Source organism: Vibrio sp. OPT41 (genome assembly GCF_015163595.1).
Taxonomy (GTDB): Bacteria; Pseudomonadota; Gammaproteobacteria; order Enterobacterales; family Vibrionaceae; genus Vibrio; species Vibrio alginolyticus.
The window spans coordinates 609,303-666,973 of the sequence record NZ_JADDYH010000014.1; the positions used below are offsets into that span (position 1 = coordinate 609,303).

The following is a 57,671-nucleotide window of genomic DNA, read 5'->3' on the forward strand; positions in this document are numbered from 1 at the left end:
GAAATCGTTAGTTATGCGTCAAGGATGCTTTCTAGCACATCGAATAACATATCGACTTCTTCTATTGTGTTGTAATGCATACAACCAATTCGCACTACACCACCCGATTCTTCTAAACCAAGTTGACGAACTAAGCCCAACGCATAAAAGTGACCATTCCATACACAAATGTTATGTTCACCCAGTGTTTTCGCGATGAACTCTGGAGAATATCGGTCAAACGTTAGCGCAAAAGTTGGCGTGCGGAGTTGGCTATCTTCCTTTGCGATACCGAATAGATTGACACCATCTAATGCATTCAAACGCTGTAAGAAACGCTCACTCAAGCGCTGTTCATGTTGTTCATACAGTTGGTAGCTTTGCTCCAATCGTTGGCGAAGAGGTAAACCGACTTCACCAAATTGAGCCAGATACTCAACCGCAGAAACGACACCAGCAAGACCTTCAAAACTTTGCGTTCCTGTTTCAAATCGACCTGGGCCTATATTAGTGGCAGGCTCGACTTTGTAAGGGCGAATACTGTGGAGCCACTGATCGGCTATGTAAGCAATACCAACGTGCGGTCCGAAAAACTTGTAAGCTGAGCAAGCTAAAAAGTCACAACCTAACGCTTGAACATCAACCAAATGATGAGGCGCATAATGGACGGCATCCACATAAACTTGTGCCCCAACATTGTGCGCCATGCTGACTACTTGCTGTACATCCACAATAGAACCCGTCGTGTTCGATGCATAAGTCACAGCGACAAGGCGCGTTTTATCAGAAAGAAGGCGGCTTAAATGCTCCATATCCAGCGTACAATCTTCTTCGTTGATACGAACTTGATGAACCGTAACGCCTTTATCTTCTGCCGCTTGCTGCCAGCTGGATACATTTGAATAGTGATCCAAAGCGGAGACAATGATCTCATCTCCTGCTTGCCAATCTCGACTAATCGCGCGACTAAGCTGAAAGGTTAGTGAGGTCATATTGGCACCGAAGACAATATTGCCAGATGAAGGGGCATTAAGTAGCGCCTGAGCCGACTCACGCGCATTTTGCATTACGTCAACGGTCACTTGGCTAGAAAAATAATGCCCGCCTAAGTTAGCGTTGAAACGACCTAAATACCCAACCATGCTGTCTAGTACTGGTTGAGGCACTTGTGAGCCACCTGGACCATCAAAAAACGTCACGGGCTTGTCGTTGTGGTATTGAGCCAACGCCGGAAATTGCTCTCTGATCTGATTAAGATTGAAGTTCATTACGCTTATCCGTAGCAGTAAGTACAAATACATCCATATGGCCCGCTTCGTCATCAATAACAGAGCGGATTGGGCACGCGTTATGCCACAGCTTGCTATCAGCCAAGATTGCGACCTCTCCGGTTTCTAGCACTTTACGGAAAAATGGGGCTTGGTTATGGCTGCTGTACAGCATGATGTCGCCACCGATGATGTTATGGCGTCCCACACCAACCATTGCAATGTGATCAAAACCGTCTTGGTGCACACCTTCAGGTGCTACTTGGGTTTCTTCTTCCAGTGCCCTGATACGGATTTGGTGAATTTCTATTTCTTGACCGTTTGGCAGATGATTCACATTGACAAACAATTCACACATTTCCCGAAAGCCATCGCTGGTAAGAATATCCTTCTCAATTGGCTCGAATTGTCTTACTACATCACCTTGAAATCGGTTGATATCAGAGGATTGAACAAAGCTATTTTTATTTAAGTCGATGACTTTGCCGTTATCAAAACCAACCACAGAATAACGTCGTAGTCGATACTGACCATCTGCATGTTCGGTACGAGGCAGTTCTTCAAACGATGGGGAAAGCTGCTCAATTGCTGCCATGCTGAGCTGTGTTAAATGTAGAGTATTCTCACGTGAATGTAACATCATTTGCTCCTTTAATGAGGCACATTAATTAACATTTAATTTACACACTAGGTTACGCAAATATTCTGCAATTACCAGATTTTAACGTTGATAGCTTCAACAAAACGACGAAAACAACATAACAAACCAAATAAAACCACAAAAACAGAGCCATGTTTCAGTTTTACGCTTTGACAATATTTGAAACTAGACTTCTCTACTACGAATAGAATTTTATGCTAGAAGTCAACGTTCTCTATCAATATTTAGTGGGTTCTAATCTATAACCAATTATTCGATCACAATCGTTGTTTATGCTTTTAAAGCACTAAGAATTTCCATACAATCGAGGGAAATGTTACGCCCTTTTTGGAGCCATAATGAGCGACGTAAAACACTGTAAATTATTAATTCTTGGTTCTGGTCCTGCAGGATACACAGCTGCCGTCTACGCAGCGCGTGCAAACTTAAACCCTGTGCTTGTGACGGGAATGCAACAAGGTGGTCAGCTAACCACCACAACTGAAGTTGAAAACTGGCCAGGCGATGCTGAGGGACTGACAGGTCCAGCATTGATGGATCGCATGAAAGAACACGCCGAGCGTTTCGAAACTGAAATCGTATTTGATCACATCAATGAAGTAGAGCTATCACAACGCCCATTTCGTTTAAAAGGCGACTCAGGTGAGTACACTTGTGATGCCTTAATCATATCTACCGGCGCATCAGCAAAATACCTTGGCCTTGAGTCTGAAGAAGCATTTAAAGGTCGCGGCGTTTCTGCTTGTGCAACCTGTGACGGTTTCTTCTACCGTAATCAGAAAGTTGCAGTTGTGGGCGGTGGTAACACGGCTGTTGAAGAAGCGCTATACCTATCTAACATTGCGTCAGAAGTTCACCTGATCCACCGCCGCGATTCATTCCGCGCAGAGAAGATCCTTGTGAAACGTCTGATGGATAAAGTTGAAAGCGGTAATATCGTTCTTCATACCGATCGCACTCTCGATGAAGTACTGGGAGACGATATGGGCGTAACGGGCGTCCGCATTAAAGACGTGAACAGCGGTGCGACAGAAGATATCGATGTAATGGGTGCATTCATCGCAATTGGCCACCAGCCAAACACACAAATCTTTGAAGGCCAAGTAGACATGAAAGATGGCTACATCATCGTTCAATCAGGTCTTGAAGGCAACGCAACACAAACTAGTATCGAAGGTGTATTTGCAGCTGGCGACGTAATGGACCACAACTACCGTCAAGCGATCACCTCTGCAGGTACAGGTTGTATGGCTGCATTAGATGCTGAACGTTTCTTAGACTCACTTGGTGACAAATAACTTTTCACATTTGTGTCATATCCTTAAAGCCCAGCGGTATTCCCGCTGGGTTTTCTTTTGTATACTACCGCCTCATTAAAACAATTATCATTAAGCCTTCACGATGGATAAGAAAAAGCAAAGCAGCTTGAATAAGTGGCTGAAGCAACAAAGTAAGTTAGCCAAGCGCTGGCTTATGATTGCGATAGGCCTAGGCGTACTTTCAAGCGTGTTTTTATTGGCTCAAGCAGCCCTGCTCGCCTCCATTCTGCACCAGTTAATCATTGACCAAGTCGACAAAGCAGACCTCATTTGGCATTTTGTTGGGCTCGGTGGCACGGTTATCGGTCGAGCTGCTTGTACCTGGGGTCGAGAGCTTGCCGGTTACCGTTGCGGGGAGCAAATTCGAGTTTATATTCGCCAACTCATTTTAGATAAAGTTCATAAACTTGGGCCAGCTTACATCAAAGGCAAACCCGCTGGCAGTTGGGCAACGCTCATCTTAGAGCAGGTAGAAGATATGCAAGATTTCTTCTCACGCTATTTGCCTCAAATGTCATTATCGGTACTAGTGCCTTTCATCATTTTGGTTGTCGTATTCCCAGTAAACTGGGCAGCAGGCTTGATCTTCCTAGTCACTGCACCACTAGTGCCTATTTTCATGGCACTGGTTGGGATGAAAGCCGCAGAAGCAAATCGTAAAAACTTTAAAGCGATGCAGCGTTTGTCGGGTCACTTTTATGACCGCTTGCAAGCAATGACAACCATTCGCTTATTCGATAGAACAAAATCTGAAACTGAGACGCTAAAGGGGGCTTCAGAAGTCTTTCGTACTCGTACCATGGACGTTCTGAAAATCGCGTTTCTGTCTTCTGCGGTGTTAGAGTTTTTTACTTCTATTTCTATCGCAATTACCGCTGTCTACTTTGGCTTTAGTTATATCGGGGAGCTGGACTTCGGCTACTACGGCACAGGTGTTACGCTCTTTGCTGGTTTGTTCATTCTGATTCTTGCGCCAGAGTTTTATCAGCCATTACGTGATTTGGGCACGTTCTATCATGCGAAACAGCAAGCGGTTGGCGCAGCAGAAAGCATTGTCGAGTTTCTGGATTTGGAAGTCGATCAAATCAAAGATGGTACCCAAGCGTTAGATAAAAACAGCCCTATCCATATTGAAGCGGACCAGTTAACCATTTTTAGTCCGGAAGGTAAGCAGCTCGCAGGTCCCCTATCCTTCTCTCTTGAAGCCAACAAAAGTACAGCGTTGGTTGGACCAAGTGGCGCAGGTAAAACAAGTTTGGTAAACACAATCCTCGGTTTCATGCCTTATCAAGGTAGCTTAAAAATTAATGGCTGCGAATTGTCGCAACTGGATCTAGCCACATGGCGAGAGGCAGTAAGCTGGATTGGTCAAAACCCGATGCTATTACACGGTAGCATTCGAGATAACATCACACTAGGTAAGCACAATATTCAGGATGCTGACGTACATTCTGTGTTGAATGACTCTCACGCTGCTGAATTTGTTGAAATGCATGGGTTGGATTATCCGATATCTGATCGTTCTGGTGGTTTATCTGTCGGCCAAGCGCAGCGTTTAGCACTGGCTCGCGCCATGCTACAAAATGGTCGTTTTTGGTTGTTAGATGAACCAACCGCAAGCTTAGATGCTCGCAGTGAAAAACTCGTGATGGAAGGCATTAACAAGTATGCGTATGCCACAACGAATTTGATGATTACTCACCAACTTGCGCCTTTACAAAACGTATCGCAAATTCTTGTTATGCAGGACGGTCAGATTGTTCAACGTGGTGATTACGCCACACTGTCGACAGAAGATGGCTTATTTAAAGACATGTTGGAAGCGAACCTCGCACAACGTGAAACAGACAAGGGGAACTTAGATGCGTGATTTACTCCCTTATCTTAAACTCTATAAGAAACACTGGTTTGGTCTTTCGCTAGGTATGCTACTGGCATTTCTGACCTTAGCGGCGTCTATTGGCTTATTAACGCTATCAGGTTGGTTTATTTCAGCCGCAGCGGTGGCAGGCTTGACGGTTGCTCGTGAGACCTTCAACTACATGTTACCAGGTGCCGGGGTACGCGGCGCTGCAATGGCTCGAACCGCAGGTCGATGGGGAGAACGTGTCGTTAGCCACAATGCAACGTTCAAGCTGCTTACCGATCTACGTATCTTCTTCTTTAAGCAACTTGCACCACTGATTCCGGGTCGTGTTTCTACGATGCGTGATGCCGATCTGCTCAACCGCCTAGTAGCGGACGTAGATGCGATGGATCACGTTTACCTTCGACTTATCAGCCCTGTCGTGATTGGTGTTTTTGGCATATTGAGTTTAACGGCTGTCCTGGCTTTCTTTGATTGGCATCTCGCCCTACTGCTTGGCTCGATTCTTACCGTCATGTTGTTTGTATGGCCAGTACTGTTCTATAAACTGGGTAAAAACAATGGCGAGAATCTCACTCATCATAAAGCGCAATTGCGAGTGGCGACACTGGACTGGCTTCAAGGCTACAGTGAACTGAGTATCTTTGGAGCAGAAGAACGTTATCGTAATCTCATTCTAGAGAAGCAGAAGCAGTTGCTGTCTAACCAATTTGTGAACGCGAATTTAACGGGCATGGCTTCAGGCCTGCTTATGCTGGTGAACGGCCTTACACTGGTTGTGATGCTTTGGTTTGCTGCAGACGGTGTAGGTGGTCGTGCTCCTGATCCTTGGATTGCGCTGTTTGCGTTTGCAACCATGGCGAGCTTTGAGATTCTGATGCCTATCGCGGGCGCATTCCAGTATCTCGGTCAAACGTTGACCTCTGCTCGTCGTTTAAATGAAGTAATTTTGGCTGAACCTGACGTTGTCTTCCCTGAGCAGTCGAGACATAAAGACACAACGTTAGACATTGAATTCGACAACATAGATTTTACTTACCCTGACGGTCAGCAAAAGGTACTGAAAGACTTGTCACTCTCACTACCGTTGGGCACTAAAACTGCAATTGTAGGTCAAACAGGTTCAGGTAAATCAACACTGATTCAGCTTCTTTGCCGCTACTGGGATGTTAACCAAGGTGAAGTTCGAATCGGTGGTACAAAACTGCAAGATTGGAGCGAGTCGGACCTGCGGGCAGCAATGACTGTGGTCAGTCAACGCGTAGATGTACTAAACGGGACACTACGTGACAACTTACTCATGGCCGCTCCGGATGCAAGTGATGAGCAACTGTCTACTATTTTACAAAAAGTCGAGCTTGGCGGACTTCTTGAAGAGCCGGGGTTAGACGCTTGGTTAGGCGACGGCGGCCGTCAGTTATCTGGTGGTGAGAAACGCCGAATCGGTATTGCTCGAGCATTGCTACGTGATGCCCCAATCCTACTCTTAGATGAACCGACTGAAGGCCTCGATAAGCGTACGGAACAAAAAGTGATGGCGCTTTTCAATGAACACTTTGCTAATAAGACAGTAGTATTCATTACACACCGACTGATAGAGTTAGAAAGTATGGATAGCATCTGTTTGATGGAACAAGGTGAGATCATCGAACAAGGCGACCATCCAACGCTACTCGCTCAAAAAGGTCGTTACTACCAGCTATTACAATCTCTATAATTCGATTTTCAGTGACGAGAAGGGCTCATCAAACGATGAGCCCTTTTGTTATTCCTGTATTATTAGTTACCTAATTAAGCACGTATACAGTGCTGATTTACCGACCAGATTTTTTGAGATAAGCCGCCATTTCATCTTCCGGAACCATGCCCCCACCTGTTGCCCAAACAAGATGTGTTGCGTTTTTGAGTTTTTCTTCGTCAAATTTCATTCGAGACTGATAAGCATGGTTATTCGAGACGTGCACTGCCCCAATCATACCGGCTAATGCAGAAGGCTCTAGATTAATACCTTCCAGTTCACTTAACTCACCCAAGTGGTGATACATACGAGCGTCATCAATGGTGTAAAAACCATCAAGTAGCCTTTCCATCGCTCTTCCGACAAATCCCGAGGCACGCCCGACTGCCAAACCATCAGCGGCGGTGATGTTATCGATACCCAGATCTTGCACCGAAATATCGTCATGCAAGCCTGTATGTACGCCCAACAGCATGCACGGTGAGTGCGTTGGCTCTGCGAAAATACAGTGGACATGCTCGCCAAATGCTACCTTCAAGCCAAATGCCACGCCACCAGGCCCGCCGCCAACACCACAAGGAAGATAAACAAACAATGGATGATGCTCATCAACCACGATTCCCAAGTCATCAAATTGCTGCTTAAGACGCTCACCCGCAACAGAGTAACCTAGAAACAGCGTCCGTGAGTTTTCATCATCGATAAAGAAACAGTTGGGATCTTTTTCTGCCTCTTTACGACCTTGCTCGACAGCAATACCATAATCTTCTTGGTGCTCTACGACATTAACACCATGCGACCGGAGCTTATTTTTCTTCCATTCCCGCGCATCCGCAGACATGTGGACTGAAACTGAAAAACCCAGCTTCGCACTCATGATGCCGATGGACATACCAAGATTGCCGGTTGAGCCAACCGCAATACTGTACTGCTTAAAAAACTGCCGAAACTCATTGCTGAACAATTTGCTGTAATCATCGCTTTCACAGAGCAAGCCGGCATCAAACGCCAACTTTTCTGCATGAGTGAGCACTTCATAAATACCACCTCTCGCTTTGATCGAACCAGAAATTGGCAAATGACTGTCTTTTTTGAGCATTAAATGGCCCAATATTGGCGTGTCGTATTGCTGCTCCAAACGCACTTTCATATTGGGAATATCCACCACTGCGGACTCAATAACGCCACGCGACGTTTCCGTTTCGGGAAACGCTTTCATCAAATAAGGCGCAAATCGTGTTAGCCGTTCACTCGCCGCTTGAATATCTTTTTCATCTAACCCGACATGAGGTAAGCCTTCCTCCAAGGAAGTGATATGGGGGTTGAACCAACAAACCTCTTCAAGATCAATAAGTGCTGCCAAGAGTGGGAACTGCTTAGTCAGCGCTTCAATATTTGCCTTGGTCATTTTACCTTCCTGGAATGATGTGAGTTGAGATAAACAAAAGCGCCGCAATATCGACGCTTTGGAGAACAACTATCAGTTTGAGCTTACGCGTAGTTTTTCTCAAACTCTTGCATGAAGTCTACTAACGCTTGAACGCCTTCTAGCGGCATTGCGTTATAAATGGATGCTCGCATACCACCAACTGCTCGATGACCTTTTAGCGCTTTCAGCCCTTTAGAGTCTGCTAGCTCAAGGAAGGTTGCATCCAGTTCAGGCTTAGCAAGTTGAAATGGCACGTTCATCAAAGAACGGTTTGCTGAGTGCACGCCATTACGGTAGAAATCAGACTGATCGATGTAATCATACAGTAGCGCGGCTTTAGCGCGGTTCACTTGCTCAATTGCTTTTACTCCACCCTGTGCCTTCAGCCATTTGAAAACAAGACCAGACAGGTACCATGCAAAGGTTGGTGGTGTGTTGAACATTGATTCTTTTTCTGCCAAAACAGTGTAATCCAAAATACTTGGTAGTACCTGCTTCGCCATACCTAATAAATCATCGCGCACGATAGCAATAGCAATGCCGGAAGGACCAATATTTTTCTGAGCGCCCGCGTAAATCACACCGTATTTAGACACATCGATTTCACGAGAAAGAATTGTCGAAGACATGTCAGCAACAATCGGTTTGTCGGTGATAGGAAGATCGTTAATCTCAATACCATCAATGGTCTCATTTGGACAGAAGTGAACGTAAGCCGCTTCTGGAGCAATTTTCCATTCACTTGCAGGTAGAACCGCGACTTTCCCGTTGATTTCTGTTTTTGCATCAAACACGTCTGGTTCGCAGTATTTTTTCGCTTCAGCTACCGCGCTTTCAGCCCAATAACCACCATCGATGTAAGTTGCCGTATCGGCATCACCAAGTAAGTTTAGAGGAACAGCAGCAAACTGAGCACGAGCACCACCTTGGCAGAACAGCACTTTATAGTTGTCCGGAATGTTCAGAAGATCACGTAAATCCTGCTCGGCTTCTTCTGCAACTTTGATGAACTCTTTGCTTCGGTGGCTGATTTCCATGACCGAAGTGCCAAGACCTTGCCAATCGATTAGTTCCTGTTGTGCTTGCTGCATAACTGCTTTAGGCAGACCTGCTGGCCCTGCACTGAAGTTAAATACGTTGTCCGTATTTTGTTCCATGATGCTCATTGCTCCTGCTATGTAAATATTACGAAATTAATATCACGTTTTCGCAGTGATAAAAACAAGAAAAGAGGTCTTACGACCTCTTTTTAAAGACTAAGCGTTGAATTGGAACAAATTCGCAACAACACGAATTACTGTTGTTGCATCAAAGCAGGCATAAGTAGAGCCACCAATGGGAACTCATGCCCATTTTCGAACTTCAATTTGCCTTCACCAATTTCTGCTTTTAATTGATAACCGCCCTCTACTTTTTCGATCAACTCCATAATAAGGAGCTCATCAATCCCTTCTTGAATAAATGGGTAATGCGTTACTAATTCATCAGAGAAGTAAGTGCTAAGTTCACCAGTAGTGGCCGTCACCAACTTCATTGGATCTTGAGAAATATGCTCAGTACCTTCAGGGATGGATAGTTGCCACTCATTGTGGAACTTGCCGTCACCGAACGCGAGTGAAAGCTCGTTCACGGATAAATCAAAACCTTTGCTAAACAGCGTATCGACATGCGGCAATAAGCTCGCAATTTCCTGCTCATCTAACATAGGAGAGCTTTGATAGATAGACATAATTTGATCAAAAGACTGGCTATCCACATCTGCAATTGAGAAATCCAACTTAAAGTTATCGACATCCGTCCCATCAGTTAAACGTAATTTCTTAGCATCTAGGTTTAATTGACTGTTCAGCTTATCACCAGACTCACTCATCGTAGTGTTACCACGGTAGCTCGCATTTTCAATCAAAAAGATAGGCGTTAAGTTCGCATCAACCACATCTAGCTTCTCTAGAGAGAAAGACTGCTCGCCTAACCAGTAGCCTTTTGCTTGCTTTCCTTTACCTTGCCCTGTCAATGCATTCAGATGAAGCTCTTCACCGTTTTCAAAATCCACTTGAACAGAAGGAACAGAAACTTGGTAATTGAGATCACCCAACACCGTCACATCACCTGTTACTTTTGCAGGGCTTGTAGAAACAGAAACACCTTGCGCTTCGTTACGATAATGCCAACTATCTAGGTCGAGGATAAATACTGTATTGCCATTTAGTTGAGTCTGGCTATGCATCGTGAGAGGCAAAAAGTCATTGTCCACCAATTTTGAATCTGCTGTTAGGCTTGTTAGACCGTGGCTAACATCACTGGTTACGTCAAACGTCGTTGGCATACCATCACGCTCTAACTGCGTTTTAAGCTCAGGATCAACAACTGAATAACGAGTCAGCACGACTGAAGACAAATAGCCACGCTGATACTCGACCACTTCGCCTTTAATCATTTCATCATTCATATTGGTAATACCATCTTCAATGATGGACTGACCAATTTGTCCGACAGCCAATGGCCAACACAGCGCTAATGAGATAGCACCACCAATGGCGCCGATTTTTTTAAGATTTTGCATAACGTCACTTATTAGATATTTTCGGTCAGTCTACCCCAAACCACCTGCGGAGAAAACATTGAGACAAATCAGACTATTGATGCTTATTCTAGTCCATTAATCAGGAATCATACTTGGCTCCCACTCATCATGTCCTTTTATTGTTAAAGTTTGCGTGGCGAAGTTTTAACCGGAGCTAAAACATCTGTGAATCGTTATGCTGTGTTGTGTCTCGACAACAACCCAATCAGTGCTGAACAGTTTCGATTGGAGCTGTCTGCCTTCTCAAGTAAGTTTGATATATTTTCTGTCGAATCGATAGAAGAGGCTCAAAGCGCTTTAGAGTATCTAGAAGAAAGAGAACAGACTGTTGCTTTAGTTATAGCGAGCCATCACGCTCATTTTAACGGCGTGGATTTTCTTATTGGTTTAGACCGGATGCCACATACCGAGCAAGCAAGAAAAATTCTTATTAGCTGCTCGTCTGATATAGAGGCAATTCTCACTGCCGTTAATGAGGGCAGGCTCGACCACTGCCTCACTAAACCTTTGCCAGATCACGTCTTATTTAACACAGTGCAAAAAGAGCTGACCCAATTTATCTTGCGAAATGGCAAAGAAGACCTGCTAAGTTACAGTCAGATATTGGATCATCACAGCTTGTTGCGAGCGCACATCAATAACCAGATGAGCCATTATCAAGCCGGATTCTTACACGACTACCACTCGATGTCTGATGCCGAGTTAGCCGAGCAAGTGATCTCCGCTCTCCAGCAATTTTTCAAAGATAATGACGAAACAAGAGCGTGCCGTACATACTCACCTGAACATTTGTTAACCGTGGAAGGCGAGCCAAATAGCTTTTTGTGGTTTATCACCGAAGGTGAAGTGGCTCTGTACAAGCGCGATGAGCAAGGCATGCAGCGAGAGGTTGTACGCCATAACAAAGGGAATATTGTCGGAGGCATGTCGTTTGTTACTGGGGAATGTTCTTTCTCGACAGCTCTAACACTAACCAAAACAGAAGTTATCAAACTCGATCGCAACGTATTCAATAAAGTGATGCAAAGCGACTCAAACTTACTGCCTCTTTTTACAAACTTGCTCTTACGCCACTTCAACCGCCGATTGCAAAGAAGCATCAACACCAAACTGCAACTTCAAAAAACGCTCGAATCTTTAGAATCAGCCCACCAGCAGCTCATTGAAAGAGAAAAAATGGCGATGCTTGGTCAATTGGTTGCGGGAGTGGCCCACGAACTAAACAATCCAGTAGCCGCGATATTAAGAGGCGTAGAGAATTTAACGCATACACTAGAACGATTACTTAACGATGCGCCCAGTTCCGATATACAAACCAAAGGCATTGAATTACTGAACAAAGCGCAAACCTCAAAACCCGCTTCAACCGCCGAGCTCAGATCACGCGTAAAAGCGCTTAGCCATACTCTTCCAGACCGAGCGTTGGCAAAGAAAGTGGTGAGCCTTGGTTTAGAATCCGATCACGAGCTACTTACCCAACTAACGAGAAAGCAGCAAGCGTCTTATCATGCTCTCAATACACTAGAGCAATACCACAAAGCAGGTTCTACACTTCGCTCAATTAATGTCTGTGCAGCACGAATTGCTGATATGGTAAAAAGCCTGAAAGGATATGCTCGGTCAGATGATGAGACCCTGCACTATGCCGATATTCATGAGGGCATTGAAGACACCTTGGTGATTTTCGAGAACAAATTAAAAATGCACCAAGTTTCAACCGACTATGCAAACTTGCCTTCCATCCTTTGTCAACCGATCGCACTCCAACAGGTGTGGACGAACTTGGTCTCTAACGCCATTGACGCATTTCCAGAGAAAGGTGTGTTAAACATACAAACACGCCTTGTAGAAAAAGAGCACACACATTATGCCGTTATCTCATTTGAAGATAATGGATGTGGCATTCCTGAATCGCAAAGAGACGCCATTTTCGAGCTGAACTTCACCACAAAAAAAGAAGGTAATTTTGGCTTAGGCATCGGGCTGTCCATCTGCCAGCAAATCGTAACAGCACACAGAGGGTGGATTGACGTCGAATCAGAGATCGGCCAGTTCACACGAATGACCGTCTGGTTACCAGTCATCGAAGAAGGAGATGAAACATGACCAAGTATCTAATTTTATGTGTCGATGACGAACGAGAAGTCTTGGATAGCGTGCTCCAAGATCTTGCTCCCTTCGAGGAGAACTTTGTCGTCGAAGGAGCGGAATCGGTGACTGAAGCTCGGCAAGTGATTGAGGAGATGGCGGAAGAAGAAGTTCAGCTTGCGCTCATTTTATGTGACCACATTATGCCGGAACAAACTGGGATCAGCTTCTTAATCGAACTCAGTCAAAATGGTGACACAAAAGCAGCGCGCAAAGTTTTACTCACAGGACAAGCTGGTTTGGAAGACACCGTAGAAGCCGTAAATAACGCGAGTCTCGATTATTACATTGCCAAACCTTGGAAAGGTGAAGCATTGAGAAAAGCAATCGTGTCTCAGCTTACCGCGTTTGTGATTGAGAATGATGATAACCTGCTATCCTGGACTCAAATCCTTGATTCTGAGGCAATCCTCAACGCCATGGCAGAAAGAAGAGCAAGCTTTGGCGAGTAATAAAGTGTTTGGTTCTAACTTGAACTCAACGATGCTCATTGCACCACCTAACCTCGCATAGTCGAATGAGGTTAGAAAAACATCGTTACTTGTCCGAGTGAAATTCTCGGACACTACGTATATGGCGTAGTTTTTGCTTAAACCAAGGAACTATTAAGTTAATTGACAAAACATCGACACATTTTTGTTGGTCGTCGACCTTCCTTTTTATTATGATGTCGGACAAATCAGATTACGGTTCAAGTGGTTGCTTGAATCCATGGAAATAATGAACAAGGTTTATCGTTAGTTATGCGTAAAACACTATTAGCCGCTGCCTTACTAGTGGCATCAAGCCATGCCCTAGCTGCAAACGATCGCAATGCGCCAGCAACTATGAGCAACTTTAGCTACGACTATTTCGAAGCACGTATTGGCGCAAGTCCTGTGACATTTGGTGCTGGATTCAGCAAATCAATTCACCCGAACGCGCATGTTATTGCTCGTATTGACTCTGAGTTTGAAAGTGATTTTGACTCAGCTGCAGGCTTTGGCTTCCATTCTCCGCTAAACAACTGGGCAGATCTTACTGGTGAAATGCTAATGCGCGTTGTACAACCTTCGAATGAGAGCAGCACAGATGTTGGTATGGAGCTTAACTTAGGTGTTCGCCAATGGTTAGGCCCTCAATTAGAAGTAGGCGGCAAAGTCGGCTACGTTTCTATCGATAACGATGACGATTGGACTGGCTCTGCCTACGCTCGATTCCACTCAACAGAGCTTTTCTCTTTGGGTGCTGAAGCACGTATCAACGATTTTTACGGTGATCAGGTAATGTTCACTACGCGTTTTAAGTTTTAAGATTTGTGCTGTAAGAAAAGAGCAAATTAAAAAACAAAAACCGAGGTCTCTGCCTCGGTTTTTTTGTCTAATTTAATGACTAACTCAATGAAGTGGTAAAAAACTTCAACGTCCTTTTTCCGCTTTTCACACTTGCCTTTACGACCCGCTAACTCCATCGAAACGAGTCAATCATTGTGCGATCAGCTTCGCTTAGTCACACAGTGCCAATAACTGTTTTTTACGCGGCTCTTGGATCAGTTTCCAATGTATGCCATCAGTTGCACCAGCAAATTTCCACAGTAGCTTTACATCAACATCATTACCGTAAGCCGTTTTAACTTTGTTGAAGACTTTTACAGGTCCAAGTTCTAAAAAGGTTTCTACGTCATCAACACCGGCTTTCTTGACCATACGTTCAAGGGTTAGCTGCATGTTGGGTAAGTCTCTTAAGCGTCTACTGGCAGAGGACTTTTGATATTTCCGTTCCTTAATTGAGTATTCAATTGATTTCTGTACCAGTTCATCAAGCCCTATATATCCGGATTCGAATAAATCGGTTACATCATAATAATTTACGGTTGCCGTCGTCTGTTTTTTGACGTGCTTATACTTCTCACAGCTCAGTTGAGTAAACACTTCATCTAGCCCATTACCACCACGTAAGTAGCAGCAATCATTGCTGACAAGCGCAAACATAGCATCATCGGTGAATAAACCAATACCACCGAACATAGAACGTTTTTGGTACTCACTGAAGGTGCGTACATATTTAAAAAAAGCTTGGTCTGTCATGTCCATTGACCTCTTTAATCTGAATAAATTACCCCGATTAGCGATGTCACCAGATAAACAGCAGCTTATAGCGAATTATAAATGTCGATTTGTTGGCGATATTTTTGTGAGTTGTGCTCACCAACTTGCTTAATCATACTTAACGTTGAAAAATAAGTTAGGACATAGGTCACATATAAAAAAGTATAAATTCTGCATACGTGACTAGTTTCACACTTATTGTTCGTGTGGTGATATTTTTTTGACGCATAGCATGCCTAAAACGCGCCATCATTATGATCTCGCTGGCAATTACGGGCACATAATACGCATTTAATTGATAAAGAATACGCTGTAAGGGTACACTGTACGAAAGATCTCAAGTACAGCGTCACAATGGAACATTTATCATTTTTTTGGCTGCCAAATAATAAAGATAAGCTTATAAACGCACTGGAATCCGAGTTTGCTCAGCTGGTAGAACAGTCCATCTCCACGGGTAAGATTTCGTTACCTCCTATTCCTGATGTCGTGCTTAAAATTCAGCAGTTATGTGTCGAAGAACACACCACGATTGCCGATGTTGCTAACTGTTTATTGGAAGATCCCGGATTAGCAGCGGTCGTTTTACGAGTCGCTAACTCTGTGATTTTCAATCGCAGAAATATCACCTGCAACGACTTAACTACAGCGGTATCTCGTCTCGGAATACTTCGTGTACGTGATATTGTTACCGCACAAGCGATTGAGCAACTTAAACACTCAGTTAATCTCACTAAAGAATGCAATGCCATCTTGGTGAAGAGTGCCGCGATATCTCGTGAGCTCGGTGCCGTCATGGTGATGTTGGTTCAATCGTTTCGTAGCCACGAGCCAGGCACTTATGGTCATCTAGAGCAAGAAAAGGCGTTATTGGTCGGTCTATTAGCCGATATAGGGTTATTTTGCCTAATTAATGAGTACCACTTGTACTTAGATAGGGGCAATTACTTAGACCCAGATATTGCATTGCAAATCTTCCAAACACGTTGTTCTGCCACAAGTAAACTAGTGCTAGAGCGTTGGGGATTTGACAACGACTTCAGAGAAGTATCCTCAAACGAAAAATACGAATTAACGCGACCAGAAGTGAGTTATCTCGACATCGCTAGAATTGCGCATCATTTATTGATGTTCCGCAATCACGATGAACGCATTGACGAACATGAAGTTGAATTCAACTTAACTGGTGCAGAAGTCTTGTATGAACTTAGTAACATGAGTGATACTGACTTCAATGATCAAATCCGTGCTGTACTCAATGCTAGCGGTTTGTAATTTATCGTTTTCTGATAATACCTTATCCGTGATAAAACGATTCGCTCAAGGCTGAGCTGTATGTGGTGAAATGTCTCTAATTTCAACCGATAGATAATTTGATTTATGCGTGTTGATGTTATCTCAAAAAGGAATCATTGAGCTTTATGTTTTCAGGGATGCTATTTATTTTCGCTCCGCTTGTGGTGGGGTATCTAATTCCTATATCTCGATCTTCGTTATTGGAGAAGATCAATCAGTCAACGTCCTACCTTATTTACGTCATTTTGTCGTTGATGGGTCTTAGTTTGGCGGCGCTCGATAATTTAAGCAGCAACTTACAAAGTATTCTCCTCTATGCGAGTACGTTTTTTTTGTGTCTAAGTGCCTGCAACCTGTTGGCTCTGCCTATTATTGATAAAATTGTTCCACTCCAGACCAATCAGAATCAAAAGAAACTACCGTTATCTTCGATGGCTTTAGAGTCTGTTAAGCTTATCGTGGTCGTTGGCGGAGGGTTAGTGGTTGGCCTGCTGTTACCCATTGATTTGAGTTGGGTAGATACAGCAAGCGAATGGATACTCTTTCTACTTCTATTTTTTATTGGTATTCAGCTGCGCAATAGTGGACTTACTCTGCGTCAAATCCTATTAAATAAACAAGGAATGGCCATTGCGGCTGTTGTCATCGCAACATGTATGCTTGGTGGCGTTCTTGCAGCGGTGCTTTTGGATCTTCCTCTTTATCAAGCACTCGCAATGGCTTCAGGTTTTGGCTGGTATTCACTCGCAGGTATTTTAATGGGTGACGCTTTTGGTCCGGTATTTGGTGGCGCGTCGTTCTTGATTGAATTGATGAGAGAGTTAGTCGCACTGGTTGCCATTCCTCTCTTTATTCGTAGCTATCCGTGCACCGCAATTGGTTATGCCGGTGCAACAGCAATGGACTTCACCCTACCCGTTATTCAAACTACCGGTGGTGTGCGTTGTGTTCCTGTTGCTATCGTTAGCGGCTTTATTTTGAGTTTATTGGTACCAGTTATGATGCTTTTCTTTGTATCACTTGCTAGCTAGATCTCAGGTTTTCGCTTTAACATCCATTACAATACGGCAAAAATTTAAATACCCAGTTAACGTCAAAGTGGTCAATATTTTTTGGCAAGACCCCTCTTTCTTTTCGTCATTCAGCCCAACGATTTGTCACGACCAAATAGAAAGAAGGGAGAAACATCAACTGATGTGCATTGCGTTAATAAAGGGATAACAACCAGAAGGAAGAAGAATGAAACGCTTTGTCGTTGCAGCGCTCCTCGCTACAAGCTCAACTTTTACGCTTGCCGCAGATCAACAATGTCTTGCTAGCAAATACGATGGCTACGTCGATGCCTCACTACAGTGGTATCAAGATCTTGTTGATTTGACGGTTACCCAATATCCAGATCTGAAAGAAGTTAGTCAATGGTTCTTGGATGGACGTAAACATCACTTTGAATTAAACCGCGAAGCGGTTCACTACTTTCTAGAGAACGACCCTAGCCGCGTTGCGACGGAACAGCCAATCGAAGCATGGTTAAAACTAGAGCAACATGACGTTAAGCAGTTAGCGACCCGAAGCGATAAGTTAGGTGAAGTTGCAAAACAGACATTTAGCGACCGTCAATCAACTAACCACCCAAAAAACTACGAGCTTCGTTCAGCATTCGCTGATCTGCTTAGTCATCCCCAACAAATTGATACCGCACTTAATAAGTACAATCAGTCAATAGAAAAGATTGAAAAGCAGAAATGTGACTAAGATTGCTCGCATTAGTCGTTGATTAGCATTCGAAAACACTAGAATGTTTTAACGTACTCAATCTAGAATTTTTTAATGTGAATATCGTAACCTTCACCTAAAATTTTCATTTCTACAACTTGGGTTTCAACAATTAAAACGGGACTTTGCGCCCGTTTTAGTTTAGATTGTGCCGCTCGCATTACCAAAATAACTACAAAGATTCTTTGCTATGGTTAAGGAACAAAAAACCGCTGATGTTAGCTTTGAGAGCTTGCTAAAGATCTTCACTGTCCCAGAAGGTCCGGACTCAACGTTAACTAAAATTGACGAGAGCCTCTCGCGAAATCTAAATCAATTTCTTCGTGAACACATCGTGGCAGAAGAAAAGCCTTTACGCGAAATCGAAAAAGACTTTTCTTCTGCTCAGATTCCTGAGCAGCCAGAGTTCGTGTCAGATCATACAGAGCACTTACTCGACACTTTGGTGTCGCACTCAGTTCACACATCTTCACCAAGCTTCATTGGTCATATGACATCGGCACTGCCTTATTTCTTGATGCCACTGTCAAAGATCATGATCGCCTTAAACCAAAACCTGGTAAAAATAGAGACTTCCAAAGCCTTTACGCCACTTGAGCGTCAAGTTTTGGGTATGCTGCATCGCTTGATATATGGTCAGAATGATACGTTTTACAATCAGTGGATGCACAGTGCAAACCACTCATTAGGCGCATTTTGTTCCGGCGGCACCATTGCCAATATCACTGCGCTTTGGGTAGCACGTAACAAAGCGTTAAGAGCCAATGGCTCATTTAAAGGCGTTGAAAAGGAAGGCCTTTTTAAAGCCATGAAGCACTATGGCTATGATGGCTTAGCGGTGCTAGTGTCTGAGCGTGGTCACTACTCCCTTAAGAAAGCAGCCGATGTATTAGGGCTAGGCCAAGAGGGCTTGGTTGCGGTTAAAACCGATGCCAACAACCGTATTATTGTCAACGACCTGAAAGCGAAAATTGTTGAGCTCGAAAAACAAAACATCAAGCCTATTGCTGTTATTGGTGTGGCTGGCACAACAGAGACAGGTAATGTTGATCCATTGCCTGAAATCGCTGAAGTCTGCCAAGCTCACAGCTGTCACTTCCATGTGGATGCCGCATGGGGTGGCGCAACACTGATGTCTAACCATCACCGTCATCTTCTTAAAGGTGTGGAAATGGCAGACTCAGTAACTATTGATGCACACAAGCAGCTCTATATCCCGATGGGCGCTGGTATGGTTCTGTTCAAAGACCCTGACGCAATGAAATCCATAGAGCATCACGCTCAATATATATTGCGCAAAGGTTCAAAAGACCTAGGCAGCCATACACTAGAAGGCTCACGTTCGGGCATGGCGATGTTGGTCTACGCCGCAATGCACATCATAAGTCGCCCAGGTTACGAGCTTCTGATTGACCAAAGCATTGAAAAAGCTCGATACTTTGCGGATTTAATCAAACAGCAAGATGATTTCGAGTTAGTTTCTGAACCAGAGCTTTGTCTGCTCACATACCGTTATTTGCCGCCATTCATCCGTGAAGCATTAGCACAAGCAGAAGGCTCACAAAAAGAACAACTGAATGAGCTGATCAATGAGTTAACACAGTTTATTCAAAAGCGTCAGCGCGAAACGGGCAAATCGTTCGTTTCACGTACAAGACTGAACCCAGACCAATGGCAACGCATGAATACGATAGTGTTTCGAGTGGTTTTGGCAAATCCACTGACCACAAAAGAAATTTTGAGCTCAGTGCTTGATGAACAACGCGAAATCGCCAAGCAAGCACCAAATTTGATGAAAAGAATTCAACAGCTGGTTGTTGATATTCAATCGTCTTAACAGCCAGATCGAGTTACATCAATTTGAAATTTTTTTTCGTTTTGATGTAACTCAAACATCATTATCGTGCGACTAGCGCAACAAAACTTCGTTTACACATCCAATTCTGTAGTTTTTACAACATTTTGTTTGAGGCCTGTCAAATTCTCACTAAATAGTACCCGTTATTGGTTTAGACTGATTGAAGATCAGGTTTATACTGATTCTATGGCGCTGGTTGTTTTCGTTAACGCCCCACTCTACTCCGGAATCTTCGTGTTTCCTTTCGTTAGCAGAGCCAGCGAGTTGTTCTCTATACCCTCGTGAACACTATGAATACATTAGAAAAAATTCAAAAAAACCTGGAGAATTTCAGTAAGTCAGAGCGCAAAGTTGCGGAAGTAATTATGGCGTCTCCACAAACTGCAATTCATTCAAGCATTGCAACGCTGGCTAAAATGGCCGACGTTAGTGAGCCCACTGTAAACCGCTTCTGTCGTCGTCTGGACACCAAGGGCTTTCCAGATTTTAAGCTTCACTTGGCACAGAGCCTAGCCAACGGCACCCCTTACGTTAACCGTAATGTGGAAGAAGACGATGGCCCAGACGCGTACACCCATAAGATTTTCGAATCGACGATGGCGTGTTTAGATGTCGCGAAAAATAGCCTAGATCCAATGCAAGTGAACCGTGCGGTCGATTTGCTAACGCAAGCGAAGCGCATTTCATTCTTTGGCCTTGGTGCATCATCTTCTGTTGCCCGAGACGCACAAAACAAGTTTATTCGCTTTAATATTCCAATTACTTGTTTTGAAGATATTGTTATGCAGCGCATGAGTTGTATCAACTGCAGTGATAATGATGTTGTGGTTCTTATTTCTCATACCGGTCGAACAAAGAGTCAGGTAGAAATAGCGAACCTTGCTCGTGAAAATGGCGCAACGGTTATTGCGATTACAGCGAAGGATTCTCCTCTAGAAAAGGCAAGCTCGCTGGCCATCACGCTCGATATTCCAGAAGATACCGACGTTTACATGCCAATGGCAAGCCGAGTTGTACAAATGACAGTGATTGATGTGCTAGCAACTGGCTTCACTCTTCGCCGTGGTACAGGTTTCCGTGAGAACCTAAAACGCGTAAAAGATGCGTTGAAAGACAGTCGCTATGACAAACTAAGCCAGTACTAAGCACTAAAGCTTAGTCAATACTTTATCTAGGGGAGCTCAAGGCTCCCCTTTTGTTTTAATGCTGCTAAGGGAGCAATCACCCTAAGTCGTTGACACTCGATAAGTCCGTTCTTGATTCCAGTACTTCAACAGAACTGACATGTTGTGCACTCTCTGCTACACACTCTCCACTACAATCACAGACTTGCTGCAATATGTGTATCAAACGTTCCTGATTAAGAGGTAAAGGATTCCCTTTGATTGCCATTGATTTAAGCGCATCATTCGCCACTTGCTCAAAAGAGGTTTGGCATACTCCAAATTGAGCCAGTAGCGGTAACGCTAACTTATCTAGCACCATATTTACCCAAAGAATTCCATCGTGTTCGTTAGCATTTACTCGCTCAGTGACTAATTGGGCCAGCTTACGATAACGACTTATCACATCATTCCTACCCGCGAGTTTAGCAGCGTTAATGTTCTCCTGCATCACGTGCGGAGCTAGGCGAGCCGTAATAACGCTATGGGGGGCGTCTAACTTGCCTCCTAACGCCGATGCTAACCCATGAGCAGCACCTAATTTGGCATTAGTAATCGCCATACCACCAAGCAATGCAGCGAACGATAAATCAGAGCGCGCCTTATGATTATCTTGCTTACAAGCGGCAATCACTGAACGGCTTAAACGGCGTAGCCCCTCTTCGCAGACCATATCAGTAAGAGGGTTTGGCTCACCACACACATACGCTTCCATTAAATGAGTGAACGCATCCATTGCGCCACGTCCAGATGTGTATTGGTCGGTCCCGTAAGTAAGTGTCGGGTCTACAATGGCAACGTCTGCGAGCATATCAGGGCTTCGAAGACTCACTTTCACTTTATCTTGTCCAGATTTCAGCACAGCATTTCTGGTCACTTCTGAACCGGTGCTTGCTGTCGTAGGAATTGCAATAAAATGAAGAGGCTTTGCTTTTAAAGGGACGCTTCTTCCTACCACTTCTACGTAATCGTAAACATTGCCTTGATTGGGAATAATGGCAGCTAAGGCTTTGCCCATATCGATGACGCTGCCACCACCTATCGCAACCACCATATCAGGTTGGAATTTTCTACCGAGCACTGCGGTCTCTTCTACCATCGTGATGTATGGTTCACCAACGATAGCTACGTGCTGGTAACGCATATTTTGAGCTTTAAGATATTGGATAATGGGGGCGGCTCGTTGGGTATCCTGCCCAGTAACCAGCAAAACACTGTAGCCAAATTGGTTAATAACGGACAATGAAGATTGAAGTGCACCTTCACCAAATATAATCCTTGTTGCAGTCATAAACTGAAACATACACACCCTCCCAAAAGAATATACCCAAATAACCTCTCGCCCTCTGATTTAACACTTATGTAAGAGTTGAAGTTATTTGCGTATAGCCAAAATAGATTGCTATTTTTTTAAACAAAAAAAATTGACCAATTCCACCTTGCCATCATTAACCCTTTAGAATGTATGTTTTTTATGCGTCACTTCACATACTTCAGAGCCGTAAAATAAGCACGCGCGTTTAGTTTTTATTCGATAGATTTCACCTATAGAACCAAGAGGTAATTGCCGCTTTATTTCCGTATCTGGATCGGGCATAGTTACTCCAACAAAAGAAAGCGCACTCAGCCGCTATGTTTTGTACGCTTTCAAAAAAGAATAGATTTAGGAGAAATAAGATTATGTTCGTTGTTATCTTTGGTCGCCCTGCATGTCCTTTCTGTGTTCGTGCAAAAGAGCACGCAGAAACGCTAAAAGCAAAACGTGATGACTTCAACTACCGTTACGTTGATATTCACGCTGAGGGTATTTCTAAAGCAGATCTTGAGAAAACAGTTGGTAAACCAGTTGAAACCGTTCCTCAGATCTTTATCGACCAAGAGCACATCGGTGGCTGCGACGAATTCGAAGCATACGCGAAAGAGCACCTAGGTCTATTTGACGAGTAATAAAGACTGTTTTCAAAAAAGCCGCTTCATGCGGCTTTTTTATTATTTTTCAGCTGGTTATTACGTTAAGTCAACTAATGGTAAAACCTAAAAAAATTCACTTATCTTTTTGCTATATTTAGTTACAATTCACAGTTCTTAATCTTTTTTGGCACACACTCTACCGAGCCACACAGTGAACATAGACGTCGTATACCTTCTTGAGCAAAACCCTATCCTTCTAATCTTCGTCGTATTAGCCATTGGCCTTGCCATCGGAAAAATTCGATTTGGCAAATTACAATTAGGCAACTCTATTGGCGTTCTTATTACCTCTTTGGTAATGGGCCACCTTGGTTTCTCATTTAATGCAGAAGCTTTAACCATTGGCTTTATGCTGTTTATCTACTGCGTTGGCATTGAAGCTGGACCAAACTTTTTTGGTATATTCTTCAGAGATGGTAAGCATTATTTTATTTTAAGCATGACTGTTCTCGTGTCTGCGGTCAGCTTAACGTATGGTTTGAGTCACTATTTCGGCCTCGATTTTGGCTTATCCGCCGGTATGATGGCAGGCGCATTGACCGCAACGCCAGTACTGGTTGGTGCACAAGATGCTCTTAACTCTGGCCTTGCGACTATACCGCGGAATATGGAATTTTCTCTGGTATTAGAAAATCTATCCGTAGGCTACGCGATGGCTTATCTGGTCGGCTTAATTAGCATGATCATGTTTGCTAAATTGTTGCCAAAACTGCAAAAACAAAACCTTTCTGATTCCGCGCAGCAAATCGCACAAGAGCGTGGCCTTGGAAATTCAAGCCAGAGAAAAGTGTATTTACCCATTATTCGAGCTTACCGAGTGGGCCCAGAGCTAATTGACTGGACTGATGGTAAAAACTTGCGAGAACTGGGTATTTATCGTCAAACTGGCTGTTACATTGAACGAATCCGTCGCAATGGTATTCTCGCCCACCCAGATGGTGATGCTATCTTGCAAGAGGGAGATGAAATTGCACTGGTTGGCTTCCCTGACAGCCATGCTCGCTTAGACCCTAGCTTCCGTAATGGTAAAGAAGTATTCGACCGTAACTTGCTTGATTTGCGCATCGTTGAAGAAGAAATCGTCGTAAAAAGTGACGCTATCGCTGGTAAGCGTTTATCGGATTTGAATTTGTCTGAGTTTGGCTGTTTCTTAAACCGCGTAGTTCGCGCTCAGATTGAAATGCCTATGGACTTAGACATTGTGCTCGCTAAAGGGGACGTCCTTCAAGTGAGCGGCGAGAAAAGCCGAGTACATGGACTGGCGGAAAAAATCGGTTTCATCTCGATCCACAGTCAAATGGCCGATTTGCTCGCTTTTTGTAGCTTCTTTATTTTGGGTATTCTGTTTGGCCTCATCACAATGACGTTCGGTCAGGTGTCTTTCAGTTTGGGTAATGCGGTGGGTCTTCTGTTGTCCGGTATTACGCTTGGTTTCTTACGAGCAAATCACCCTACTTTCGGTTATGTCCCACAAGGGGCGCTGAATATGGTCAAAGATCTAGGGTTAATGTTCTTTATGGTGGGAATTGGTCTAAGTGCAGGTGGAAAGATGTTCGAACACCTAACGCAAGTAGGACCAAAAGTCATTGGTTTGGCATTTATTGTCAGTGTTGTGCCTGTAGTTCTGGCTTACTTAGTTGGCGCACACGTACTCAAGATGAACCGTGCTCTGCTCTTCGGTGCCATTATTGGCGCCCGTACTTGCGCTCCAGCTATGGATGTCGTTAACGACTACGCTAAGTCCACCATCCCTGCCCTTGGTTATGCGGGTACCTATGCGATTGCGAATATTTTAATGACGCTAGCTGGTACGATTCTGATAATACTAAGTTAATACTCACTTTGACTATGAAATACAAAAAGGCGCTCAATGAGCGCCTTTTGTTTATTGGTTATCTAGTCTGTGATTCGATTAGATTTGAATGAAGTCTGCTTCAACTGCTGGATTCACATCCGCTTCGTAATCTACGCCTTCAACGCCGAAACCAAATAGTTTCAAGAACTCTTCTTTGTACTCAACGTAGTCAGTCAGCTCTTTTAGGTTCTCAGTCGTAATTTGAGGCCATAGCTCACGACAGTGCTGCTGAATGTCGTCACGAAGTTCCCAGTCATCCAGACGTAGGCGGTTCATCTCATCAACTTCTGCCGCGCTACCGTCTTCTTTGTATAGACGTTGGCTGAACATACGGTAGATTTGTTCCATACAGCCTTCGTGTACACCTTCTTCGCGCATTTTCTTGAATACCATTGCGATGTACAGTGGCATAACAGGAATTGCAGAACTCGCCTGAGTTACAACAGATTTAAGTACCGCAACATTGGCACTACCACCTGTTGCTGCTAACTTGTCGTTTAGCGCTTTCGCTGCACGGTCTAGGTCCATTTTTGCTTTACCTAGTGCACCATCCCAATAAATTGGCCAAGTTAGCTCAGTACCAATGTAGCTGTACGCGACGGTCTTACAACCTTCAGCAAGAACACCAGCATCAGACAACGCATTGATCCAAAGTTCCCAATCTTCACCGCCCATTACAGTGACAGTGTCTTTGATTTCTTCTTCTGTTGCAGGCTCAACGCTAGCTTCGATGATCACATCTTTGTTGGTATCAACAGCCGTTGATGTGTAAGTTTCACCGATAGGTTTAAGAGATGAACGAACTAATTCACCAGTTTCTGGCATTTTACGTACTGGAGATGCCAGTGAGTAAACCACCATATCGATTTGACCTAAGTCTTCTTTGATCAGCTCGATAGTTTTCTGTTTCGCTTCATTTGAGAAAGCGTCGCCGTTTAAGCTTTTTGCGTACAGACCTTCTTCACGCGCTAGCTTTTCAAAAGCAGCGGCATTGTAAAAACCTGCTGTACCTGGCTTCTTCTCAGTACCTTCTTTTTCGAAGAAAACACCGATAGTTGATGCACCGCCACCAAATGCCGCAGCGATACGAGAAGATAGACCGTAGCCACTTGATGCACCAACAACAAGAACACGCTTAGGTGCGTTTTTGATTGGACCTTGCGCTTTGGTGTACGCAATTTGTTCTTTTACGTTAGCTTCACAACCAACAGGGTGCGTTGTAGTACAGATAAATCCACGAATTCTAGGTTTGATGATCATATTCAACTTCCTTTAAAAAACCTTGTTAGGATAAAAGTTTCGTTGGGATTTCGCATCTAATTTCTGTAAAAATGCTCTTAAAAGGCAAGTGGTTGGAGCACTATCCCACCATCCACTCCCCAAGAATACAAAAAAGCACCTCATTGAGGTGCTTTTCTTAACATTAGTTGTCTATTATGCCGCCGGATTCAACTGCGACTTTTTTGGGCTATGAGTTCGCACTTCAGAAAAGTCATGACTAAAGTGGTCAACTTGAATCGCCTTGTAGCGCAATTTATCTGCAGCCATGATTTGATCAATTTCTTGTTCAGTTAACACGCCTGCTTCAAATGCTTGCTGCAAACGATCATGTAGCAGACCTTTACGAGCCACTTTACCATCCTTCGCAGCCTTCATAAGTTTACGCTCCAAAGGTTTAATGTCGTACATTGCAAGGAATGCATTCTCCATTAAGCCTACGCTGTCATCCTCTGATTTTCCGATGTAGCACAGATGCGTGAGGCGATCACGTTGCGCGCCTGGCGTCATCATCGCTTCAGCCAAATTCACACACAGCTCATCACTTGGCTTATTGAAATGATTACCAAGCGGGAACAATAGCCCCTTAAGCACACCGCCAACGTATTTCACAGGGAAGTTGGTGTAAGCCTCATTTAATGACTTAGAAGCGTTATACAAACAGTGTTGAACAGCGTAATGAACGAAGTCTAGATCGCCTTGTTGACGGCCTTCATCTTCATACTTTTTCAAGGCAGCAGATGCCATGTATAGATAGCTTAATCCATCACCCAAACGTGCGGAGATCATTTCTTTACGCTTCAAGTCTCCACCTAAGGTTAACATCGCAAAGTCTGCACTTACTGCAAGTGCACGACTGAGACGAGTAATGTCTTTGTAGTATTGCTGCGTTGGGCCACTCATGTGCGCGTTAACAAATCGAGAACCAGTTAGTGCTGCACCAAATGCACCGAATGTATTACCGAGCGCGTGCTTGATGTGTTTAAAGAGTAAGTTGTCAAATTCTTTCGCACCTTGTTCAGAATCTGGATTCGCCGCTGCTTCCATTTCTTTTAGAACATATGGGTGACATCGAGTCGCACCTTGACCAAAAATCATCAGGTTACGAGTCAGAATATTCGCGCCTTCAACGGTGATAGCAACCGGGATACCAAGGTAATGTTTAGCAAGATAGTTCATTGGGCCATCTTGAATCGCACGACCCGCATGGATATCAAACGAATCATTTAGAATGGTACGCGCGATTTCCGTCATGTGGTACTTGGCAATCGCGGTTACAATCCCAGGTTTTTCTTTCATATCGAGAGAAGTCGTCGTTAGCGTACGCGTCGCTTCTAGTAGGTAAGTAAGACCACCAATGCGCCCCATTGCTTCTGCAACACCTTCAAACTTACCGATCGACATTCCAAACTGTTTACGCACGTAAGCATAAGCACCTGTTGTACGTGTAGTAAGGTGACCAATCGCTGTGCCAAGCGCTGGAAGAGATATACCACGACCAGCAGAAAGACACTCAACCAGCATACGCCAACCTTTACCTGCGTAATCAGCGCCACCGATCAACCAGTCCATAGGGATGAAGACATCTTCACCACGAGTTGGGCCATTCATGAACGCAGACCCCAGAGGATCATGGCGCTCGCCTATCTCGACACCTTCATGGTCAGCGGGAATCAACGCACATGTAATGCCAACCTCTTTCTTGTCTCCAAGTAGCCCTTCAGGATCTTGCAGTTTAAATGCTAACCCGAGCACTGTCGCAACTGGCGCAAGCGTGATGTAGCGTTTATTCCAACTAACTCGCACGCCAAGCACTTCTTTGCCTTCATGGGTGCCGTAACAAACCACGCCTTGATCAGGTATGCCACCTGCATCAGAACCCGCTTCAGGGCCAGTTAGGGCGAAACAAGGGATGTCTGTACCATCAGCTAAACGAGGCAACCAGTAATCTTTTTGCTCTTGCGTACCATAGTGCGATAGCAGCTCACCAGGGCCAAGAGAGTTCGGTACCATTACCGATACCGCGGTACTGATACTTCGAGTCGCAATACGAGAAACAATGGTTGAGTTCGCCAAAGCGGAAAATTCACGACCACCATATGCTTTCGAGATGATCAAAGAGAAAAATCGCTCTTTACGTAGGTACTCCCATACTTCAGGCGGTAAATCCCTGTCTTCTTTGACAATCTTCTGGTCATCAAGCATTTCTAGCAGGGTTTCAAGCTCATTATCCATAAATGACTGCTCTTCTGCCGTCAGTGTAGGCGTTGGATAATGATGCAATGTTGTGAAGTTTGGCTTGCCTGAGAATAGTTCGGCATCCCACCATACACTACCCGCTTCCATCGCCTCTTTCTCGGTGCTAGACAGAGGTGGCAATACTTTTTTGAACACTTTAAAAGCCGGGTCACTAATCCATTTTCTTCGTAGAGAGCTCATAGTTCAGATCCTTTTGTTCACGTAACCGCTCGGGGTATAATCTTATTATTGGTTTAACTTTCTTATTTGTCTTATGCCAACTGCTTTGCTGACATTCCTGCTGACAAATATGGAATCAGTAAATCGACGACAGATTTCACATCGACTTCCTTTTCAAACTTACTTTCTGCCAGCTCCGAAAGAGCTTGGCTTGAAGCCATCGTAAATACACAGGTTCCTAACGTGAAGTGCAGTCGCCAAAACAACTGTTCTTCACATAGTTCCGGGTTCGCCTTCATTATCGAGAAAGTGAAAAGGTTCAGTACCTCTTCGTATCTGGTGGTAATGAACCAGCGTAGATGACCTTGAACGTCTGTATAACCGCGGCCAATTAACAACATAAATAGCGCAGTACCATTTGGGCGTACATCATTTAATGTACGTAAAGGTAATCGCAATGACTCAAAGACATCGTCCATGTTGTAGCTATCGCGCGTGTTTAGCTCAATTAATGAAGTCTTAATGCTCGGCATTAGTGCTTCTAAATACCTATCTAAAACCGCTCTAACCAGCGTTTTTTTATCGCCAAAGTGATAGTTTACCGATGCTAAGTTAACGTTAGCTTTACCTGTTATCGTTCTTAGCGAAGTATCATTAAAGCCATGTTCAGCAAAGAGTCCTTCTGCGACATCGAGTATTTTTTCTTTTGTTGATGTTCTCGGGGCCATTTTAATCACTCGTATTAAACAACTGTTTGAAAATATACTCCCGAAACTTAAGATTAACAAATGATTAACATCACACTTTAACCAATTGGTCTGACCAGACAGTAAAAGGTGTGATCTAATCTTTTGAAATTCAATCGAATACTCCAGTGAAGCTTGTCAGAAGAAAACGATCAAGTTTCTCAGACCAGCGCAATTGAAACGCTAACAATAGCGTTGGCGGCTCGGAGTGAGCGAAGAGAGTATGAAATACATCTTCGGTTCTAGGGGAGATAAAATGAGAAACACAGAAGTTAGTAACTTCGCCAAGTTGGTAATCCATCTCGATTTTTCTATTACTTTCGGATGTGTAAGAAGCTAGAAAGCATTAAGTAGAAATTTTTTGAAAAAAAATGGAACTGTTTGGAAAAGGCTCGGTCTGAATATACGTAACAGTTAGGGCATTTGAAGTTTCACTGGCCGTCAAACTTGTTTCCATCTAATTGTTACGTTGCTGCTTTTTTCTTATTAACTCCTATGTTTGTATCCGCCCAGTCAAATTTTCGGCTGGGCTTTTTTTCGCCTATAGATTTACCAAGCGCCTCTTTCGATGATTTGCCCCAACTCCATAAGCTAGACCTTAGTTGGTCACAAAAGTAACCACCCTGAAGTGGTTGATGTGCCGATCTGCAGACATAAAAAAGCCTCCCGAATGGGAGGCTTTACTAAACAGTGTGTATCTTACGCTTGCGCTTTCTTAGGCAAAGAAAAGTGCAGTAACGCGTAGCCAAGTAACGCGGCTGTCGTCGAGCCCATTAAGATGCCTAGTCGAGCATAGGTATCAAACTCAGGGCTTACATTTCCAAACGCTAAAGAGGAAATGAATATAGACATTGTAAAACCGATACCACACAACACAGAGACCGCAAAGATATGCTTGAAGTTAATGCCTTCCGGTAACTTAGCTACACCCATTTTCACAGCTGCCCAACTAAAGGTGAAGATACCTAGAGGCTTACCAACCAGTAGCCCCAAAGCAATACCTAATGGCAGCATTGAAGTTAGGCCTGACATCGATACGCCTTCTAGCGAAATCCCCGCATTTGCAAATGCGAATAGAGGTAAGATACCAAATGCCACGTATGGATGAAGTGCGTGCTCCATGTGCTTAAGTGGGGAATGTTCGCCCTGTTTACCCTTAAGAGGAATAGCAAAGCCGATCACTACGCCTGCAAGTGTTGCGTGAACACCAGATTTAAGTACCGCAAACCATAAGATCGCGCCGACTATCATGTATGGCGTCAGTTTCGTTACTTCCTTCGCATTCAACATGAACAGGACACCAGTCATGATGAAGCCAACAAGCAGCGCCATGCTAGAAAGATCACCTGTGTAAAACAGTGCAATAATAACAACCACGCCTAAATCGTCGATGATAGCGAGAGCTAACAAAAACACTTTAAGGCTTACTGGTACGCGCTTACCTAGTAGCGCCATGATACCTAGAGCAAATGCAATATCCGTCGCAGCTGGAATGGCCCAGCCAGAAACCGCCTCTGGGTCGTTAGCATTAAACGCAACGTAAATAAGAGCAGGGGCTAACATACCACCAACCGCTGCAATCGCAGGGAAAATTGCGGTTTCTTTTGATTTTAGCGCTCCTTCAAGTAGCTCTCGCTTCACTTCAAGGCCAATAAGTAAGAAGAAAACAGCCATTAGGCCGTCATTAATCCAGTGAGAAACTGACATACCGAATACATAAGTATGCAGTACAGATTGATAAGTTTCGCCCAGCGGTGAGTTAGCAATGGTCATCGCAATTGCCGCTGCAATTACGAGAAGAATACCACCTGCTGATTCCATTTTGAAAAAGTCACGAATGACATCGTTCATGGTTTCGTCCTTATATTTATTATCTTAATAAACGATTAACAAAGAGTGATAAGAGTGTATAGCTGTCGAAAACTTTAGAATAATCGCTTCTTCAGAGTATAAACTTCGGTTTTTTCGATGTTAAGTTTACTATACATCGTATTTTCCAACATGACACTCAATTTTGATCGGAGATCGTATTTGTTTTTGTCGCACCAAATATTTATCAAGATGATGAGAAAATCAGCATAACACGGCTTGTACCATCATGATAACCCCGTACTTTTGAGAAAAAGCTAGGAAGCTTCGCGCACTAAAAAACCACCCGTAGGGGGTGGTTTTCTTCACAACTCAATAGCCTGTCAGCTGCATAAAGCCCCAAGCCTCATTGGAGCCGGAGGCTAAAGTAGGCCCTTCCCAGTAAGGTATTACAAAGGGTAGCCACATATCTGACTTGATAATGCGGGTAGTCAAATTAACTTGATGCTTCGGAATATTGATAATCCACTGCAAAGGTAACCTTCTTCCATTGGATAAACTGGTCACTTGCATTGGTTTAATACTGATATCATCGTCTGAGAGGTTGATGACTTTACCTGAGCGTGTCGACAACGTGCCAAACACGTGCGGTGTTTGCCCATGGTGACGATAACGGCTAACAGTTAATGCTCGACCATCATCTAAATTGAAAACAAACCAATCCCAGCCTTGTTGCCCCTCACCAATTAAGCCGCTGCCCCACTCTTTTTGCGCCCAAGCAGAACCCGTCACTGAGAATCGCTTACCATTTAAGCTTAAGCTACCTTTTACTTTTAAAAATGGAGCACTGAAGCTGAAAGAAGCAACAGATTGCAACGCATGTTTAACTTGGAAACCTTTGTCTCCATTCACGACAAAGGGGCCGTTTGTCATGGTATTGAGCTCAAGTCCAAACGTATCAGTATTCACATTCAAGTTGCCCGGGAAAGGCGTCGCACCGAGTGATCGCCAAGTCCAATTATCAATCCATAACCTGAAAGGACGATTGATCATACCAGCTTGGCCTATCCCACCTCTAGCTACCCGTTGCTCTTTCCATACATGCGAGCCATGACTGACGACAACATGTGAAATGTACAATTGAGGGTTCTGCCAACCGCTGGTTTCTCGCTCGTCCGTCGCAACCCTAAAATAGCTCCATTGAACATTGTAGATCTTGCCTTGCTCATCTTTTAGTTTCGCAAAGTAGTGCCACCATTCATGCTGATACTCGGGATGAAAGCGAAAGTCTGAGGGTAAAGAGACATGCTCATTAGGTAGTACAGGCTCGAAAATCGTTTGATTTTCACGCGTTAAGATAGAATCAAGTTCGCTTTCTCGTGTTGCTGTCGCCTCTAACCAAAAAGTTGAGTAAAAAGCAGCCCCAGTCAGAAAAGCGAACGTAACAACAATGAGCGTTGAAACCAACAAGCGTTTTTTAGAGCCCATTTTTTTCATTACAACGCGTCCCTTAATGACTTCATCGGTGTACTTTTGATCATTCTAATAACTGGCAATGCGCCAGCAACCATGATGGCAAGCATCGCCCAAGCAATGGTTTGAGCATACTCCCATGGAATCGTTTGAAGCTCTAGAGACCAGCCAAATGATTGCTTAATGATAATATCAACGATCAAATGTGCGAGCGCCAAGCCGAGCGGCACTGCAATAATCGCAGAAATGGCTCCGAAGACGAATAGCTGCAAACCACCTAATACGACAAGTTCTTTTCCGGACACACCCATGCACCTTAATAAGGAAAAATGCCGCTGCCGTGAAAGTTCTCCTGCCAACGTCGCAAAGAATAAACCAAACACTGCAATAATCAGCGTGATATTGCCCAAGGTTCCTGCTATCGCAAAGGTATGATCAAACACTCTCATTGCTTGGCTATAAATATTACCGTTATCAAACACACGATCTTGCGGGAGACGGAATACATTCTCTAAGCGATTTTTCAGCCCTTCTCCATTGACGTTATCTTTTAATACTACGCCAAGACCAACATTACCCGTACCTGCAAATGCATACAGCCAATTCCGGTGCGACATCATCACCTGGTTATATGGGTTTCCATAATCGTAGTAAACGCCTACGACTTGCCAGTCACCACCAAGCGGTTCTTGCAAGTTAATGAAATCGCCAGGGCGGATATCCAGCTTCAAGGCCATCGACTCACTGACCATTAAGCTCTTGGTAGCGTGCAGTTGATACCAGTAATTTGGGACACCTAACTTGACGGTAAGTGAGTCTAACTCACCTTCAGAAGAGCCCGTACTCACAACTTGCAGAGCACCATGCTCGGTCGGCATATCTTTTTCCCAGCGCCACCAAACCGAGTTCACCTCTGGCTGATTCTGGAGCCATGCGCTCATCCTAGCGGCTGAATTGTTGGTCGGATAGATGTACACATCAGCGGCTAATCGCTGATTTAGCCACTTATCGGTTGTATCTCGAAAGCTTCCGACCATTGTTTCTACACCAATGTTTGCCGCCAGCGCTAACATAAACGCCATCGTAGCCACACCGCGATAGCTCATGCTGGCTGCTGCATCAGCAAAAAACCAACGGACACGAACCCATCGCATGGTATAAGAAAAACTTTGGAACATATGCCACATAATAAATGGCATAAACAACGCCACACTAACCAACATCAGCGCAATAATAGCAAAGCCGGTTTCTTGTGTTTTCGGCGCCTGATATACCGCTATTGCAGCGACACAAAACGCACATGCCGCAAGCGCCTGCCAAGAGAACTCTCTTCCAGCAAATCGCATTAGCGACAGTCGAGAAGAAAGGCGGATTGGTTGTGACTTCAGCAAACGGATTAATGGCCACAGACACGATATCAACGCACCCATCGCTGCCATGATTAGACTGTATAAGCTAGATTGCCATGACCATCCTATGGTTAAGCCTACGTTGGCATCATACAAATCACTCAGGCTCGAAGACACTGCTGGGATAAGTTCATTTGCTAAGATCAAGCCAAAAAAGTTACCACACGCCCACGCAATAAAGACGAGCAAAGACAACTCTAGTAATAAAGCTTGCGCTAACTGTGTTCCGTTAACACCAGTCTGTCTCAAAATACCGACCAAACGTTGTCGCTGGATGAAAGACAGAGACATCGCTTGATAAAAAATAAACAACCCGACCAAAAACGACAACATTCCCATCGCGGTGAGATTCATATGGAATGCGTTAGTTAGCGACTCAAGCTCAGTACGCGTATTCCTAACGAGCGTCATTCCGTTTGGCAACATGTTTTTCAGTGCTATCAGCTTTTCCTCTGGCATTTCGCCACAAGAAATCGCAGACAAACCTGAGCTCCGCTTGAGCATACGCAACAACGATATATCAGTAACCAACCGAGTACCCGAAAGCATCTTGTCCTTATCTACTTGAATAGGCCCGAGACGGCTTCCGTCATTCATCTCAATGAAGTCCCCATCCTGCCAACTCATGTAAGCGGCTAAATCTTGACTAACGAGAATAGGATAAGGAGGCTTCATTAGTGATAAAACCGGCATCTCACCCAGCGATTTTCCTTGTTGTAGTGGGATCATCGCGACAGGATCTATCCCCACCAACATCAGGCTCATATCGGTCTTGGCATCTAGATGAAGCACATCAAACGGTGCACATTGGTTAAACCCAGCTCGACGTAACTGAATATAAAAACCTTGAGGAATTTTATTGGCAGAGTGCTTCGTTCGGATTCGGTATGGCAAAGGATTGGAGAAAAGCTTTTCCCCAGTAGCATAACTTTGTTTTGCATGCTGGTTGATAGAAGTAACACCAACAAGGAGGGACACGCCTAAAGTTAATCCCAGCCAGACAAGAATAATTTGTAGAGGGTAACGACGGTAATGACCGAGTAGTGCCTTAACTACGGGCCATAACATGTAGCTGCCCTCCTTGAAGTCGAATCTTTCCTTCCATATGGGCGGCCACTTTTTCACTGTGCGTCACTAACAGCAAAGTACACTCCAGTTGGCGAGCGAGACTCGTTAATAAGCGCATTACTGCTTCTGCGTTTCGCTCATCTAGACTACCAGTTGGCTCATCAGCAAGCAGGATTTTGGGTTCCATATAGAGTGCACGAGCAATCGCCGCACGTTGTTGCTGACCACCAGACGCCTCTTCCGGATAACGTCCTAGCAATGGCATTAAGTCCAAAGCAGAAAGAATTTGACGCCACAACTCTTTATCTTCCGGCAGACCTTTTAACTGACGACAAAAACGAATATTGTCGGCAATATTAAGTGTAGGAAGCAGGTTGAATTGTTGGAAGATATTCCCAATATTGTTGCGGCGATAAAGGGTTCTTAAATGCTCCGGTGCTTCATGCATAGCAAAATTTGGAAACTGCACTTCACCAGAGTCAGCAGTATCTAATCCGGCGATTAAATTCAGCAGAGTACTTTTGCCCGAACCACTTTCTCCCATCAGAGCAACTTGGTCGCCTTGCTGCAATGTTAATTCTGCCCCTTGTAATACAGGGTGAAACTCTCCCCCGTCTACATAGCCTTTACATAGGTCTGACAGTTTTAACATTGATTATGCCGCTCGGATGGTGTTTAAAAATTGGGATCAGAATCTACACTAAAATCCTGTTAGTAGAAAGTATTTTGAATGCTTGATCACACTATGGAAGTACAAATGCAACTCGATTCACTTTCTGTTGCTAATTTTGTTGACGTTTTGAGCAGATTTTTGCAGCCAAAATAAACTCTGTTCCTCCTTACTGGCCAATCAGGTTTTTCATCCATTTTCGGCTAACCATTCTTGGCAAGCAAATCGCCCACTTCACAACTTCTTCCGTCAAAAAGAGTAAGTAAACCCATTGTGGGTCCCAATTGAGATAAATCGCTGCAAATGCTGCGAGTGGAATCCCGATCACCCACTGCGCCAAGATGTCTTGATACAAACAAAACTTAACATCACCGCCCGCACGTAATACACCAACAATAGCCATCATCGGCACCGAGCGTAGCACGACACCCAACGCAAGAATCACCATAAACTGTTCAGCTAGCTCGCGAGTGTCCGTTGTCAGTGCACTAAACGCATTAAGGATCCATTGATTTGACACTATCAACAAGACGGCGACCACAAATGCGATAAGCACATTCAAAATGACCGTAGCCCATGCTTGATAATAAACGGGTTCAAAATTACGAGCGCCGAGCTGGTTCCCGACTAGAACTGCAGCCGCATTCGATAAACCAATCATCATCGCCAATGCGATCGACTCAACAGGTGTCATTACGGAAAGCGCCGCCAAACCTTGCACGCCTGCTTGCCCCATGATGGCGTGATAAGCAAACAGCCCACCAGCCCACGCCAAGAAGTTAAATGTGGTTGGCAAAGAGAGGCTCAAGAAACGCGTAATTTTATCTAAGACCAATCCTGCGCGTATATCATCCCAACCAAATGCGATTATGTGTTTTTTCAACCATAGATAACCAAACAGGCAACCTACTTCGATCGCGCCACTGATTACCGTTGCGATCGCTGCTCCCGTAATACCCAGAGCAGGAAAGCCTAATTGACCAAAAATTAAAACCCAGTTAAGAAACACATTAGATAAAATGCCTATACCACTAAAAAAAGTGCTTAAGCCTGGTTGGTGCATCGCCCTTAGGCCCACCGACATACTGGCCACACATGCAACAGCAAACATGCTAACCGACGAAATAATGAGATAGCTGGCCCCTAGCTCAATCACTTCTTGTGAATCGGTAGTCAAACTCATGATGGGCTGTGGAAAAACAACAAACAAAGCAACAGCAATCGCAGCAAACATCATTGCGATCATCCATGTTAAAGCGGTACTGCGACGCACCCCAACTTTATCGCCAGCCCCCCAATATTGAGCGGTTAACAATGCACCACCCGTTGTCACCCCAACTAACATAATGGTGGTGACGAAAGTCGCGCGCGCAGCAACTCCAACTGCGGCAATTTCTGCTTCACCAAGTTGACCAAGCATAAGAACATCGACGAGGCTTCGGCTTGAAAACATCATGCTTTGCAGTGTAATTGGTAACGCGATTGCAAATAAACGACGTAAGAATGCTTTATCTGCGTGTATTGAGAGTTGAGAAAGAAAAGTCACAAGCGCTCCAACGACAACTTATTGATAGAATGGGGAAAGTGTCTCATGATTATACTCTGTGGTGTTTATTCCACCAACGATAAAAGGACAGATAATGAAAAAGGTGTTGGTGCTAGGCGCCTCGGGTTACATTGGCTCTCAACTTCTTCCGTTACTTTTAGATAAAGGTTACGCCGTCACAGCAGCGGCGCGACATATTGATTATTTAGAGTCAAGAACTCAGCCTCACCCTAATTTAACGTTAAGGTATCTCGACTTGGCTGACGCAGAGACCACGAAGGCTGTAGTGAACGATTTTGATTTAGTATTTTTTCTCGTGCACGGGATGGCTCAAGGTGATGACTTTGTTGAGTACGAACTAAACCTTGCTTTGAACTTCAAATATGCGTTGGAACAAAGCTCCGTCGAGCATGTTATCTATTTGAGTGCCATTCAACCTCAAACCGGAAACTCTCGCCATTTAGCCGCTCGTAAAGCCACGGGAAAAATAATTCGACAGTCTGGTATTCCAGTAACTGAATTGCGTGCTGGCGTTATCATCGGCCCCGGCTCTGCCGCTTTCGAAATCATGCGTGACTTTGTCTACAACTTACCTATTTTGATCGCGCCTAAATGGGTCGACTCAAAAGCGAACCCTATTGCCTTGCCCAATCTCAACCACTATTTATTGAAGTTAGCAGAAGCCCCCTCTCCAGAAGAAAGTCACATTTATGAAGTTGGTGGGCCAGATACACTTAGCTACCGCGAACAGTTCAAAGTCATTTGCCGAATCACGAACAAGCCGTATCGGCTGTGGTCGACCCCGCTACTTACTCCGAAAATGGCATCGTACTGGCTAGGTTTAGTTACCTCAGTGCCAACTAGTATCGGTAAAGCATTACTTGCGGGCTTAGAGCACGACTACATTGCAGACTCCAAAGCGATTGAAGAACGATTTCCTCAAACGCTGATCAGCTACGAGCAAGCGGTAACTGATACCATTCAAGATGAAGGCACATTTGTACGCAGTAATGTCTGGGGGTTTGAACCCGCAGCGCTTCGTCGATGGCAACCAGGATATGGCTATTACCCAAAACAAGCTGGAGCGAGCATTAAAACTCATGCCTCCGCTGCGGCATTATGGAAAGTGGCGCAAAAGATCGGGAGTCGCGAAAAAGGCTATTACTTTGCCAACATCTTGTGGCGTACACGTGAATGGCTCGATATCTTTTTTGGTGGCGGAAAACCGATTCGCGTTTCTCCTCCTGGACCAGAGCTTAAAGTCGGTGATTTTATTGACTCTTGGAAAGTGATTCGCTGCGATAATAATCAGTTTCTTTCACTGTTTTTTGGTATGAAAGGCCCAGGCCTTGGGCGTTTAGAAATTACCATCAAAGATCTCGGTGACGAACGAGAATTGGATATTACCGCCTGGTGGCACCCGCAAGGGTTTCTTGGGCTGCTTTATTGGTTTGCAATGATGCCAGCCCATCTTTTCATATTTAAAGGCATGGTCAAAGCCATCGCGAAAGAAGCAAACCGTTTAGAAAACAAAAAGCCCCAATAACAGGGGCTTCTAAACACTCAAAATGTCACTTTAGTCAGCTTTGAACGAGAGTGGAATTTCGGCTAACTGGTTGCCTTCGTTTGCTGGAAAAATAAGGTACTCGCCATGGTATTTCACCATCGATTTGTAGTCTGTTACCTTATGTACCATAAAGCCCGCTTGCGCTGCTTTCTCAACAAACTCAGCATGATTGCCACGTACAAACCAACTCATTGGCTTTACGAGCAACTCGCCATCAAAACAGCTTTCGCATTGGTCTGCACATAACGCTAAAGAGTTTTGACCTTCAGTGAAGATTTGTACTTTGCCGCACCCAATCAGTTGCTCAGATGTTGAGACTTCCCAGCCTGCTTGCTCCATCAAATCAAGAAAAGACTCAATATCGGAATCTTTGAACACTTTGGAGTCTTCACCTTCAGGGAAGAATTGCGCATAAAAAGCAGAAATACGTTTAAAGATAAACAACAAACCAGCATCGTTCCCCTTTGAGCGACCTGCTTTTTGCCAACGCGTTAAGTCATCGCCTACCGTACGTCCGAAACGTTGTGATTTTAGCGCCTTTGTTACCCAACGCACTAAATAATGGTTATTCGCAACAGGGGCATTGGCTAACTTACCTGAGCGATGCTCTTGATCTAACTCTTCAAGTGCTGAGTTAACCAAGTTTTGAATTTCTTTGGTGTAATTCGACATTACGCCTTTCTTCCTAAAGTCCAATAAAACAGTGCTGAAAGCACAGAACAAGCAAACATCACGATGATCATCGGCCAAGCAACATTCCCGGGCAGTGATGCCACCAGCGCACCAACCAATGAACCGATACCGAATCTTAATGTCCCCGCTAGAGACGACGCCGTACCCGCCATTGATGGGTAACCACTTAAAAGCAGCGCCATCGCGTTACTACCTATCGTCGACAATGTACCGATAAACAGCACAACAAAAGGTACAATGCCCCATAATCCGAAGTCCATTAACCAACTTACGAATAAACCAATCCCCGCCAAAAGTTGCACGAACAACCCAAAACGAAGCATGGCATGGGAACCAACTTTCTTCACCAAGCGACCATTAATACTGGTCATGATGATCATCGCCACAATGTTCAAACCAAATAGGTAACCAAAGTGGTCTGGTCGAACACCATATAAATCAATATAAACAAACGAACCCGCCGTCAAAAATGCAAACATTCCGGAAAATGAAAACGCACCTGAGAGCATCAAACCGATCGCTTCAGGATTGGAGCATAATCTGGCGTAGTTTCTCAGCGTCGTGCGGAAACGAAGAGGCTGACGATTTTCAGGCTGTAACGTTTCAGGGATTTTCCAAAGTACGAGAAAAATCACAACTACAGCGAAAATAGCTAGTACCCAAAAAATGGAACGCCAACCAAACCAAATCGCGAGATGGCCACCGATCATCGGTGCCACCAACGGCGCAATAGTAATGACCAGAGTAACGAAGGACATTGCGCGTGCAAAGTCTTCACGGTCAAACATGTCACGCACGACAGCTTGGATAATGACCGCCGCTGCCGCGCCAGCAAAACCTTGTGCCGTACGTACATAGGTCAGCGCATCAATGCCATTTGTTGTCGCACTCACAACAGCAGCCAAGCCGAAGAAAAGTACGCCTAAAATCAACACAGGTCTGCGACCAAAGCTATCGGCAAGCGGCCCGTGAATTAACTGGCCGATCGCAAAACCCGCGGTATAAGCCGTCAACGTAATCTGAACCGCGCCAGGCGCGACCCCCAAATCTTTCGCAATTGTCGGCATCGCAGGCAAATACATATCGATCGCCAAAGGCGTCAAAGCACCAATCGCTCCTAGTACCAGAAACAATAGAAAACTGATTTGGGATTGCGGAGCACTTTGAGCTTTTTCTGTCATTCTTTTACCTCTTGTTGGAGCCCTACCGTCAATACTTGCAGAACAAAGTGAAAATAACGGAAGTTCTCATATCGCTGAATGTAGAAGCCAAAAACCTGTTCTATCCAACGTTCGAGAATCATAAGGGCAAATATGTACCAAGGTGTGACCTTGACGAACTCGACATAGAAAAGCATGTGAAAGCGAAATGTGTTTATGGGAAACAAACACAATGCAGTAAAAATGATGGCGTTGACACCATCATTCCATTCACCGTAGCCGAAGGCTTTGCAATAAGAGTATGCATGCATCAGCTAAATGCAAAGGCATATCACTGAGATGAGTAAGCACACCGGAATTGTCTAGGCACTAATTTTGGTAGGAAAATTTATTTTGAGCCAATTCCTACCAAAAGACTAGTTCCTATTAGGAACTAAAGAATTTCCCATGCTGACAATTAATTCCAAATAGAATCAATTTCTTCTTGCGTGAGGTAGCGATAATCACCTGGTTCTAGTGCCTCATCAAGTTCGATAGAACCAATACGCTCACGATGTAAGTACTCAACTTTATTTCCTAACGCCGCGAACATACGTTTCACTTGGTGATACTTACCTTCCACGATAGTTAACAATACTTCATTCTCGGCCTCGTTCACGATTTCCAAACGAGCGGGCAATGTTGCTTCTGATTCATTGCGCAAAATGATGCCTTGTTCGAGCTTTTCCGCGTAATCTGGCTGAATAGCATCGACGAGCCAAACACGGTACGTTTTCTCACACTTATGCTTAGGTGAGGTAATACGGTGAGACCACTTACCATCATCCGTAATCAACACTAAACCAGTTGTGTCGACATCTAATCGGCCCGCAAAGTGAAGGTTTTCAATTTTAGGCTCATCAAGCAATGCGAATGCAGTTTGGTTGTAGCCATCTTCATGTGAACAAACAAAGTCAGCAGGCTTATACAACATAATGTAACGAGGACCAGGAGCACCAATAACACGGTCTTCCCACATCACTTCCGCACCTTCAGGTACTTTAAATGCACCACTTTTTTGAACCTCACCGTCTACGGTGATGTCTCCACTTTTGATGATCTTTGTTGCCTGTTTGCGTGTTGCACCCAGAGCGTCACACAAATATTTATCTAAACGCATGAATACCTCATTGAATTATACCCAAGTGATCTCTAAATCTTGGTTTAAAGGTCACTTGGGTATAAAAGTCAGGTATTATAGCGTTCCTCGTTCGAATAGTTGAGCAATTTCACATATTTTCATGTACACACTTCGTCCTTATCAAGCCGACTCGGTTAAAGCCGTTATTCATTACTTTCGTAAACACTCGACACCAGCAGTGATCGTGCTGCCAACCGGTGCAGGAAAAAGCTTGGTGATCGCAGAACTTGCTCGCCTTGCGAAAGGACGAGTGTTAGTCCTCGCCCACGTAAAAGAACTGGTCGAGCAAAACCACGCAAAGTATGAAGGTTATGGTTTAAAAGGTTCCATCTTCTCAGCAGGATTGGGACGAAAAGAAACTGACCAGCAAGTCGTGTTTGCTTCGGTTCAATCGGTCGTACGTAACTTAGATTCGTTCAAAAACCAGTTTTCTCTGCTCGTTATTGATGAGTGCCATCGTGTGCCAGATGACAAAAACAGCAGCTACCAAAAAGTTATTACTCACTTACGAGAACTGAACCCTGGCATTAAGGTGCTAGGACTAACTGCAACGCCCTATCGTTTAGGAATGGGCTGGATTTATCAGTATCACACCCGAGGTCAAGTGCGAACCGAAGAGCCTCGATTCTTCCGCGATTGTATTTTCGAACTGCCGATCCGTTACTTGCTCGACGAAAACTTCCTCACTCCAGCCCGCATGATGGATGCGCCCGTTTTGTCTTACGACTTCTCTCAGCTGAAGCCCGCTAACACCGGACGCTACAAAGAAGCAGAAATGGACATGGTGATCGATAAAGCCAAACGTGCGACTCCACAAATTGTTGAGCAAATCATGCAATATGCGAAAGAACGTCAAGGTGTCATGATCTTCGCTGCAACTGTTCGACACGCACAGGAGATACACAGTTTATTGCCAGAAGGCGAAACTGAAATCGTCATTGGTGATACACCTACGCCGGAGCGCGATGCGATCATCCAAGCGTTCAAGAATCGTCAAATAAAATACTTGGTCAATGTTTCGGTACTGACAACCGGGTTTGATGCGCCGCATGTCGATTTAATCGCGATTTTGCGACCAACAGAGTCAGTCAGTCTGTACCAACAGATAGTAGGACGAGGATTACGCTTATCAGACGGAAAATCAGAATGTTTAGTGCTTGATTACGCAGGCAACAGCTACGATTTATACCAACCTGAAGTCGGTGATCCCAAACCAGACTCTGACAGTGAAATTATCACGATTCCTTGCCCGGCTTGCGGATTCAATAACAACTTCTGGGGTAAGTTGGATAGTAACGGTTTCTTGGTTGAACATTTTGGCAGACGTTGCCAAGGTTACTTTGAAGATGAAGACACAGGCGAACGTGAACACTGTGGCTACCGTTTTCGTGCCAAATACTGCGGTGAATGTGGTGCGGACAACGATATCGCTGCACGAATTTGTCATGAGTGTGATGCGACGCTCGTTGACCCAGATAAAAAGCTAAAAGAAGCCCTTAATCTCAAAGATGCATTAATCTTTGAATGCACAGAAATGGACCTATCTGTATTTAAGTCCAGTGATGGTAAATCTCAGCTAAAGGTGACGTATTCTGGTGAACCATACCAAGGCGAAGGCAATGCGTTAGTTCATGAGTTTTGGTCATTGAGTACCAAAAAACAAAAACAAACGTTTAAAGATCAGTTCGTACGCCCCCACTTAGCAGACAAGCATCGCCCTTTTGAAGAGGCTTCACCGACACGTGTTGTTGCCAATCAACATCGTTTCCGTTTACCTCAGTTTGTTATTGCTAGAAAATCTGGTCGCTTTTGGAAGCTGCGAGATAAAATTTTTGAAGATGAGTTGAAATAACATCGACAACACATGGCAAAACTTAATTAGCTGATTCACTCTCTGTTCATCTATATCCGATATACTGCGGCTAACGCTCCAGAAAAGGTTTGACTATGTATAAAGCAACGACTTCTCTACATTCTGCGTTACTTTTCGGCCTTATCACGACATTCATGTGTGCACCAAGTTTTGCCAAGCATGGCAACGAGTACACATCACAAAATGGCCACGCCATCGTGCAAGATGTCGAAAAGCCAGGAACACGCATCGAATTCGATGAAGATCAAGATGAGGTCTATCGCGCGGTTCAACAAGGATATATACGACCATTTTCGGAACTTTACGCCGCAGTAGAAAACGACCTATACGGCCGCATCATCAAGGTCGAGCTTGAAGAAGATGATGATGCTTGGGTGTATGAATTGAAAATTCTGTACAACAATAGCGTCCTGAAAGTTGAGTACGACGCCGCCACGCTGGAAATGCTTGAGATCAAAGGTCGCAGCTTTAACAAAGCGTTAAAGCCGCAAAACAACTAAACTTGTCTAATGCGTAATCCAGACGCGATGCGTAGCTTACTTCGATAAAAATCCAAACATAATAAGAATCATCAATATGAAAATACTTGTTGTTGAAGATGATCCTCGTTTAGGCGAGCAAATCATCGAAACATTAGAAAGTACCGGCTGGGTACCAGAATTGTCCCAAGATGGCATAGACGCTCTGTATCGCGCGACTTCGGAAGAATGGGACGCCATTGTTCTTGACCTCGGCTTGCCAAAACTGGATGGTCTTACCGTCCTAAAAGGCATCCGAGATGAAAACATTAATACTCCTGTCGTGATTTTAAGCGCTCGCGACACCCTAACGCAGCGAGTTGAAGGCTTAAACGCAGGTGCAGACGATTACCTAACTAAACCATTTGAAATGGTTGAGCTTATCGCTCGTATTCGTGCACAGCTGCGAAGAGCCTCTGGTAATGCCTCTCCTGTGATGCAAATTGGCGACTTGAGCTTGGATACACGCACTTCTAAAGTCATGTGGCAAGGTCAAGCGGTAAGCTTGACGGCGCTAGAATATAAAGTGGTCGCTTACTTTATGCATAACCCGGAAAAAGTGATTTCTCGAACCGAACTCGTCGAGCACATTTACAAACAAGACTTTGATCGTGACTCCAACACAATCGAAGTTTTTATCGGCCGAATTCGCAAAAAAATCGCACCAAAGATCATCAAAACTGTCCGAGGGTTGGGATACCAATTAAATGCCGAATAGAAACAGGCTACCGTTGAACGCAATAAAACGACTGAGTATCAAAAGTCGCCTCGTTTTAGCGGCGATCGTTTGGTTAACGGCAATGATCCTCGCCGCTGGTGTGACGATACCGACGCAGGTCTACAACTATATGGTTGATGACACTCGCTCACAGCTCAGCATTTTTATGGATGAAGTCGCAGCACAGTTAGAAGTCGATAACACCGGGCATCTTTCACTCTCAGCTCAGCTATCAGACCCTCGATTTAACCGACCTTACAGTGGTTTGTATTGGAGTGCCTCTACAGAGGCAAGCCTCGAACGTTCTCGTTCGTTGTGGGACAAAAAAATCGAATACAAAGGTTTGGATAAAGATGCGTATGGAGCAAGAGGCGAAAAACTAATTACGCTAGAAAAAGCGCTGTATCTTCCTGATTACGATGGTTCTATTCACATTATTATTGGTATTGACGAAGAGCCCATTAAAAATACCCTTCAGACGTTAATCGGCCAACTTTGGCTTATTTTGGGTTTATTATTCGCGGGCGTACTTACGGTCATTTTACTGCAAATTGCTTGGTCATTGAGTCCGCTTACAAAGCTACAAAAAGAATTAGCCGAGCTGAAGTCTGGTAATAAAAAGAGTCTAGAAGAAACCTACCCAAAAGAGATTTCTCCTCTAATCTTCGACCTCAACGCTCTGCTGTTCCATTACCAAGAATTACTAGAGAGAGCTCGCAATCATGCAGGTAACCTATCTCATGCACTTAAAACGCCACTTTCTGTTCTAAAAAATGAAGTTCAGACGTTAGAACCTGAGGCACAATCCCGTCTCCGAGCTCCAATCAATCAAATACAAGACCATATCGATTACCATTTGGGTCGTGCCCGTATGGCCGGATCGATGAACATATTATCAGTGAAGTCGAACCCAGCAGATCGTGTGGATGCTATCTCAATGGCGTTTGATAAAGTGTATGCGAGCCGAAGCATTACCTTAATTAATGAACTTGATTCAGAGCTGAATGTAGCAGTAGAGCAGACCGATCTCGATGAAATGCTAGGTAACTTGCTAGAAAATGGCTATAAGTGGGCCAACAGCATGATTCGTGTGCACTCCTCTCAGGATAAGGAAAATATACACATCATTATTGAAGATGATGGGCCAGGTATCCCTAAAGAGAAACTGAGTCAAGTAATCAAGAGAGGAGTTAGATTGGATGAAACAACCCCTGGCTCAGGTCTTGGTCTAAACATAGTCAGTGAAATGGCACACAGTTACCGAGGTCAATTAACATTGGATACAAGCGCTTTAGGTGGATTAAAAGCATCTTTAGTCTTACATCTCAGCCGAACATAAAGCATATAACACATAAACTTTGTTCTTCGGACCATGATTAGTAAACCGATGAAAATGAAGTCGATGTGAACAAAATCCAAGCAAAGCGTTAAAAGGGATAGGCTTCCACCCCGCTAAATCATACCTTTTTGTTGATTTGGATACGATTTGGGTTGCCCATTTATAAGTGGAATGATAGTATCCGCGCTCGCTTGAACAGTTCCTGTTTCAAGCTTTACCACGAACAACAAGGTCGCATTGTTGATTGTGAACATTTGATTTTTACTAATTTGAGAGTAAATACTATGAAATTCGAAGCAGTAGTACGTACTGAACTAGGTAAAGGTGCGAGCCGCCGCCTACGTCACGCTGGCAAATTCCCTGCAGTTGTATACGGCGGTGAAGAAGCAGCAGTAGCTATCGTTCTTAACCACGACGACATCGTAAACCAAATGGACAAGCCTGAATTCTACGAAGGCATCGTTCTAGTTATCGATGGCAAAGAAGTTAAAGTTAAGCCACAAGACGTTCAACGTCACGCGTTCAAGCCAAAAGTTGAACACATGGACTTCATCCGCATCTAATTCCCTACCAAGGAATTAATCGGATTAAATCCAAACCTTTTGCATAAAAGATAATCGGACTTACCAACCGAGACATCTAAAAATTTCAAAACCCCGGAGTCTTACCACCTTCGGGGTTTTACTATATTTGGCATATAACATTTGATTTATGAACGGGCAATATACTTCACTAAAGTGAGATCGGTCAGCGTCATACTCTCAATCACTTCCGACTCTTCATCTCCAGTACACACAAAACCACACTTCTTGTAAAAGTTAAGCCCCTGTTGATTAGTATCCAGTGCTTTCAAACTGATCTGCATAACTGACGTAGAGAGCAAACGTGTCTCTAACTCATCTAACAGTGCACTTCCTGCTCCTTGCCCATAATGTAGCGGCGTAACGTAGCAACATGTCACTAATGCCGTTTTATCTTCGCTGGTGTGGTTAGGTAACTCGTAACTTAAAAAGCCAACAATTTCTCCTTGCCTCTCAACTACGATCAATTGGGCCAGTTGCTCCGTCATCACTCGCGCCCACATCCTTTCTCGACGCTCAATCGTAAACTGCTCTATGTAGCTCTTTGGCATTAATCCTTTATACGCCACCTGCCAAGAATCAACGTGTATCTTGGCGATTTGGGCTGCTTCCTTTTTGAGTGCGTCCCTTACTGTGTATCTCATAAGCATCCTTTATTAGCGTTCACCACTTACAAATTCTTTTAACCCTACCCTTTAAACCAAAGCTCAAAGATAACAGCTACAGTCGCAACGCTTTACATTAATCCATTTCATTTTCATTAATTAAATGATAGTTCACATCATAATATTCGAAGAAGAACGATCCATTATTTACTTTTCATTTTGACTCATTAGGTTGAATCTATTTGTTTAAACACTCGAGTGTCAAATGCGGAATAAGCACGATAAGGTATCGGATGAGGATAAATAAACGATGCCTAAAGCATAAGGTTTCTAAACGATCGCAATTATAGTAAAGAGATAAATACAATTTTTGATAGAGTTAGGCAGAATAAAGCCATAATCAAATGAGTTTCAATTCTGTGCTGTTCATTATGCATACAAACCGAGCCCCTCATCATTAGAGCGAAAATTTATAACGATTTGTGTCATACCTATTAGGGAAAACATAAACTTGGCAAAATTATCACCAAAATCAGCGTAATACTTCGCAAAAATGCGCATTGATTCACATAAACAACACACATTCAATTAACTACCTCACAAAAAATAGAGCTAGCTATATAAAATAAATACTAAATACCAATTCTGTTTATTTATAGACGTAGTTTGCAGGCTTATTAATTCATTTCTCCGATAGAAGTATAAATAAGAGATAGATCACTAAAGTTTCACATTAATTCCGTATATTTCACGCCGTAACAATAACAAAATCACAAAGAAAGGATCCCTTATGAAGTTTTCCAAATCTCTTTTGGTAGTGGCAGTGGGCGCTGCGCTAGCAGGATGCGGCTCAGACAGCGACAATTCTCCAGTAACCTGCGAGACTGCAGATTCTTGTACTAAGTTCACCGTTCTCCACACTAACGATAACCATGGTCGCTTTTGGCATAACAGCGACGGCGAATACGGCATGGCTGCGCGTCACACTTTAATCGAATCTATCCGCGCAGAAGTCGAAGCAAAAGGCGGTGAAACCATTCTGCTATCTGGCGGTGATATTAATACCGGTGTACCAGAATCAGACATGCAAGATGCGGTTCCAGACTTCGTAGGGATGAACCTACTTGGTTACGATGCAATGGCTGTCGGTAACCACGAATTTGATAACTCACTAGATATTCTCGATATGCAAGCCGAGCTAGCTGACTTCCCTATGCTGGCTGCGAATATCTATAAAAAAGATACAAACGAGCGTTACTTCGACCCTTACAAAGTATTTACTATCAACGGCCTTAAGATCGCTGTTATTGGTCTAACAACGCAAGACACTGCGAAGCTAGTCAATCCAGACAACGTATCAAACATCCACTTCGAAGACCCTCAAGTAGAAATCAAAAAGGTACTGAAGGAAATCGAAGAGAACGAAAAGGTAGACCTAGTATTTGCAACGACGCACATGGGTCACTACGAAGATGGTAAAAACGGTAGTGAAGCACCAGGTGACGTTAAACTCGCTCGCTCTCTTGAAGAAGGACAGCTAAACGCTATCATCGGTGGTCACTCACAAAACCCTGTATGTATGGAACCAGGTACCAATGAGTATGCTGATTTCAAACCTGGGGATGATTGTGCCCCAGACCAACAAAAAGGCACTTGGATTATGCAAGCGCATGAGTGGGGTAAATATGTGGGTCGTGCAGACTTCGAATACTACGACGGCAAGCTTCACTTAGCGAATTACGCACTGATTCCTGTAAACCTTCTAGACGAAAACGATGAAGTTATCGGTGAACGAATTCAACAAGATGCAACGGTAAAAGCGTTACTACTGCCATACCAACAACAAGGTCAAGAGTTATTAGATGAGAAGATTTCTAATACGACGGGTAAGTTAGAAGGTGATCGTAACGTAGTTCGCTCTCAACAAACTAACCTAGGTCACCTACTCGGCGAGGCATACCGTACTTACAAAACGGTAAATGCTGACTTTGGTGTGATGAACTCTGGCGGCGTGCGTGATTCAATCCAAGATGGTGATATCACTTACCGTGACGTACTAACGGTTCAGCCATTTGGTAACTTCGTGACTAAAGCAACTATGACAGGTAAAGAAGTTAAAGAATACTTAGATGTGGTTGCGACGAAATCTGCAGGCTCTGGTGCTTACGCTCAACTAGATAACATCACTTTAGATGTAAATTGTGATGCTGGCTCAGTAACCATTACCGATATTAACAATAAAGGCTTCGATCTAGACGCAACGTACACATTCTCTGTAATCAGCTTCAGTGCTGCTGGTGGCGATAACTATCCAATCATCGATGTTCAATCTACACAGCTAACCGATGCATACGTTTTGCGCGAGTTCTTCGTAAACAACCCACAAATCTCTGCGGATAACTACAACAAGAACTTAGAGAACATCAAGTACTTCAGTAATGGCCAACCAGTAAAAGGCTGTCCTGCATCTGGTAGCTAATACTCAACACCTTACCCCTGGCACTAAGAGCTTTTACAAGCAATTTCGTCAGGGCTTTCCTCAAAACCGAAGCTTTGTGCTTCGGTTTTTTATTTTCGATAAATTACTGAAAACTCTCCACCTTCACAATATGTTCAAAAATTGTTCATTTGTGTTATTGACGCCCCTGTGTTGGGCTTCTATGTTTGATAAGGTCTTTTAAATATGCAGGTTCATCGGCTAAATTTCGCGAAACATTTTTAATCGCATAGTCAATGATTCTGAGAAAGATGTGAATGGCGTTACAAACACTGCTCTCAAACAATTTGTCTTTGGACTTCAAACGATGGTGATGTGCCTCCACGCGCACACTAATGAGCAGCGATCTGGACGTCAATGTGTTCAAACTGCTGCCATCGAGTTCTGGAGGTCAAAAATGAAACGAGCCAGCAATAGCTACAGACTCCAAATGATCAAAGAAGTAGTTACCCGTAGAGAGCGTGAAGCTTGTACGGATCCTATGGCGAGATACATTCATCAACTCATGGATGAACGCCCAACAAGTAAATTAGATGTTGAATTCAATCATCGATTTTCAGGAAATCACTTCGACGAACAAGCGGGAGGCTGGGTTAGCGACCGTTGGTCGATGAAATAACGCCAATTACCGCTTTATAGGGAAAATGGATAGGAGATTCCCGGTTCTTAAAGGACACCTTGCCGGACCGGGAATATGTAAAAGCCTAATCAGAACCGAAAGCGAAGGCGTAACCCCACAGACTGAACAAGAGTTCTAGAATAAGTCTTGTTGAGGCGATGACTCATCTTGAAGCTGTTCTGGCTTCGTCTTCCCTGCCAACATCTTTCTTCTGTACCTTTGACGACACAACTTAATAACGTGCAACTGCTGAGCGGGGGTTAAGTTAAGCCAATTAAACCTTTCCTCTCTCTTTCTCATACACCCCTTGCAATACCCTTTTTCATCGGAGGTACATACTCCAATACAAGGGCTTGGGACAGTAAAAAACTCCAGTTGCTCCATACTAAAACCGCTCTTTCCATATTAGGGCGTATTGGCCTAGTTTAAATAATGAGAAGATTAGTCAGCAACAAAACTTGCTATATACTTCGTTATGTCAAAAACATACGAAACCATAACCTTATGCTGACAAAAACAGTGTTTTATTACTTATACTTACCGCGTTTATAAAAACGGAGTCTATAAAATGAAGCTTAGCCTAAAAACGTTAGTTACAGCAATCTCTCTCCCTGTTCTTATGACTGCTTGTGCTAGCAACGGTGATGATGTGAAAGAAATAACGGCTCAAGATTTGCAGCACCACAACTGGGAACTTGTTCAAGTTGATGGCAAAAATATCGTTCTAGACGAACACCAAAAAGCGGCTCGCCTAGAAATTGGTGAAAATCTAACCGCAAACGGCAACGCAGGTTGCAACAACTTCTTCGGTCAAGCCGAGCTGAAAAACAACCAACTACGCATCGAAAAAATGGGCATGACCATGAAGATGTGTATGGAAGATCAAATGAAGATCGAAAACGCAATGACACAAACACTATCTAACTGGAGCGATATCACGCTAACTAAAGATGGTCTTGTTCTGAAAAGTGCCGATCACGAATTGACGTTTACACTACGTGACTGGGTAAACTAATCCCAACTAAGTAAACCAAATAGTATTTTGAAAGCAGCCAGACGGCTGCTTTTTTTATGTCCACGAGTCATTGGTCGTGCATGCCAAAGTCATTTAAGTGACAAACTTTCTTTCTCTTTTGCCCTCAATTCCATGCTTTAAACATCAATTTTGCTCTGTAAAACAACCTATTCATATCTCTGGGGACAATAATTTTCAATTACTTGAAAGAATATCCTCAAACAAACGGTCCGCTCCTAAAATGACACCAAATTTGTCCTTTCTTCGTTTTGCTTCACATTGAGAGTAATTCTTTGAATCAATGAGTGATTCCGTTTGGGATTGGCATTGATAATAGAGAGAGATGAATTACTATCCTTGTAACAGAGCGGAACGACTTGCGAAAACGTCAATAGAAACGAAAGCAAGAACCAAAAGACATAACACGGAATAGATATGAAAAAGCTACTCAGCAGCATTGGCATTTTAGCCACGACTTTTGCGACACCTTCTTTTGCCGATTCATCAGTGAATAGCGAATGGCAAAAAATCGAACATCAAGCCGACGGGCAATCCGTCTACTTTCATGCTTGGGGCGGAAGCCAAGAAATTAATCGCTACATACAGTGGGCGAGTAGAGAGCTAAAATCACGTTATAACGTGACGCTAAACCACGTTAAAGTAACTGATATTTCTGAGACCACTACTCGACTTATCGCAGAAAAAGCGGCAGGCAAAAACAGCGGTGGCAGTGTTGATATGGTTTGGATCAATGGCGAAAACTTCAAATCAATGAAGGATAACCAATTGCTATTTGGTCCTTTTGTCGAAGGTTTGCCAAGCTGGCAATATGTGGATAAATCTCTACCAATTGATGTGGACTTCTCCGAGCCAACAGAAGGTCTAGAAGCACCTTGGGGAGTAGGACAATTAGTGTTTATCCATGACGAGCAAACCCTCCATAACCCTCCAAAATCATTCGCAGAAATGCTGAGCTATGCAAAAGCGTTCCCGAATCGCCTGACTTACCCTCGACCACCAGAGTTTCATGGCACAAGCTTTATCAAAGCATTACTCATTGAACTGTCTAACAACGCCCCTGAGCTGCAACAACCAGTTACCGATGACACGTTTGAGCAAGTCACTCAACCGCTGTGGTCTTATCTAGATGAGTTCCATAAAGTCGCTTGGCGCGGTGGTAAGCAGTTTCCAGGCGGTACAGCAGAAACCCTTCAGCTACTAGATGATGGTCAGACTGACCTGGCGATTACCTTTAACCCGAACGCGGTTTTCTCTGCGCAGTCGAGCGGTAATCTTGCAGAGAGCACCAAAGCGTACGCAATGGACGCAGGAGCACTCTCAAATATCCACTTTTTAGCGATTCCTTGGAACGCAAATGCCAGTGCTGGTGCACAAGTTGCGATAAACTTTTTATTGAGCCCTGAAGCACAGTCTCGCAAAGGTAACCTAAACATCTGGGGCGACCCTTCGGTACTAAGCAACCAATACCTAACTGGTTCAGCCAAAAACACTCAACAATTCAAATCTATAGCTGAGCCACATCCAAGTTGGCAAGCGGCGTTAGAAAAAGAATGGTTGAAACGCTACGGGAATTAGTAAGAATCCATGTTAAGAGCGCTGTATTTAGTCATTATCGCAGTTTGTATTTTGCCTACCATTCCGGGACTACTTGGAGTGGTGGTCTCTGCGCTCGGTTATGTACCTCCTATCGGTCTACACCACTTTTCTTTTGATGGCTTCAATGCCGTCTTTGATTGGGAAGGTGTTTGGACATCCATCGGGCTTACTTTCTACTCCGCCATTTTCAGTAGCTACTTGGCTTGCTTCATCGCATTTGCAATTCTACAAGCCTCTTGGGGCGGTAAGTTTTGGCGAAAAATTGAAGTTAGCCTTTCCCCACTTCTCGCGATGCCGCACGTCGCGTTTGCGATTGGCTTTGCGTTCTTGTTTGCCCCAACTGGTATGGGCGTTAGGGTTCTCAACCAACTGTTTGGTTACGACCCGAATGCACAAACGGTGAATGACTTAGCATTGCTGATTAAAGATCCGCACGCACTCGGTTTGATCATCATGCTTGCGATTAAAGAAGTGCCGTTTTTATTGTTGATGAGTATTCCAATTCTTCAGCAATTGAAAGTCGATAAGATTGAAAAAGTCAGTCATTCGATGGGCTACAGTTCGGCGCAAGCGTGGTGGAAATGCGTGTTCCCACAGTGGATAGCAAAACTGCGCTTTCCAATGCTGGCGGTATTGGCTTACAGTTTGTCCGTTGTCGATGTCGCCCTGATTATTGGCCCCACCAACCCGCCGACGTTTGCGGTTTTGGTATGGCAATGGTTTAACGATCCAGATTTATCGCTCCTACCAAGAGCGGCCGCTGGCGCAGTAATACTGTTTGCGATCGCAAGCCTTTTGATTGGATTTGCACGCTTAATGGAATGGTGTATTACCAAAGGCTTCAAACGCTGGCAGTACTCTGGTCGAAACGGGTTTCGTTTACCCGGTAAAACCCTATTTTCACTGATTGCTCTACTTGCACTTCTAATGATTCCACTCATGGTGCTGTGGAGCTTTGCCCAACGTTGGCGCTTTCCAGATTTGCTCCCAAGCCGTTACAGCCTGCGTTTTTGGGAATACGAATGGCACAGTATTCTAGGGACTCTAGAACAAAGTATGTCAATCGCCCTGATCAGCGCGACTGTCGCGCTAGTTCTTGCTTTAATAGCACATGAGTATCGTCTCCGTTATCGCTGGCAGGTGCCCGGTTACATCATCGCCATCCCGATGCTGATTCCTCAGCTATCCGTGCTATTCGGTATGCAAGTAGTGACGCTGTACTTAAACAGTAATGCGTATTTCTTTTGGGTATGTTGGGCGCATGTATTCTTTGCGTTCCCATTTATTTACCTCTCGCTAGACGGTCCGTGGCGCAGCTTCGATAACGGCTTAACTCGCGTCGCACTCAGCTTGGGTAAATCACCGATGCAAGCTTGGTTAAAAGTGAAACTGCCAATCCTCCTGCCTGCAATTGCATTCGCGTGGGCTGTCGGTATTAGTGTCAGCCTGGCGCAATACCTACCAACATTGGTGCTAGGGGCTGGGCGCATTAGCACCATCACAACCGAAGCCGTTGCACTATCCAGTGGTTTTGACCGACGTGTCACCGCTATTTACGCCATTTGGCAAGCTCTGCTGCCATTCTTGTTCTTTTCTTTTGCGATACTGCTTAGCCACTTGCACAGGAAGTATCGCCGCTTGTCTATAAAAGGTTTACTACTGAATGAGTCTTTGTCTCGAAAACCTCGCCATCCGTAAAACCAATGGCGACGCGCTTTTTTCAGCGTTCAACATGACCGTAGAAAAAGGTGAAATCGTTACCCTGATGGGGCCTAGCGGTTGTGGTAAATCCACTTTGTTGGATGCCATTGCCGGGCACCTATCCGCCGAGTTCAACTACTCTGGATCCATTACGCTTGATAACGAAAAGTTGGATGCCCTCCCTGCCCATAAGCGTCAGGTCGGTATTCTATTCCAAGAAGATTTGCTCTTCCCTCATTTAACGGTGTGGGAGAACCTTGCCTTCGCGCTACCAAACTCAATCAAAGGTGAAGAGCGTAAAGCTCACGCTATGCAAGCACTGAAGAACATTTCATTGACCAAACTAGCAGAGTCCTTTCCTGACCAAATTTCGGGAGGGCAACGCGCCCGTATTTCATTGACTCGTATGCTGCTAGCAAAGCCGAAAGTTGCGCTACTTGATGAGCCCTATAGCAAGTTGGATAAAGACCTGCGTGTACAATTTCGCAATTGGGTGGTCGAACAATTGCAGCAAGCGAACATTCCTACTTTGATGGTAACGCACGATGAAGATGATATCCCTGATGGCAGCCGCTGCCTAAACTGGCCGTGGGAGAAAAATCATGCTTGATAGCCTGAGTATAAAGCTCATCCGCAAACCGCTGGCACTCAGTGCGACATATATCGATAAATGTGGCATCACCGCAAATCAGACGACAGTATTTGGTTTTGTGCTTGGCTGTTTTGCCCTGCCTGCTTTGATCGCCGAACAGTACTTGTTGACGTTGCTGTTTATTTTGCTGAACAGAATCTGTGATGGGTTAGACGGTGCACTGGCAAGGATTCAAGGCATTACCGATGCGGGTGGCTTTCTTGATATCAGCTTAGATTTTTTGTTCTATTCGTTGATTCCTTTTGGCTTTGTGCTTGCCAACCCAGAACACAATGCCGTTGCAGGCGCATTTTTGATTTTTTCCTTCATCGGCACTGGTAGTAGCTTTTTGGCTTTTGCCATCATGGCAGGAAAACAAGGCATCGATAATCCGGTATATAAAAACAAATCGCTTTACTACATGAGCGGCTTAACCGAAGGTACAGAAACCATTGGCTGCTTGGTTTTATTTTGTTTGCTACCGCAACACTTTGCCGTCATCGCGTATATCTTTGGCGCGGCATGCTGGTTTACTACTTTTACACGTATTTATTCAGGGTTTCATACGCTTAACGATCATTAATACTGCTTAGACAATCGCGTTTCCTTAAGGGACAGGCCGCTAAGCCACTGTTTTATAAAGCACCAAAACGCAGGTTAAATTGGGGTATATACTCTTTGAATGAAGAAACCATTCGGAGGCTATATGAAAAAACAGATCAATTTAGGCATGTTGCTCACCATTACTTGTGCGCTCGTGCTTGGCGGCTGTAGCTCACCTAACCCGTACGGAGATGCATACGGCTCATCCGACACTCGCAAAGTTCAGCAGGTTTACTACGGCACAGTAGAAAAAGTAGAACCCGTAACCATTGATGCCTCTACCCAATCCAATGCCATTGGCACCATCGCTGGTGCTGCCGTGGGCGGGATCTTAGGCTCAAAAGTTGGGGGCGGTTCTGGCTCGGATATCGCTGCCATTGGTGGTGGTCTATTGGGTGGCTATGCAGGCAGCAAAGCGGCTGAAGCAACCGCGAAAAGAAATGGCGTGAATCTGACCATTCGTTTAGAGGACGGAAAGATTATCTCTATTGTTCAAGAAGCAAATCCAAACATGATTTTCCAACCAGGCCAAGCGGTCCAAATCAATGTTTCTGGTAATGACGCTAGAGTCGTTCCTCGTTAATTCGGACGAACCAAACCTTTGGCCTGCTTTAATTCAAACACCTAACCCGCGCAAGCTTACATCACTGGCTTGTTAACTTGCGCGTTTCTTTTCGTATCAAACTTGATCGTCGTCAATGGAACATCAATCTCCCACACCTTTCGATGTTCAAATGACATCAAGTTGCTAGCATGAGCCCATTCCAGATAACTTTGGGCTTGTTATGACTCCGACTGTTGACCACGTACTCCTTAATATCGCGCTAAACCTCAGCTCAAATCGCTCTCACGAGCAGCAATATCAAAATCTCATTGATGGGGTCGCGCAAGTATTCCCATGTGATGCGAGCTGCCTGTTTATCTTCGATGAGGATGGTTTTCTAACTCCTGTCGCGGTAAAAGGCTTATCCAGCTCGGTCTTAGGTCGTCGCTATTTCCCCAAGGCGCACCCTCGCTTAGATGCCATTATTCATAGCGGTGAACCGGTGCGTTTCGATGCCGATTGTTCACTGCCGGATCCTTTCGACGGCACACTATTAACTGAAGACCAATGCATTGATGTTCACGATTGCATGGGCTTTAGCTTGTATGTCGAAGGCCAACTTGTTGGCGCACTAACGATGGATGCACTAACGGTGGGCGCGTTTGATGGCATCGATCCTGTCGCTATCGAAACCTTTGCGGCTTTGACCGCTGCGACATTGCGTAACATTGCTCAGTTAAAAGCGCTCAAAGCGCAAAACCAGAAGCAAAAAAGCGTCACTCAAACCCTTATCCAGC

At 44.3% G+C, this 57,671-nt stretch carries 48 protein-coding genes (1 of these 48 only partly in view); 28 read left to right on the forward strand and 20 right to left on the reverse strand.

Going from position 1 to position 57,671, the window contains the following annotated elements; genetic code table 11:
• Nucleotides 1–11: 11 nt before the first annotated feature.
• On the reverse strand, nucleotides 12–1,247 hold the full coding sequence (locus IQP38_RS06375; RefSeq protein ID WP_005377986.1) for a cysteine desulfurase-like protein: 1,236 nt from the start codon (nucleotides 1,245–1,247) through the stop codon (nucleotides 12–14).
• Nucleotides 1,231–1,887 carry a 2OG-Fe dioxygenase family protein gene (locus IQP38_RS06380; protein WP_193837436.1) on the reverse strand — a complete coding sequence of 219 codons (657 nt, stop codon included), beginning with the start codon at nucleotides 1,885–1,887 and terminating at the stop codon, nucleotides 1,231–1,233. The genes IQP38_RS06375 and IQP38_RS06380 overlap by 17 nt, the downstream gene beginning before the upstream one ends.
• A gap of 359 nt (nucleotides 1,888–2,246) precedes the next feature.
• Between IQP38_RS06380 and trxB the strand changes: the two genes are divergently transcribed.
• From trxB to cydC, 3 genes are all read left to right on the forward strand, one after another.
• The gene (gene trxB, locus IQP38_RS06385; protein ID WP_005377991.1) at nucleotides 2,247–3,206 is read left to right on the forward strand and encodes a thioredoxin-disulfide reductase; all 960 of its coding nucleotides are present in this window, start codon (nucleotides 2,247–2,249) and stop codon (nucleotides 3,204–3,206) included.
• Between the two features lie 103 nt (nucleotides 3,207–3,309).
• Nucleotides 3,310–5,097: a heme ABC transporter permease/ATP-binding protein CydD gene (gene cydD, locus IQP38_RS06390; RefSeq protein WP_193837437.1), complete on the forward strand. Its 1,788-nt coding sequence runs from the start codon at nucleotides 3,310–3,312 to the stop codon at nucleotides 5,095–5,097.
• Nucleotides 5,090–6,811, forward strand: coding sequence for a heme ABC transporter ATP-binding protein/permease CydC (gene cydC / locus IQP38_RS06395; RefSeq protein WP_193837438.1), 1,722 nt, complete (start codon nucleotides 5,090–5,092; stop codon nucleotides 6,809–6,811). Before cydD ends, cydC begins: the two co-directional genes overlap by 8 nt.
• A 97-nt stretch (nucleotides 6,812–6,908) precedes the next feature.
• Here cydC and IQP38_RS06400 read toward each other — a convergent pair whose 3' ends face one another.
• The 3 genes from IQP38_RS06400 to IQP38_RS06410 all read right to left on the reverse strand — a co-directional run bounded on the left by IQP38_RS06400 (nucleotide 6,909) and on the right by IQP38_RS06410 (nucleotide 10,824).
• Nucleotides 6,909–8,240 carry a D-serine ammonia-lyase gene (locus IQP38_RS06400; protein WP_053349523.1) on the reverse strand — a complete coding sequence of 444 codons (1,332 nt, stop codon included), beginning with the start codon at nucleotides 8,238–8,240 and terminating at the stop codon, nucleotides 6,909–6,911.
• Nucleotides 8,241–8,323: 83 nt separating this feature from the next.
• Nucleotides 8,324–9,418, reverse strand: coding sequence for a 3-phosphoserine/phosphohydroxythreonine transaminase (gene serC / locus IQP38_RS06405; protein ID WP_005378000.1), 1,095 nt, complete (start codon nucleotides 9,416–9,418; stop codon nucleotides 8,324–8,326).
• Between the two features lie 137 nt (nucleotides 9,419–9,555).
• Nucleotides 9,556–10,824, reverse strand: a complete 1,269-nt coding sequence (locus tag IQP38_RS06410; protein ID WP_193837439.1) for a DUF945 family protein — start codon at nucleotides 10,822–10,824, stop codon at nucleotides 9,556–9,558.
• 186 nt (nucleotides 10,825–11,010) lie between these two features.
• On the opposite strand from IQP38_RS06410, the gene IQP38_RS06415 reads away from it, so the two are divergent.
• The 3 genes from IQP38_RS06415 (at nucleotide 11,011) to IQP38_RS06425 (ending at nucleotide 14,285) form a co-directional block, all read left to right on the forward strand.
• On the forward strand, nucleotides 11,011–12,951 hold the full coding sequence (locus IQP38_RS06415; RefSeq protein WP_025766845.1) for an ATP-binding protein: 1,941 nt from the start codon (nucleotides 11,011–11,013) through the stop codon (nucleotides 12,949–12,951).
• Nucleotides 12,948–13,445: a response regulator gene (locus IQP38_RS06420; RefSeq protein ID WP_005378005.1), complete on the forward strand. Its 498-nt coding sequence runs from the start codon at nucleotides 12,948–12,950 to the stop codon at nucleotides 13,443–13,445. Before IQP38_RS06415 ends, IQP38_RS06420 begins: the two co-directional genes overlap by 4 nt.
• 291 nt (nucleotides 13,446–13,736) lie before the next feature.
• Nucleotides 13,737–14,285 carry a hypothetical protein gene (locus IQP38_RS06425; RefSeq protein ID WP_005378006.1) on the forward strand — a complete coding sequence of 183 codons (549 nt, stop codon included), beginning with the start codon at nucleotides 13,737–13,739 and terminating at the stop codon, nucleotides 14,283–14,285.
• A gap of 192 nt (nucleotides 14,286–14,477) precedes the next feature.
• Here IQP38_RS06425 and IQP38_RS06430 read toward each other — a convergent pair whose 3' ends face one another.
• Nucleotides 14,478–15,065 (reverse strand): TfoX/Sxy family DNA transformation protein, encoded by a 588-nt coding sequence (locus tag IQP38_RS06430; RefSeq protein ID WP_193837440.1) that lies wholly within the window; start codon nucleotides 15,063–15,065, stop codon nucleotides 14,478–14,480.
• Between the two features lie 369 nt (nucleotides 15,066–15,434).
• On the opposite strand from IQP38_RS06430, the gene IQP38_RS06435 reads away from it, so the two are divergent.
• The 5 genes from IQP38_RS06435 (at nucleotide 15,435) to IQP38_RS06455 (ending at nucleotide 21,152) form a co-directional block, all read left to right on the forward strand.
• A complete protein-coding gene (locus IQP38_RS06435) occupies nucleotides 15,435–16,355 on the forward strand; it encodes an HDOD domain-containing protein (protein WP_025766846.1) in 921 nt (306 codons plus the stop codon).
• A gap of 146 nt (nucleotides 16,356–16,501) precedes the next feature.
• On the forward strand, nucleotides 16,502–17,407 hold the full coding sequence (locus tag IQP38_RS06440) for a lysine exporter LysO family protein (protein WP_033905125.1): 906 nt from the start codon (nucleotides 16,502–16,504) through the stop codon (nucleotides 17,405–17,407).
• A gap of 208 nt (nucleotides 17,408–17,615) precedes the next feature.
• Nucleotides 17,616–18,128, forward strand: a complete 513-nt coding sequence (locus tag IQP38_RS06445) for a hypothetical protein (protein WP_017634875.1) — start codon at nucleotides 17,616–17,618, stop codon at nucleotides 18,126–18,128.
• A gap of 211 nt (nucleotides 18,129–18,339) precedes the next feature.
• On the forward strand, nucleotides 18,340–19,986 hold the full coding sequence (gene panP / locus IQP38_RS06450; RefSeq protein WP_025766849.1) for a pyridoxal-dependent aspartate 1-decarboxylase PanP: 1,647 nt from the start codon (nucleotides 18,340–18,342) through the stop codon (nucleotides 19,984–19,986).
• Between the two features lie 311 nt (nucleotides 19,987–20,297).
• A complete protein-coding gene (locus IQP38_RS06455; protein ID WP_005378021.1) occupies nucleotides 20,298–21,152 on the forward strand; it encodes a MurR/RpiR family transcriptional regulator in 855 nt (284 codons plus the stop codon).
• Nucleotides 21,153–21,228: 76 nt separating this feature from the next.
• Here the strand turns inward: IQP38_RS06455 and IQP38_RS06460 are convergent, their stop codons facing one another.
• Nucleotides 21,229–22,473 (reverse strand): iron-containing alcohol dehydrogenase, encoded by a 1,245-nt coding sequence (locus IQP38_RS06460; protein ID WP_054576427.1) that lies wholly within the window; start codon nucleotides 22,471–22,473, stop codon nucleotides 21,229–21,231.
• Between the two features lie 377 nt (nucleotides 22,474–22,850).
• On the opposite strand from IQP38_RS06460, the gene IQP38_RS06465 reads away from it, so the two are divergent.
• Both IQP38_RS06465 and IQP38_RS06470 read left to right on the forward strand, forming a co-directional pair.
• Nucleotides 22,851–23,117 (forward strand): GrxA family glutaredoxin, encoded by a 267-nt coding sequence (locus tag IQP38_RS06465; RefSeq protein WP_005378026.1) that lies wholly within the window; start codon nucleotides 22,851–22,853, stop codon nucleotides 23,115–23,117.
• A 175-nt stretch (nucleotides 23,118–23,292) separates the two neighbouring features.
• A complete protein-coding gene (locus IQP38_RS06470) occupies nucleotides 23,293–24,975 on the forward strand; it encodes an aspartate:alanine antiporter (protein ID WP_005378028.1) in 1,683 nt (560 codons plus the stop codon).
• Between the two features lie 78 nt (nucleotides 24,976–25,053).
• Here IQP38_RS06470 and fabV read toward each other — a convergent pair whose 3' ends face one another.
• The 8 genes from fabV to IQP38_RS06510 all read right to left on the reverse strand — a co-directional run bounded on the left by fabV (nucleotide 25,054) and on the right by IQP38_RS06510 (nucleotide 37,413).
• Nucleotides 25,054–26,256: an enoyl-ACP reductase FabV gene (fabV, locus tag IQP38_RS06475; RefSeq protein ID WP_005388648.1), complete on the reverse strand. Its 1,203-nt coding sequence runs from the start codon at nucleotides 26,254–26,256 to the stop codon at nucleotides 25,054–25,056.
• Between the two features lie 174 nt (nucleotides 26,257–26,430).
• On the reverse strand, nucleotides 26,431–28,713 hold the full coding sequence (locus tag IQP38_RS06480; RefSeq protein ID WP_017634878.1) for an acyl-CoA dehydrogenase: 2,283 nt from the start codon (nucleotides 28,711–28,713) through the stop codon (nucleotides 26,431–26,433).
• Between the two features lie 71 nt (nucleotides 28,714–28,784).
• Nucleotides 28,785–29,420, reverse strand: coding sequence for a TetR/AcrR family transcriptional regulator (locus IQP38_RS06485; RefSeq protein WP_005378033.1), 636 nt, complete (start codon nucleotides 29,418–29,420; stop codon nucleotides 28,785–28,787).
• A 717-nt stretch (nucleotides 29,421–30,137) separates the two neighbouring features.
• Entirely contained in the window at nucleotides 30,138–31,289 is a 1,152-nt protein-coding gene (gene nhaA, locus IQP38_RS06490) for a Na+/H+ antiporter NhaA (protein WP_005378034.1), read from the reverse strand.
• Between the two features lie 330 nt (nucleotides 31,290–31,619).
• Nucleotides 31,620–32,744 carry a lipocalin-like domain-containing protein gene (locus tag IQP38_RS06495; protein ID WP_104979010.1) on the reverse strand — a complete coding sequence of 375 codons (1,125 nt, stop codon included), beginning with the start codon at nucleotides 32,742–32,744 and terminating at the stop codon, nucleotides 31,620–31,622.
• Complete coding sequence (locus IQP38_RS06500) at nucleotides 32,744–35,197, reverse strand: ABC transporter permease (protein WP_005378038.1); 2,454 nt, start codon at nucleotides 35,195–35,197, stop codon at nucleotides 32,744–32,746. The genes IQP38_RS06495 and IQP38_RS06500 overlap by 1 nt, the downstream gene beginning before the upstream one ends.
• Nucleotides 35,178–35,849 carry an ABC transporter ATP-binding protein gene (locus tag IQP38_RS06505; protein WP_005378040.1) on the reverse strand — a complete coding sequence of 224 codons (672 nt, stop codon included), beginning with the start codon at nucleotides 35,847–35,849 and terminating at the stop codon, nucleotides 35,178–35,180. Before IQP38_RS06505 ends, IQP38_RS06500 begins: the two co-directional genes overlap by 20 nt.
• Nucleotides 35,850–36,036: 187 nt before the next feature.
• Nucleotides 36,037–37,413 (reverse strand): MATE family efflux transporter, encoded by a 1,377-nt coding sequence (locus tag IQP38_RS06510; RefSeq protein ID WP_005378048.1) that lies wholly within the window; start codon nucleotides 37,411–37,413, stop codon nucleotides 36,037–36,039.
• A 94-nt stretch (nucleotides 37,414–37,507) separates the two neighbouring features.
• On the opposite strand from IQP38_RS06510, the gene IQP38_RS06515 reads away from it, so the two are divergent.
• Nucleotides 37,508–38,959 (forward strand): DUF2867 domain-containing protein, encoded by a 1,452-nt coding sequence (locus IQP38_RS06515; protein WP_149191903.1) that lies wholly within the window; start codon nucleotides 37,508–37,510, stop codon nucleotides 38,957–38,959.
• Nucleotides 38,960–38,989: 30 nt separating this feature from the next.
• On the opposite strand, the gene IQP38_RS06520 is transcribed toward IQP38_RS06515, so the two are convergent.
• From IQP38_RS06520 to rsuA, 3 genes are all read right to left on the reverse strand, one after another.
• The gene (locus IQP38_RS06520) at nucleotides 38,990–39,652 is read right to left on the reverse strand and encodes a DUF2913 family protein (RefSeq protein WP_005378053.1); all 663 of its coding nucleotides are present in this window, start codon (nucleotides 39,650–39,652) and stop codon (nucleotides 38,990–38,992) included.
• Nucleotides 39,652–40,854, reverse strand: coding sequence for a Bcr/CflA family multidrug efflux MFS transporter (locus IQP38_RS06525; RefSeq protein ID WP_017820848.1), 1,203 nt, complete (start codon nucleotides 40,852–40,854; stop codon nucleotides 39,652–39,654). Before IQP38_RS06525 ends, IQP38_RS06520 begins: the two co-directional genes overlap by 1 nt.
• Before the next feature lie 436 nt (nucleotides 40,855–41,290).
• The gene (gene rsuA, locus IQP38_RS06530) at nucleotides 41,291–41,992 is read right to left on the reverse strand and encodes a 16S rRNA pseudouridine(516) synthase RsuA (protein WP_033905117.1); all 702 of its coding nucleotides are present in this window, start codon (nucleotides 41,990–41,992) and stop codon (nucleotides 41,291–41,293) included.
• Between the two features lie 121 nt (nucleotides 41,993–42,113).
• Between rsuA and IQP38_RS06535 the strand changes: the two genes are divergently transcribed.
• The 5 genes from IQP38_RS06535 to rplY all read left to right on the forward strand — a co-directional run bounded on the left by IQP38_RS06535 (nucleotide 42,114) and on the right by rplY (nucleotide 47,024).
• Nucleotides 42,114–43,865 (forward strand): DEAD/DEAH box helicase, encoded by a 1,752-nt coding sequence (locus IQP38_RS06535; RefSeq protein ID WP_021707635.1) that lies wholly within the window; start codon nucleotides 42,114–42,116, stop codon nucleotides 43,863–43,865.
• Between the two features lie 155 nt (nucleotides 43,866–44,020).
• Entirely contained in the window at nucleotides 44,021–44,386 is a 366-nt protein-coding gene (locus IQP38_RS06540; protein ID WP_372008595.1) for a PepSY domain-containing protein, read from the forward strand.
• 76 nt (nucleotides 44,387–44,462) lie between these two features.
• Complete coding sequence (locus IQP38_RS06545) at nucleotides 44,463–45,122, forward strand: response regulator transcription factor (protein ID WP_005378073.1); 660 nt, start codon at nucleotides 44,463–44,465, stop codon at nucleotides 45,120–45,122.
• Nucleotides 45,112–46,461 carry an ATP-binding protein gene (locus IQP38_RS06550; RefSeq protein ID WP_193837441.1) on the forward strand — a complete coding sequence of 450 codons (1,350 nt, stop codon included), beginning with the start codon at nucleotides 45,112–45,114 and terminating at the stop codon, nucleotides 46,459–46,461. Before IQP38_RS06545 ends, IQP38_RS06550 begins: the two co-directional genes overlap by 11 nt.
• 284 nt (nucleotides 46,462–46,745) lie before the next feature.
• The gene (rplY, locus tag IQP38_RS06555; protein ID WP_005378066.1) at nucleotides 46,746–47,024 is read left to right on the forward strand and encodes a 50S ribosomal protein L25; all 279 of its coding nucleotides are present in this window, start codon (nucleotides 46,746–46,748) and stop codon (nucleotides 47,022–47,024) included.
• 146 nt (nucleotides 47,025–47,170) lie between these two features.
• Here the strand turns inward: rplY and IQP38_RS06560 are convergent, their stop codons facing one another.
• Nucleotides 47,171–47,686, reverse strand: coding sequence for a GNAT family N-acetyltransferase (locus IQP38_RS06560; protein ID WP_104975242.1), 516 nt, complete (start codon nucleotides 47,684–47,686; stop codon nucleotides 47,171–47,173).
• A 751-nt stretch (nucleotides 47,687–48,437) separates the two neighbouring features.
• Between IQP38_RS06560 and ushA the strand changes: the two genes are divergently transcribed.
• The gene (gene ushA / locus IQP38_RS06565) at nucleotides 48,438–50,126 is read left to right on the forward strand and encodes a bifunctional UDP-sugar hydrolase/5'-nucleotidase UshA (RefSeq protein WP_017634888.1); all 1,689 of its coding nucleotides are present in this window, start codon (nucleotides 48,438–48,440) and stop codon (nucleotides 50,124–50,126) included.
• Nucleotides 50,127–50,541: 415 nt separating this feature from the next.
• A complete protein-coding gene (locus tag IQP38_RS06570) occupies nucleotides 50,542–50,763 on the forward strand; it encodes a hypothetical protein (protein WP_005386686.1) in 222 nt (73 codons plus the stop codon).
• Between the two features lie 135 nt (nucleotides 50,764–50,898).
• Here IQP38_RS06570 and IQP38_RS06575 read toward each other — a convergent pair whose 3' ends face one another.
• The gene (locus IQP38_RS06575; protein WP_193837442.1) at nucleotides 50,899–51,147 is read right to left on the reverse strand and encodes a DUF1289 domain-containing protein; all 249 of its coding nucleotides are present in this window, start codon (nucleotides 51,145–51,147) and stop codon (nucleotides 50,899–50,901) included.
• Nucleotides 51,148–51,331: 184 nt separating this feature from the next.
• On the opposite strand from IQP38_RS06575, the gene IQP38_RS06580 reads away from it, so the two are divergent.
• The 7 genes from IQP38_RS06580 to norR all read left to right on the forward strand — a co-directional run.
• Nucleotides 51,332–51,778 carry an META domain-containing protein gene (locus tag IQP38_RS06580; RefSeq protein ID WP_005378077.1) on the forward strand — a complete coding sequence of 149 codons (447 nt, stop codon included), beginning with the start codon at nucleotides 51,332–51,334 and terminating at the stop codon, nucleotides 51,776–51,778.
• Between the two features lie 435 nt (nucleotides 51,779–52,213).
• On the forward strand, nucleotides 52,214–53,374 hold the full coding sequence (locus tag IQP38_RS06585; protein ID WP_138939977.1) for an ABC transporter substrate-binding protein: 1,161 nt from the start codon (nucleotides 52,214–52,216) through the stop codon (nucleotides 53,372–53,374).
• A 9-nt stretch (nucleotides 53,375–53,383) separates the two neighbouring features.
• Nucleotides 53,384–55,093: an ABC transporter permease gene (locus IQP38_RS06590; protein WP_193837443.1), complete on the forward strand. Its 1,710-nt coding sequence runs from the start codon at nucleotides 53,384–53,386 to the stop codon at nucleotides 55,091–55,093.
• On the forward strand, nucleotides 55,059–55,706 hold the full coding sequence (locus IQP38_RS06595) for an ATP-binding cassette domain-containing protein (protein WP_138939979.1): 648 nt from the start codon (nucleotides 55,059–55,061) through the stop codon (nucleotides 55,704–55,706). The genes IQP38_RS06590 and IQP38_RS06595 overlap by 35 nt, the downstream gene beginning before the upstream one ends.
• On the forward strand, nucleotides 55,699–56,310 hold the full coding sequence (locus IQP38_RS06600) for a CDP-alcohol phosphatidyltransferase family protein (RefSeq protein WP_193837444.1): 612 nt from the start codon (nucleotides 55,699–55,701) through the stop codon (nucleotides 56,308–56,310). Before IQP38_RS06595 ends, IQP38_RS06600 begins: the two co-directional genes overlap by 8 nt.
• Nucleotides 56,311–56,433: 123 nt before the next feature.
• Nucleotides 56,434–56,913, forward strand: coding sequence for a glycine zipper 2TM domain-containing protein (locus tag IQP38_RS06605; protein ID WP_005386695.1), 480 nt, complete (start codon nucleotides 56,434–56,436; stop codon nucleotides 56,911–56,913).
• Nucleotides 56,914–57,115: 202 nt separating this feature from the next.
• Nucleotides 57,116–57,671: the beginning of a nitric oxide reductase transcriptional regulator NorR gene (norR, locus tag IQP38_RS06610; protein WP_193837445.1), read on the forward strand. The gene runs 974 nt beyond the window's last position; 556 of the gene's 1,530 nt are visible here — the first part of the coding sequence; the start codon lies at nucleotides 57,116–57,118; the stop codon falls past the right edge of the window.

Coding starts and splice junctions, on each gene's coding strand:
- cydC (WP_193837438.1), top strand. CDS start 5,090: ATGCGTGATTTACTCCCTTATCTTAAACTCTATAAGAAACACTGGTTT.
- IQP38_RS06525 (WP_017820848.1), bottom strand. CDS start 40,854: ATGACAGAAAAAGCTCAAAGTGCTCCGCAATCCCAAATCAGTTTTCTA.
- IQP38_RS06600 (WP_193837444.1), top strand. CDS start 55,699: ATGCTTGATAGCCTGAGTATAAAGCTCATCCGCAAACCGCTGGCACTC.
- trxB (WP_005377991.1), top strand. CDS start 2,247: ATGAGCGACGTAAAACACTGTAAATTATTAATTCTTGGTTCTGGTCCT.
- IQP38_RS06435 (WP_025766846.1), top strand. CDS start 15,435: ATGGAACATTTATCATTTTTTTGGCTGCCAAATAATAAAGATAAGCTT.
- IQP38_RS06505 (WP_005378040.1), bottom strand. CDS start 35,849: ATGTTAAAACTGTCAGACCTATGTAAAGGCTATGTAGACGGGGGAGAG.
- IQP38_RS06535 (WP_021707635.1), top strand. CDS start 42,114: ATGTACACACTTCGTCCTTATCAAGCCGACTCGGTTAAAGCCGTTATT.
- IQP38_RS06605 (WP_005386695.1), top strand. CDS start 56,434: ATGAAAAAACAGATCAATTTAGGCATGTTGCTCACCATTACTTGTGCG.
- IQP38_RS06480 (WP_017634878.1), bottom strand. CDS start 28,713: ATGAGCTCTCTACGAAGAAAATGGATTAGTGACCCGGCTTTTAAAGTG.
- IQP38_RS06515 (WP_149191903.1), top strand. CDS start 37,508: ATGAAAAAGGTGTTGGTGCTAGGCGCCTCGGGTTACATTGGCTCTCAA.
- IQP38_RS06550 (WP_193837441.1), top strand. CDS start 45,112: ATGCCGAATAGAAACAGGCTACCGTTGAACGCAATAAAACGACTGAGT.
- IQP38_RS06495 (WP_104979010.1), bottom strand. CDS start 32,744: ATGAAAAAAATGGGCTCTAAAAAACGCTTGTTGGTTTCAACGCTCATT.
- IQP38_RS06465 (WP_005378026.1), top strand. CDS start 22,851: ATGTTCGTTGTTATCTTTGGTCGCCCTGCATGTCCTTTCTGTGTTCGT.
- IQP38_RS06570 (WP_005386686.1), top strand. CDS start 50,542: ATGAAACGAGCCAGCAATAGCTACAGACTCCAAATGATCAAAGAAGTA.
- fabV (WP_005388648.1), bottom strand. CDS start 26,256: ATGATCATCAAACCTAGAATTCGTGGATTTATCTGTACTACAACGCAC.
- IQP38_RS06425 (WP_005378006.1), top strand. CDS start 13,737: ATGCGTAAAACACTATTAGCCGCTGCCTTACTAGTGGCATCAAGCCAT.
- IQP38_RS06585 (WP_138939977.1), top strand. CDS start 52,214: ATGAAAAAGCTACTCAGCAGCATTGGCATTTTAGCCACGACTTTTGCG.
- IQP38_RS06455 (WP_005378021.1), top strand. CDS start 20,298: ATGAATACATTAGAAAAAATTCAAAAAAACCTGGAGAATTTCAGTAAG.
- IQP38_RS06420 (WP_005378005.1), top strand. CDS start 12,948: ATGACCAAGTATCTAATTTTATGTGTCGATGACGAACGAGAAGTCTTG.
- IQP38_RS06595 (WP_138939979.1), top strand. CDS start 55,059: ATGAGTCTTTGTCTCGAAAACCTCGCCATCCGTAAAACCAATGGCGAC.
- IQP38_RS06445 (WP_017634875.1), top strand. CDS start 17,616: ATGAAACGCTTTGTCGTTGCAGCGCTCCTCGCTACAAGCTCAACTTTT.
- IQP38_RS06580 (WP_005378077.1), top strand. CDS start 51,332: ATGAAGCTTAGCCTAAAAACGTTAGTTACAGCAATCTCTCTCCCTGTT.
- IQP38_RS06540 (WP_372008595.1), top strand. CDS start 44,021: ATGTGTGCACCAAGTTTTGCCAAGCATGGCAACGAGTACACATCACAA.
- IQP38_RS06380 (WP_193837436.1), bottom strand. CDS start 1,887: ATGTTACATTCACGTGAGAATACTCTACATTTAACACAGCTCAGCATG.
- nhaA (WP_005378034.1), bottom strand. CDS start 31,289: ATGAACGATGTCATTCGTGACTTTTTCAAAATGGAATCAGCAGGTGGT.
- serC (WP_005378000.1), bottom strand. CDS start 9,418: ATGGAACAAAATACGGACAACGTATTTAACTTCAGTGCAGGGCCAGCA.
- IQP38_RS06500 (WP_005378038.1), bottom strand. CDS start 35,197: ATGTTATGGCCCGTAGTTAAGGCACTACTCGGTCATTACCGTCGTTAC.
- ushA (WP_017634888.1), top strand. CDS start 48,438: ATGAAGTTTTCCAAATCTCTTTTGGTAGTGGCAGTGGGCGCTGCGCTA.
- cydD (WP_193837437.1), top strand. CDS start 3,310: ATGGATAAGAAAAAGCAAAGCAGCTTGAATAAGTGGCTGAAGCAACAA.
- rsuA (WP_033905117.1), bottom strand. CDS start 41,992: ATGCGTTTAGATAAATATTTGTGTGACGCTCTGGGTGCAACACGCAAA.
- panP (WP_025766849.1), top strand. CDS start 18,340: ATGGTTAAGGAACAAAAAACCGCTGATGTTAGCTTTGAGAGCTTGCTA.
- IQP38_RS06375 (WP_005377986.1), bottom strand. CDS start 1,247: ATGAACTTCAATCTTAATCAGATCAGAGAGCAATTTCCGGCGTTGGCT.
- IQP38_RS06400 (WP_053349523.1), bottom strand. CDS start 8,240: ATGACCAAGGCAAATATTGAAGCGCTGACTAAGCAGTTCCCACTCTTG.
- IQP38_RS06545 (WP_005378073.1), top strand. CDS start 44,463: ATGAAAATACTTGTTGTTGAAGATGATCCTCGTTTAGGCGAGCAAATC.
- IQP38_RS06590 (WP_193837443.1), top strand. CDS start 53,384: ATGTTAAGAGCGCTGTATTTAGTCATTATCGCAGTTTGTATTTTGCCT.
- rplY (WP_005378066.1), top strand. CDS start 46,746: ATGAAATTCGAAGCAGTAGTACGTACTGAACTAGGTAAAGGTGCGAGC.
- IQP38_RS06560 (WP_104975242.1), bottom strand. CDS start 47,686: ATGAGATACACAGTAAGGGACGCACTCAAAAAGGAAGCAGCCCAAATC.
- IQP38_RS06440 (WP_033905125.1), top strand. CDS start 16,502: ATGTTTTCAGGGATGCTATTTATTTTCGCTCCGCTTGTGGTGGGGTAT.
- IQP38_RS06575 (WP_193837442.1), bottom strand. CDS start 51,147: ATGGAGCAACTGGAGTTTTTTACTGTCCCAAGCCCTTGTATTGGAGTA.
- IQP38_RS06460 (WP_054576427.1), bottom strand. CDS start 22,473: ATGTTTCAGTTTATGACTGCAACAAGGATTATATTTGGTGAAGGTGCA.
- IQP38_RS06485 (WP_005378033.1), bottom strand. CDS start 29,420: ATGGCCCCGAGAACATCAACAAAAGAAAAAATACTCGATGTCGCAGAA.
- IQP38_RS06520 (WP_005378053.1), bottom strand. CDS start 39,652: ATGTCGAATTACACCAAAGAAATTCAAAACTTGGTTAACTCAGCACTT.
- IQP38_RS06430 (WP_193837440.1), bottom strand. CDS start 15,065: ATGGACATGACAGACCAAGCTTTTTTTAAATATGTACGCACCTTCAGT.
- IQP38_RS06410 (WP_193837439.1), bottom strand. CDS start 10,824: ATGCAAAATCTTAAAAAAATCGGCGCCATTGGTGGTGCTATCTCATTA.